This window comes from Mesorhizobium sp. Root552 (genome assembly GCF_001427285.1).
Taxonomy (GTDB): Bacteria; Pseudomonadota; Alphaproteobacteria; order Rhizobiales; family Rhizobiaceae; genus Mesorhizobium.
The window spans coordinates 394077-450309 of record NZ_LMFV01000045.1; the positions used below are offsets into that span (position 1 = coordinate 394077).

The 56233-nt window shown below is 62.0% G+C and carries 55 protein-coding genes (2 of these 55 only partly in view); 34 read left to right on the plus strand and 21 right to left on the minus strand.

Annotation, left to right across the window (positions count from 1 at the left end; all coding sequences use genetic code 11):
- The 3 genes from ASD50_RS16995 to ASD50_RS17005 form a co-directional block, all read left to right on the plus strand.
- Positions 1–142, plus strand: partial view of a thioesterase family protein gene (locus tag ASD50_RS16995; protein ID WP_056243535.1) — the final stretch only. 410 nt of this gene lie to the left of the window's left edge; the window shows 142 of its 552 coding nt (coding positions 411–552); its start codon lies beyond the left edge, outside the window; it ends in the stop codon at positions 140–142.
- Positions 143–250: 108 nt separating this feature from the next.
- Entirely contained in the window at positions 251–895 is a 645-nt protein-coding gene (locus tag ASD50_RS17000) for a helix-turn-helix transcriptional regulator (RefSeq protein ID WP_056243538.1), read from the plus strand.
- Positions 862–1728, plus strand: a complete 867-nt coding sequence (locus tag ASD50_RS17005) for a thermonuclease family protein (RefSeq protein ID WP_244484560.1) — start codon at positions 862–864, stop codon at positions 1726–1728. Before ASD50_RS17000 ends, ASD50_RS17005 begins: the two co-directional genes overlap by 34 nt.
- Here the strand turns inward: ASD50_RS17005 and ASD50_RS17010 are convergent.
- Complete coding sequence (locus ASD50_RS17010; RefSeq protein WP_056243540.1) at positions 1691–3343, minus strand: lysine--tRNA ligase; 1653 nt, start codon at positions 3341–3343, stop codon at positions 1691–1693. The genes ASD50_RS17005 and ASD50_RS17010 overlap by 38 nt on opposite strands.
- Before the next feature lie 216 nt (positions 3344–3559).
- Here ASD50_RS17010 and ASD50_RS17015 point away from each other — a divergent pair, with 216 nt between their 5' ends.
- Positions 3560–5218, plus strand: coding sequence for an FAD-binding dehydrogenase (locus ASD50_RS17015; protein WP_056243542.1), 1659 nt, complete (start codon positions 3560–3562; stop codon positions 5216–5218).
- Between the two features lie 34 nt (positions 5219–5252).
- Here the strand turns inward: ASD50_RS17015 and gstA are convergent, their stop codons facing one another.
- Positions 5253–5858, minus strand: coding sequence for a glutathione transferase GstA (gstA, locus tag ASD50_RS17020; RefSeq protein ID WP_056243544.1), 606 nt, complete (start codon positions 5856–5858; stop codon positions 5253–5255).
- 284 nt (positions 5859–6142) lie between these two features.
- Between gstA and dnaK the strand changes: the two genes are divergently transcribed.
- The 6 genes from dnaK (at position 6143) to ASD50_RS17050 (ending at position 11936) form a co-directional block, all read left to right on the plus strand.
- On the plus strand, positions 6143–8059 hold the full coding sequence (dnaK, locus tag ASD50_RS17025) for a molecular chaperone DnaK (RefSeq protein WP_056243545.1): 1917 nt from the start codon (positions 6143–6145) through the stop codon (positions 8057–8059).
- A 290-nt stretch (positions 8060–8349) separates the two neighbouring features.
- Positions 8350–9480 carry a molecular chaperone DnaJ gene (gene dnaJ / locus ASD50_RS17030; RefSeq protein WP_056243548.1) on the plus strand — a complete coding sequence of 377 codons (1131 nt, stop codon included), beginning with the start codon at positions 8350–8352 and terminating at the stop codon, positions 9478–9480.
- Positions 9481–9605: 125 nt separating this feature from the next.
- On the plus strand, positions 9606–10211 hold the full coding sequence (gene pmtA / locus ASD50_RS17035) for a phospholipid N-methyltransferase PmtA (protein WP_056243550.1): 606 nt from the start codon (positions 9606–9608) through the stop codon (positions 10209–10211).
- Between the two features lie 114 nt (positions 10212–10325).
- Positions 10326–10922 (plus strand): NADPH-dependent FMN reductase, encoded by a 597-nt coding sequence (locus tag ASD50_RS17040; protein WP_056243552.1) that lies wholly within the window; start codon positions 10326–10328, stop codon positions 10920–10922.
- Entirely contained in the window at positions 10919–11620 is a 702-nt protein-coding gene (gene pyrF / locus ASD50_RS17045; RefSeq protein ID WP_056243554.1) for an orotidine-5'-phosphate decarboxylase, read from the plus strand. Before ASD50_RS17040 ends, pyrF begins: the two co-directional genes overlap by 4 nt.
- A gap of 28 nt (positions 11621–11648) precedes the next feature.
- Positions 11649–11936, plus strand: a complete 288-nt coding sequence (locus tag ASD50_RS17050) for a DUF1330 domain-containing protein (protein ID WP_056243556.1) — start codon at positions 11649–11651, stop codon at positions 11934–11936.
- Positions 11937–11986: 50 nt separating this feature from the next.
- Here the strand turns inward: ASD50_RS17050 and ASD50_RS17055 are convergent, their stop codons facing one another.
- From ASD50_RS17055 to ASD50_RS17065, 3 genes are read right to left on the minus strand one after another with little or no spacing between them, the layout of a single operon-like run.
- Positions 11987–13054, minus strand: coding sequence for an ABC transporter ATP-binding protein (locus ASD50_RS17055; protein ID WP_056243557.1), 1068 nt, complete (start codon positions 13052–13054; stop codon positions 11987–11989).
- Positions 13054–14727 carry an ABC transporter permease gene (locus tag ASD50_RS17060; RefSeq protein ID WP_056243560.1) on the minus strand — a complete coding sequence of 558 codons (1674 nt, stop codon included), beginning with the start codon at positions 14725–14727 and terminating at the stop codon, positions 13054–13056. The genes ASD50_RS17055 and ASD50_RS17060 overlap by 1 nt, the downstream gene beginning before the upstream one ends.
- Positions 14728–14739: 12 nt before the next feature.
- Positions 14740–15732, minus strand: coding sequence for an ABC transporter substrate-binding protein (locus ASD50_RS17065; RefSeq protein WP_056243562.1), 993 nt, complete (start codon positions 15730–15732; stop codon positions 14740–14742).
- A gap of 253 nt (positions 15733–15985) precedes the next feature.
- Between ASD50_RS17065 and ASD50_RS23980 the strand changes: the two genes are divergently transcribed.
- Together ASD50_RS23980 and ASD50_RS23985 are read left to right on the plus strand one after the other, a co-directional pair.
- Positions 15986–17206: a hypothetical protein gene (locus ASD50_RS23980; RefSeq protein WP_056243564.1), complete on the plus strand. Its 1221-nt coding sequence runs from the start codon at positions 15986–15988 to the stop codon at positions 17204–17206.
- Positions 17203–18249, plus strand: a complete 1047-nt coding sequence (locus ASD50_RS23985; RefSeq protein ID WP_056243855.1) for a polysaccharide deacetylase family protein — start codon at positions 17203–17205, stop codon at positions 18247–18249. Before ASD50_RS23980 ends, ASD50_RS23985 begins: the two co-directional genes overlap by 4 nt.
- A 34-nt stretch (positions 18250–18283) precedes the next feature.
- On the opposite strand, the gene hslU is transcribed toward ASD50_RS23985, so the two are convergent.
- The 4 genes from hslU to hslV are packed head-to-tail and all read right to left on the minus strand — an operon-like array spanning position 18284 to position 21248.
- A complete protein-coding gene (gene hslU / locus ASD50_RS17080) occupies positions 18284–19594 on the minus strand; it encodes an ATP-dependent protease ATPase subunit HslU (protein WP_056243565.1) in 1311 nt (436 codons plus the stop codon).
- A gap of 4 nt (positions 19595–19598) precedes the next feature.
- Positions 19599–20198, minus strand: a complete 600-nt coding sequence (locus ASD50_RS17085; protein WP_056243567.1) for a DUF2585 domain-containing protein — start codon at positions 20196–20198, stop codon at positions 19599–19601.
- Positions 20195–20707: a GNAT family N-acetyltransferase gene (locus ASD50_RS17090; RefSeq protein WP_056243570.1), complete on the minus strand. Its 513-nt coding sequence runs from the start codon at positions 20705–20707 to the stop codon at positions 20195–20197. Before ASD50_RS17090 ends, ASD50_RS17085 begins: the two co-directional genes overlap by 4 nt.
- Entirely contained in the window at positions 20697–21248 is a 552-nt protein-coding gene (gene hslV, locus ASD50_RS17095) for an ATP-dependent protease subunit HslV (protein ID WP_056243571.1), read from the minus strand. Before hslV ends, ASD50_RS17090 begins: the two co-directional genes overlap by 11 nt.
- Positions 21249–21470: 222 nt before the next feature.
- On the opposite strand from hslV, the gene hisB reads away from it, so the two are divergent.
- The 8 genes from hisB (at position 21471) to coaA (ending at position 27145) form a co-directional block, all read left to right on the plus strand.
- Entirely contained in the window at positions 21471–22070 is a 600-nt protein-coding gene (gene hisB / locus ASD50_RS17100) for an imidazoleglycerol-phosphate dehydratase HisB (RefSeq protein WP_056243860.1), read from the plus strand.
- Between the two features lie 14 nt (positions 22071–22084).
- Complete coding sequence (locus ASD50_RS17105; protein WP_056243574.1) at positions 22085–22564, plus strand: DUF2628 domain-containing protein; 480 nt, start codon at positions 22085–22087, stop codon at positions 22562–22564.
- Between the two features lies 1 nt (position 22565).
- Positions 22566–23216 carry an imidazole glycerol phosphate synthase subunit HisH gene (gene hisH / locus ASD50_RS17110; RefSeq protein ID WP_056243576.1) on the plus strand — a complete coding sequence of 217 codons (651 nt, stop codon included), beginning with the start codon at positions 22566–22568 and terminating at the stop codon, positions 23214–23216.
- Entirely contained in the window at positions 23213–23962 is a 750-nt protein-coding gene (gene hisA / locus ASD50_RS17115; RefSeq protein ID WP_056243863.1) for a 1-(5-phosphoribosyl)-5-[(5-phosphoribosylamino)methylideneamino]imidazole-4-carboxamide isomerase, read from the plus strand. The genes hisH and hisA overlap by 4 nt, the downstream gene beginning before the upstream one ends.
- Entirely contained in the window at positions 23959–24795 is an 837-nt protein-coding gene (locus ASD50_RS17120; protein WP_056243578.1) for an arginase family protein, read from the plus strand. The genes hisA and ASD50_RS17120 overlap by 4 nt, the downstream gene beginning before the upstream one ends.
- Positions 24796–25030: 235 nt before the next feature.
- Positions 25031–25825, plus strand: a complete 795-nt coding sequence (gene hisF / locus ASD50_RS17125) for an imidazole glycerol phosphate synthase subunit HisF (RefSeq protein WP_056243580.1) — start codon at positions 25031–25033, stop codon at positions 25823–25825.
- A gap of 9 nt (positions 25826–25834) precedes the next feature.
- Positions 25835–26161: a phosphoribosyl-ATP diphosphatase gene (locus ASD50_RS17130; protein WP_056243583.1), complete on the plus strand. Its 327-nt coding sequence runs from the start codon at positions 25835–25837 to the stop codon at positions 26159–26161.
- Positions 26162–26185: 24 nt separating this feature from the next.
- The gene (gene coaA, locus ASD50_RS17135) at positions 26186–27145 is read left to right on the plus strand and encodes a type I pantothenate kinase (RefSeq protein WP_056243586.1); all 960 of its coding nucleotides are present in this window, start codon (positions 26186–26188) and stop codon (positions 27143–27145) included.
- On the opposite strand, the gene ASD50_RS17140 is transcribed toward coaA, so the two are convergent.
- From ASD50_RS17140 to ASD50_RS17155, 4 genes are all read right to left on the minus strand, one after another.
- A complete protein-coding gene (locus ASD50_RS17140; RefSeq protein WP_056243589.1) occupies positions 27142–27756 on the minus strand; it encodes an alpha-ketoglutarate-dependent dioxygenase AlkB family protein in 615 nt (204 codons plus the stop codon). The genes coaA and ASD50_RS17140 overlap by 4 nt on opposite strands.
- Before the next feature lie 87 nt (positions 27757–27843).
- Positions 27844–28359, minus strand: coding sequence for a peptidoglycan-binding protein LysM (gene lysM, locus ASD50_RS17145; RefSeq protein ID WP_056243865.1), 516 nt, complete (start codon positions 28357–28359; stop codon positions 27844–27846).
- Between the two features lie 70 nt (positions 28360–28429).
- Positions 28430–28867: an alternative ribosome rescue aminoacyl-tRNA hydrolase ArfB gene (gene arfB, locus ASD50_RS17150; protein WP_056243591.1), complete on the minus strand. Its 438-nt coding sequence runs from the start codon at positions 28865–28867 to the stop codon at positions 28430–28432.
- A gap of 86 nt (positions 28868–28953) precedes the next feature.
- Entirely contained in the window at positions 28954–30564 is a 1611-nt protein-coding gene (locus tag ASD50_RS17155) for a phosphoenolpyruvate carboxykinase (protein ID WP_056243593.1), read from the minus strand.
- Positions 30565–30891: 327 nt separating this feature from the next.
- On the opposite strand from ASD50_RS17155, the gene ASD50_RS17160 reads away from it, so the two are divergent.
- The 13 genes from ASD50_RS17160 (at position 30892) to ASD50_RS17220 (ending at position 48788) form a co-directional block, all read left to right on the plus strand.
- Entirely contained in the window at positions 30892–31593 is a 702-nt protein-coding gene (locus ASD50_RS17160; protein ID WP_156465155.1) for a response regulator transcription factor, read from the plus strand.
- Positions 31594–31628: 35 nt separating this feature from the next.
- Complete coding sequence (locus tag ASD50_RS17165) at positions 31629–33413, plus strand: sensor histidine kinase (RefSeq protein WP_056243597.1); 1785 nt, start codon at positions 31629–31631, stop codon at positions 33411–33413.
- Positions 33410–33892 carry an HPr kinase/phosphorylase gene (locus ASD50_RS17170; protein ID WP_056243599.1) on the plus strand — a complete coding sequence of 161 codons (483 nt, stop codon included), beginning with the start codon at positions 33410–33412 and terminating at the stop codon, positions 33890–33892. The genes ASD50_RS17165 and ASD50_RS17170 overlap by 4 nt, the downstream gene beginning before the upstream one ends.
- 203 nt (positions 33893–34095) lie before the next feature.
- On the plus strand, positions 34096–34497 hold the full coding sequence (locus ASD50_RS17175; RefSeq protein ID WP_056243602.1) for a PTS sugar transporter subunit IIA: 402 nt from the start codon (positions 34096–34098) through the stop codon (positions 34495–34497).
- A gap of 2 nt (positions 34498–34499) precedes the next feature.
- Positions 34500–34793, plus strand: a complete 294-nt coding sequence (locus ASD50_RS17180) for an HPr family phosphocarrier protein (protein ID WP_056243604.1) — start codon at positions 34500–34502, stop codon at positions 34791–34793.
- Positions 34794–34939: 146 nt separating this feature from the next.
- Positions 34940–36340 carry an adenosylhomocysteinase gene (gene ahcY / locus ASD50_RS17185; protein WP_056243606.1) on the plus strand — a complete coding sequence of 467 codons (1401 nt, stop codon included), beginning with the start codon at positions 34940–34942 and terminating at the stop codon, positions 36338–36340.
- Between the two features lie 195 nt (positions 36341–36535).
- On the plus strand, positions 36536–39085 hold the full coding sequence (locus ASD50_RS17190) for a PAS domain-containing sensor histidine kinase (protein WP_056243608.1): 2550 nt from the start codon (positions 36536–36538) through the stop codon (positions 39083–39085).
- 8 nt (positions 39086–39093) lie between these two features.
- Positions 39094–40605 (plus strand): tRNA (adenosine(37)-N6)-threonylcarbamoyltransferase complex ATPase subunit type 1 TsaE, encoded by a 1512-nt coding sequence (gene tsaE, locus ASD50_RS17195; protein WP_056243610.1) that lies wholly within the window; start codon positions 39094–39096, stop codon positions 40603–40605.
- Positions 40602–41330, plus strand: coding sequence for a nucleotidyltransferase family protein (locus ASD50_RS17200; RefSeq protein ID WP_156465142.1), 729 nt, complete (start codon positions 40602–40604; stop codon positions 41328–41330). Before tsaE ends, ASD50_RS17200 begins: the two co-directional genes overlap by 4 nt.
- The gene (gene addB, locus ASD50_RS17205) at positions 41327–44458 is read left to right on the plus strand and encodes a double-strand break repair protein AddB (RefSeq protein WP_056243614.1); all 3132 of its coding nucleotides are present in this window, start codon (positions 41327–41329) and stop codon (positions 44456–44458) included. Before ASD50_RS17200 ends, addB begins: the two co-directional genes overlap by 4 nt.
- Entirely contained in the window at positions 44455–47976 is a 3522-nt protein-coding gene (gene addA, locus ASD50_RS17210) for a double-strand break repair helicase AddA (protein ID WP_056243616.1), read from the plus strand. Before addB ends, addA begins: the two co-directional genes overlap by 4 nt.
- Before the next feature lie 73 nt (positions 47977–48049).
- The gene (gene trxA, locus ASD50_RS17215) at positions 48050–48373 is read left to right on the plus strand and encodes a thioredoxin (protein ID WP_056243619.1); all 324 of its coding nucleotides are present in this window, start codon (positions 48050–48052) and stop codon (positions 48371–48373) included.
- 133 nt (positions 48374–48506) lie between these two features.
- Positions 48507–48788 carry a cupin domain-containing protein gene (locus ASD50_RS17220; RefSeq protein ID WP_056243869.1) on the plus strand — a complete coding sequence of 94 codons (282 nt, stop codon included), beginning with the start codon at positions 48507–48509 and terminating at the stop codon, positions 48786–48788.
- Positions 48789–48791: 3 nt separating this feature from the next.
- On the opposite strand, the gene ASD50_RS17225 is transcribed toward ASD50_RS17220, so the two are convergent.
- From ASD50_RS17225 to ASD50_RS17245, 5 genes are all read right to left on the minus strand, one after another.
- A complete protein-coding gene (locus ASD50_RS17225) occupies positions 48792–50135 on the minus strand; it encodes a bifunctional folylpolyglutamate synthase/dihydrofolate synthase (protein WP_056243621.1) in 1344 nt (447 codons plus the stop codon).
- Positions 50136–50204: 69 nt separating this feature from the next.
- Complete coding sequence (gene accD, locus ASD50_RS17230; protein ID WP_056243624.1) at positions 50205–51128, minus strand: acetyl-CoA carboxylase, carboxyltransferase subunit beta; 924 nt, start codon at positions 51126–51128, stop codon at positions 50205–50207.
- A 44-nt stretch (positions 51129–51172) separates the two neighbouring features.
- Positions 51173–51988 (minus strand): tryptophan synthase subunit alpha, encoded by an 816-nt coding sequence (gene trpA, locus ASD50_RS17235; RefSeq protein ID WP_056243871.1) that lies wholly within the window; start codon positions 51986–51988, stop codon positions 51173–51175.
- A 28-nt stretch (positions 51989–52016) separates the two neighbouring features.
- Positions 52017–53237 carry a tryptophan synthase subunit beta gene (gene trpB / locus ASD50_RS17240; protein WP_056243625.1) on the minus strand — a complete coding sequence of 407 codons (1221 nt, stop codon included), beginning with the start codon at positions 53235–53237 and terminating at the stop codon, positions 52017–52019.
- Positions 53238–53322: 85 nt separating this feature from the next.
- A complete protein-coding gene (locus tag ASD50_RS17245) occupies positions 53323–53985 on the minus strand; it encodes a phosphoribosylanthranilate isomerase (RefSeq protein ID WP_056243627.1) in 663 nt (220 codons plus the stop codon).
- 381 nt (positions 53986–54366) lie between these two features.
- Between ASD50_RS17245 and ASD50_RS17250 the strand changes: the two genes are divergently transcribed.
- Entirely contained in the window at positions 54367–54585 is a 219-nt protein-coding gene (locus ASD50_RS17250) for a hypothetical protein (RefSeq protein ID WP_056243630.1), read from the plus strand.
- A gap of 12 nt (positions 54586–54597) precedes the next feature.
- Here the strand turns inward: ASD50_RS17250 and ASD50_RS17255 are convergent, their stop codons facing one another.
- From ASD50_RS17255 to ASD50_RS17265, 3 genes are all read right to left on the minus strand, one after another.
- On the minus strand, positions 54598–55353 hold the full coding sequence (locus ASD50_RS17255; RefSeq protein WP_056243633.1) for a M48 family metallopeptidase: 756 nt from the start codon (positions 55351–55353) through the stop codon (positions 54598–54600).
- Positions 55354–55534: 181 nt separating this feature from the next.
- Positions 55535–56014: a DUF2852 domain-containing protein gene (locus ASD50_RS17260; protein ID WP_056243874.1), complete on the minus strand. Its 480-nt coding sequence runs from the start codon at positions 56012–56014 to the stop codon at positions 55535–55537.
- A 115-nt stretch (positions 56015–56129) separates the two neighbouring features.
- Positions 56130–56233 carry the 3' portion of a benzoate/H(+) symporter BenE family transporter gene (locus tag ASD50_RS17265; RefSeq protein WP_156465143.1) on the minus strand. 1039 nt of this gene lie beyond the right edge of the window, so 104 of the gene's 1143 nt are visible here — the last part of the coding sequence; its start codon lies beyond the right edge, outside the window; the stop codon is at positions 56130–56132.

The window sequence follows — 56233 nt, forward strand, 5'->3', positions numbered from 1 at the left end:
ACGCCGTTTTGTGCTAATCGACGAGGTTGTCGCGGCGCTTGGATATCCGGCGACGCCGCGCCCCTTGAGCGACATCGAGCAGGCATTCCTGAGGTCGCACCAGACGCTGCGCGCTGAAACGAAATCCACCCCCGCCGAATAGGGATCACGGCGCGCGCCGGGGCCGCCCGGTCCGGCCAAGGTGGACAATCGGCGACACCGGGATTACAACGAAGCCAAAGGTATTTTTTCCTCTCCAGGGAGAGCCCCCATGCTCTCGCATGACCGTGTTTGGGCTGCCATAGACGCGCTCGCAGAGCGCTATTCGCTCTCGGCATCGGGTCTTGCCCGGCGCGCGGGACTGGACTCGACCGCCTTCAACAAATCGAAGCGCCTGTCCTCGGATGGGCGTCCCCGCTGGCCTTCGACGGAATCGCTTGCCAAGATCATGGAAGCGACCGGGGCGTCGCTGGACGAGTTCATGAAATTGCTTGGCACGCGCCCCGACGCGGATGCGCTGCCGGCGCAGCGCCCCACCGTGCCGCTGGTGGGCTTTGCCCAGGCAGGCGCGGGCGGCTTCTTCGACGATTCGGGTTTTCCGGTCGGCCACGGCTGGGATCTTGTCGAATTGCCGGCGCAATCGACCGCGGCTTCCTATGCGCTGAAGGTGCAGGGCGATTCCATGCTGCCGCTTTACCGCAATGGCGATGTCCTGATCGTGGAGCCCGGCGCGCGCGTGCAAAAGGGCGACCGCGTCGTCGTCAAGACAACAGCCGGCGAGGTGATGGCCAAGGTGTTGAGCCGCCAGACCGAGAAATCGATCCTTCTCGTTTCGTTGAACCCGGAACATCCGAATCGCGACATTCCTGCTCACGAAATCGAATGGGTGGCGCGGATCGTCTGGGCGAGCCAGTAGCGCCCGGTATGCGGCCGCTGCACGCAGCATTTGCAGCCTTGAGCGTCTTGACCACGGGCGCTCTGATAGTTGCCGGCGGGCGGGCGGTGCTTCCGTCGTCGGTTGAACAACAGCCTTCCGCTCTGGAGGGCGTTTCGGCGGGGGCTTCTTCGGCAGTCGCAACCGCGCCATCGAGCAGACCTGGTCCGCCGCCCGCAAATTCCAGGTCGATCGAACCGCTTGTGGTGGCTCCACCGCAGCTTGACGGTGTGGAACTGGAGCGCGTCGCGCCGCGCCAGCCGTTGAGCGACCTGGCGTTGGCCGAACCGCCAAAGCCGAAACTCTCCGGCGACTGGAAGGGCACGACCCTGTTTCGGCCCTTCGCTTCGTCGGCGGGCGTGGTTGCCGCGCAGCGCTATTCGGTCACCATTGCCGGCATCGATGTCGTGAAGAGCGACGAAACCTGCCTCGACAATGGCAAGGATTGGACGTGCGGAGCGCACGCGCTTGGCGCTTTCCGGGCCTTCCTGCGCGGACTGGCCGTCGTCTGCGCCATTCCCCCTGACAAAGATCGAGGCGAATTCACGGTCCGTTGCCGGTCGGGCAAGAAGGACGTCGGCGAATGGCTGGTCGAAAACGGCTGGGCGCGACCTGAAAAGGGCAGCCCTTACGAGGAGGCCGGCGAAAAGGCGCGCAGCCTGCGCAAGGGTATCTATGGTGCGGCACCTGAAAGCACCGACGTCCCACCGCTGACCGGAAGCACCGGCACGGCGCCGGCGACGCCGGACAGCATCATCGACCTGTCCGGCGAGGAACTTATGCCGCCAGTTGCCCAGCCAGAGCCTGCGCAATGAGCGCGCGCGTTTCGCCGATGCCGTAGAGCGCGGCGAACGAGCCGAAGCGCGGGCCGCGTTCCTGGCCGATCAGCACCTGGTAGATCATCTGGAAGAACGCGACCGAAACGCCGGGGCCGCCTTCGGGGCTTTGCTTGGTGTGATCCTGATAGCGCTCGATCTTGCGCGCGACATTGAGCGTGGCGGTCTGGATCGCTTCGCCGTCGGCATCCGCGGGCAGCGCAGCCAGTGCGTCCGACAGCCTGGCGAGCGCGTCGCGCTCGACGTCGTCGGGAGCGCGGTAGACCTTCGACGGCTTTACGAAATCCTCGAAATAGCGGATCGCGTAACCGGTCAGGCGATCGAGTTCCGGGTTCTTTTCCGGCGACGCCCCGGGCGCATAGCGCGAGATGAAGCCCCACAGGACATCCTTGTTCTGGGCGTTGGAGGCGCTGACCAGATTGAGCAGCAGCGAGAACGGCACCGCCAAGTCGATGGCAGGCGGGTTGCCGCTGTGCATGTGCCAGACCGGATTGCCGAGCCGGTTCTTCCAGTCCTGCCGCGGGTAGGCCGACAGGAAGGTATAGTACTCCTCAACGGCGCGCGGGATGACGTCGAAATAGAGTTTCTTCGCCACTCGCGGCTTCTGGTACATGTAGAGGCCGAGGCTTTCGGTCGGCGCGTAGGTCAGCCATTCGTCGATGGTCAGGCCGTTGCCCTTCGACTTCGATATCTTCTGGCCGTTTTCGTCGAGGAACAGTTCGTAGACGAAGTGTTCCGGCGCGCGGCCGCCGAGAATCTCGCAGATGCGGTCATAGATCGGCGCGTTGGTCTGGTGGTCCTTGCCGAACATCTCGAAATCGACGCCGAGCGCTGCCCAGCGCATGCCGAAATCGGGCTTCCACTGCATCTTCACCTTGCCGCCTGTCACGGGAAGCGTGGTTTCGGTGCCGTCCTCGTCGTCAAATGTGATGGTTCCCGCCTTGGCGTCGACATGCTTCATCGGCACGTAGAGCACGCGGCCGGACTTTGGCGAGATCGGCAGGAACGGGCTGTAGGTTGCCTGCCGCTCCTGGCCGAGCGTCGGCAGCATGACCTTCATGATGTCGTCGTAGCGGGCCGCGGCGCGCAGCAGCACGTCATCGAAGCGGCCGGACTTGTAATAGTCGGTGGCGCTGGCGAACTCGTAGTCGAAGCCGAACGTGTCGAGGAAGCGGCGCAGCATCGCGTTGTTGTGGTGGCCGAAGCTCTCGTAGTCGCCGCCGAACGGATTGGGCACCGAGGTCAGCGGCATGTGCAGATAGGGTTCCAGGAACGCCTTGTCGGGCACGTTGTCCGGTATCTTGCGCATCCCGTCCATATCGTCGGAGAAGCACAGGAGCCGCGTCTTCACCTTGTCTTGCGTGAGGATGCGGAAGGCGTGGCGCACCATGGTCGTGCGCGCAACTTCACCGAAGGTGCCGATATGCGGCAAGCCTGACGGGCCGTAGCCGGTCTCGAACAGGACGGTGTCCGGAAGCCCGCTTTTTGCGTAGCGGGCGATGATTTTCTTGGCTTCCTCGAACGGCCAGGCTTTGCTCTCCGCCGCGGCGGAGAGGAGTTCCGGGTTGAGATCGAGGATGCCTGTTCCGGCCATGTCTATGGTCCTGCTAGAGCCGCCGTCCATGCTGCCGGCGCGCCTGCTCTATGCGGGCAGCGCTGCAACGTCAAATCTTTCAGGCTATTTTGGCTCCGACTCCCGATTGAAGTGCCGGGATGGATGCAAAATCGACCGAAGCCATTCACTGCGATTGCAGCAACCGGCAGGCTCGGCTTGAATGGCGGCGTGGTTTGAAAGCTGTCGAGGAAGCCAATGGGTTACGACGCCGATGTCATCATTGTCGGAGCCGGACTTGCGGGCCTGGTCGCTGCGGCGGAACTGGTCGAGGCCGGCAAGAAGGTCGTCATCGTCGATCAGGAACCGGAGCAGTCCCTCGGCGGCCAGGCGTTCTGGTCGTTCGGCGGACTCTTCCTTGTCGATTCACCGGAACAGCGGCGCATGGGCATCCGCGATTCCTATGAATTGGCACACGATGACTGGATGGGTACGGCTGGCTTCGACCGCGCAGACGACCATTGGCCGCGCCGGTGGGCGGAGGCCTATCTGGGGTTCGCCGCCGGCGAAAAGCGCTCATGGCTCAAGCAGCGCGGCCTGAAATTCTTTCCGGTCGTCGGCTGGGCGGAGCGTGGCGGCGGCAATGCGACCGGCCACGGCAATTCCGTGCCGCGTTTTCACATTACATGGGGAACGGGACCGGGTGTCATCGAGCCTTTCATTCAGCGTGTGCGCGAGGCCGAAAAGGCCGGTCTCATTGGCTTCCGCTTTCGCCACCGGGTCAGCGAACTGGTCAAGGCCGGAGGTGTTGTCACAGGCGTGCGCGGCGAAATTCTGGAGGAAAGCTCGGTCGAGCGCGGCCGCAAGAGTTCGCGCGGCAAAGTCGGCGAGTTCGAACTGAAGGCGCAGTTGGTGATCGTCGCCTCGGGCGGCATCGGCGCCAATCACCAACTGGTGCGCCGCAACTGGCCGGCAAGGCTGGGCGATGCGCCGAAAAACATGATCAGCGGCGTTCCCGATCATGTTGACGGTCGCATGCTCGGCATCACCGAGGCGGCGGGCGGCAGGATCATCAATCCCGATCGTATGTGGCACTATGTCGAAGGCATCCGAAACTGGGCGCCGGTCTGGACCGACCATGCCATCCGCATCCTGCCCGGCCCGTCCTCGCTGTGGCTCGACGCAAGGGGCAAGCGCCTGCCGGCGCCGCTCTATCCCGGCTTCGACACGCTGGCGACGCTGACGCACATCATGAAGACCGGGTTCGACTATTCCTGGTTTATCCTGACCGAGAAGATCATCCGCAAGGAGTTCGCCCTGTCCGGCTCCGAACAGAACCCGGACCTGACTGGCAAGAGCTGGAGAAAGGTGTTGCAGCGCGCGACAAGCGGCATCCCCGGCCCGGTCAGGGCGTTCATGGACAAGGGCGAGGATTTCATTGTCGAGCGCGACCTGGGCTTGCTGGTAGAGCGCATGAACAGGCTGGCGGGCGGCGAGCCGCTGCTGACCAGGGAGCAGATCGAGCGCGAGATCCGCGCACGCGATCGCCAGCTCGAAAATCCTTATGGCAAGGACATGCAGGTCACGGCGCTACGCGGCGCGCGCGCCTATATCGGCGACCGGCTGATCCGCACGGCTCGCCCCCACAAGATGCTCGACCCGGAAAACGGGCCGCTGATCGCAGTCCGGCTCAACATCCTGACGCGCAAGACCCTGGGTGGCCTCGAGACCGATCTCGACAGCCGTGTTCTCGATGCCGGCGGCCAGCCCGTTCCCGGCCTTTACGCCGCAGGCGAGGTCGCAGGCTTCGGCGGCGGCGGCATGCACGGCTATGCCGCGCTGGAGGGCACCTTCCTCGGCGGCTGCATCTTTTCGGGACGCAGCGCCGGTCGGGCGGCAGCCTTCAGCGTTCGATGAAGGCGCCGCCCATCCGGAAGTCTATCGGGTTCGCCTACGCAAGACCTTCTTCGCGCAGGCTCTTCTGGACTGCTGGCCGTGCGGCGACCGTGCCGAGGAAGCGCTGCACATTGGCAAAACCGGAAAGGTCGAGGCCGACATGCTTTGCCCAGCCGAGCACGGTCCAGAGGTAGGCGTCGGCCACGCTGAACACGTCGCCCATCAGGTAGGAACGATCGGCAAGGCGCGTATCGAGGAACTTGACGCGCTTGGTCAGCTGTTCCTTGTTGATTGTCCTGGTTTCTTCAGGCGTGTTCGGCCGGAACAGCGGGGAGAAGCCCTTGTGGAGTTCGGTCGCGACGAAATTCAGCCATTGCTGCACCCGGTAGCGGTTCATTTCGCCCGATGCCGGTATCAGGCCACTGTCGGGCTTGCGGTCAGCCAGGTACTGCATGACGACTGTGGCCTCGGTCAGCGTTTCGCCGTCATCGAGGACGAGCGCCGGCACGTAGCCATTGGGATTGGTGGCCAGATAGTCCTGCTTGGCCTCGGTCGTCTTGCTGGCGCCATCGACCTTGACCAGCTCCAGATCGATGCCTGCCTCGTTGGCAACGATGTGGGGAGCCAGCGAGCAGGCGCCGGGCATGTAGAAAAGCTTCATTTCGGGAATGCTCCATCAGATTGACCGGCATCCTTTCACACAGGCAACCCTGAAGCTCAAATCTCATTCGGGTGAACACAGCGTCGCCTTAAACGCACCGCCTGTTTGTTCTTGGGCAGGGAGGTGGAGAACGCTTGCACGCCGCGCGGCCTGTTCTTATATACGCCGCACAACCGTGCCGGCCGCGCAATGCGCGGGTGTGTACGGAATTTCTGTGAACAGGGGCTTTCGCCGGAACGCCTGACAGGGTCCTTGAAAGCCTGCTTAGTGGAGAGACTGAACCAATGGCAAAAGTAATCGGCATCGACCTCGGAACGACCAATTCCTGCGTCGCCGTCATGGACGGCAAGGACGCCAAGGTTATCGAGAATGCGGAAGGCGCACGCACCACGCCATCGATTGTCGCTTTCAGTGGCGATGGCGAGCGCCTCGTCGGCCAGCCGGCCAAGCGGCAGGCGGTCACCAATCCTGAAAACACCGTTTTCGCGGTCAAGCGCCTGATCGGCCGCCGCTATGACGATCCCATCACCGCCAAGGACAAGGATCTTGTCCCCTACAACATCGTCAAGGGCGACAATGGCGACGCCTGGGTCGAGGCAGGCGGCAAGAAGCAGTCGCCGTCGCAGATTTCCGCGATGATCCTGCAAAAGATGAAGGAAACGGCGGAAGCCTATCTCGGCGAGACGGTCGAAAAGGCAGTCATCACCGTTCCGGCCTATTTCAACGACGCCCAGCGCCAGGCCACCAAGGACGCCGGCAGGATCGCCGGCCTTGAAGTGCTGCGCATCATCAACGAACCGACCGCTGCCGCGCTGGCCTACGGCCTCGACAAGAAGGACGGCAAGACCATCGCCGTTTATGACCTTGGCGGCGGCACCTTCGATATCTCCGTGCTGGAGATCGGCGACGGCGTGTTCGAGGTGAAGTCCACCAACGGCGACACCTTCCTCGGCGGCGAAGACTTCGACATGCGCCTGGTCGAATACCTGGCGGCCGAGTTCAAGAAGGAACAGGGCATCGACCTGAAGAACGACAAGCTCGCCCTTCAGCGCCTCAAGGAAGCCGCGGAAAAGGCCAAGATCGAGCTGTCGTCGACGACGCAGACCGAGATCAACCTGCCCTTCATCACCGCCGACGCGACCGGCCCCAAGCACCTGACCTTGAAGCTGACCCGCGCCAAGTTCGAGAGCCTGGTCGATGATCTGGTCCAGCGCACCATCGCGCCTTGCAAGGCTGCGCTCAAGGATGCCGGCCTGAAAGCCGGCGAGATCGACGAGGTGGTTCTGGTCGGCGGCATGACCCGCATGCCGAAGATCCAGGAAATCGTGAAGCAGTTCTTCGGCAAGGAGCCGCACAAGGGCGTCAACCCGGATGAAGTCGTGGCGCTTGGCGCGGCCATCCAGGCCGGCGTGCTGCAGGGCGACGTCAAGGACGTGCTGTTGCTCGACGTGACGCCTTTGTCGCTCGGCATCGAGACTTTGGGCGGCGTGTTCACCCGTCTCATCGAGCGCAACACCACGATCCCGACCAAGAAGAGCCAGACCTTCTCGACCGCCGAGGATTCGCAGTCGGCCGTCACCATCCGCGTCTTCCAGGGCGAGCGCGAAATGGCGGCGGACAACAAGCTGCTCGGCCAGTTCGACCTGGTTGGCATTCCGCCGGCCCCGCGCGGCGTGCCGCAGATCGAGGTCACTTTCGACATCGACGCCAACGGCATCGTCAACGTGTCGGCCAAGGACAAGGGCACCGGCAAGGAGCACCAGATACGCATCCAGGCGTCCGGTGGTCTTAGCGACTCCGACATTGAAAAGATGGTGAAGGACGCCGAGGCAAACGCCGAGGCCGACAAGAAGCGCAAGGCGCTTGTCGAGGCCCGCAACCAGGCCGAAGCGCTGGCGCATTCTTCCGAGAAGTCGTTGAAGGAATATGGCGACAAGGTTTCGGAAGCCGAGCGTACTGCGATTTCCGACGCGATTGCCGGACTTAAGACCGCGGCGGAAGGCGACGACGTTGCCGAGATCGAGGCCAAGACCCAGGCGCTGGCCGAAGCTTCCATGAAGCTGGGCCAGGCCATGTACGAGGCCTCGCAGAAGGAAGCTGCCGAAGCGGACGCCAAGGCGGATGCCGCCAAGGACAGCGACGTGGTCGATGCCGATTTCGAGGAAATCGACGAAGACGACGACAAGAAGAAGTCGGCTTAAGTTCCTTTTGCGCATGGAATGGCGAAAGCCCGGTTTAAAAACCGGGCTTTTCTGCAAAATGAATGAAAAATCGCTGCGAAACTGGCGGCGGCTCTGGCATCCCGGCATCCGGGCGCTTAAATCGAAACGCTAGAGCAATTCCGCGAAACGATCCGTTTCTTGCCGGGATTGCCTGAACACAAGGATTGGGCGGTTCATCGACCCCAAAATGGGATCGGGACGGGTCCAGGCAGGAACGCAATGCGCCGAGACATTGAACATCCGGTCGAACATCCTGGTCACGGGACAAGATGAAAGCCGATTTCTACGAGACGCTCGGCGTCAGCAAGGGCGCTGACGACAAGGAACTGAAGAGCGCATTCCGCAAGCTCGCCATGCAGTTCCATCCGGACCGCAATCCCGGCGATCACGCCTGCGAGCACAAGTTCAAGGAAATCAATGAAGCCTACGAGACGTTGAAGGACCCGCAGAAACGCGCGGCCTACGACCGGTTCGGCCACGCCGCTTTCGAGAATGGCGGCATGAATGGCGGCGGCGCGGGATTTGCAGCGGGTGGTTTCGCCGACATCTTCGAGGATATATTCGGCGACATGATGGGCGGCGGCCGTCGCCGCTCCTCCGGCGGCCGCGAGCGCGGCGCCGACTTGCGCTACAACATGGAAATTTCGCTGGAGGAGGCGTTTGCCGGCAAGACCGCGCAAATCCACGTGCCGGCTTCGGTATCCTGCACCGATTGCTCCGGTTCCGGCGCAAAGCCCGGCACGCAGCCGGTCACCTGCACGATGTGCAACGGCCACGGCAAGGTTCGGGCGAGCCAGGGTTTCTTTTCAATCGAGCGCACCTGCCCGCAATGCCAGGGCCGAGGCCAGACGATCAAGGACCCATGCCCGAAATGCGCCGGCCAGGGTCGGGTCACCGAGGAGCGCTCGCTGTCGGTCAACATTCCGGCCGGCATCGAGGACGGCACCCGTATCCGGCTGGCGGGCGAGGGCGAGGCAGGGCTGCGGGGCGGGCCGACGGGCGATCTCTATATCTTCCTCAGTGTGAAGCCGCACGAGTTCTTCCAGCGCGACGGCGCCGACCTTTACTGCAAGGTGCCGATCTCGATGACGACTGCCGCCCTTGGCGGTTCTTTCGAGGTGGCGACGCTGGACGGTACGCAGACGCGGGTAAAAGTGCCGGAAGGCACCCAGAACGGCCGTCAATTCCGTCTGAAGGGCAAGGGCATGCCGGTGCTGCGCCAGCCGCAGATCGGCGACCTCTACATCCAGACCGCCGTCGAGACGCCGCAGAACCTGACGCGCCGCCAGCGCGAACTGCTCGAGGAATTCGAGCAATTGTCGTCAAAGGACAATTCGCCCCAGTCGAGCGGGTTCTTTGCCCGCATGAAGGATTTCTTCGAGTCGTTCGGCGAAAATTGAGGCAAGGCCGGCCTCGTCGGAAAAACGATGCTTACGTCGCGTCATCAACAACTTGGACCAGAGTATGCCTTGCATGAGGCCACGCAAGTGCTAAGTAGCGCGTGGGGAGCCTCAGGAGAATTGGCATGACAAGAGGGTCCGGACTGCGCAAGACGCTGGCGGCAAAATTCGACGATGAACTGAAGTTCTTCAAGGGCTGGATTCACAAGCCCAAGGCCGTAGGCGCGATTGTGCCGACCAGTTCCATCACCGCCCGCCGCATGGCCTCGGTGATTGACATCAAGTCGGGCTTGCCGGTGCTTGAGCTCGGGCCGGGAACCGGCGTCATCACCAAGGCGATCCTGGCGCACGGCGTGAAGCCGGAAAACCTCTATGCCATCGAATATTCGCACGAATTCGTGCACCATCTGCGCAGCCATTTTCCGCGCGTCAACGTGATTGAGGGCGACGCCTTCAACCTCGACAAGACGCTGGGCGACAAGCGCGATTTGAAGTTCGATTCGGTTGTCTCTGGCGTGCCGCTGCTGAACTTCCCGGTCAGGCAACGCATTGCCTATCTGAACGGCCTGCTCGACCGATTGCCGCACGGCCGCCCCGTGGTGCAGCTGACCTATGGCCCGATGTCGCCGATCCCGGCTGGCCGTGGCGACTACACGGTGGAGCATTTCGATTTCATCCTCCGCAACATCCCGCCGACCCGGCTGTGGATCTACCGGCGCGCCACGCATTAAGGTCCCTGTGGGCCGGAGACCGGTCCAACAAGCCGTGGCTGCAAATCGGCGGCGAGGCGCGGCTACCGCCCATGCCGTATTGATTCCGGCTGCGAACTGCCTGTAGGTGGGTCCATGCCGATTGTTCCAAGCATCCTGATCTTCGCCGGTTCGGTGCGCAGTGGCGCCCATAGCGGAAAGACCGCGGATGCGGCTCAAAAGGCGCTCGCCTTGCAAGGTGTGGAGGTGACCCGCATCTCGCTCGGCGACTATCCGTTGCCGATTTTCGATCAGGATATGGAAAAGCACGACGGCATTCCGGAGAACGCCATGAAGCTGGCGCGGCTGATCGACAGGCATGACGGCCTGCTTGTCGCTACGCCTGAGTACAATGGGTCGCTGCCGCCGTTGTTGAAAAACGCGATCGACTGGGTGAGCCGGGTCCGGCATGACGGCAACCATGTTCTGAAGCCATTTTCCGGCAAGATTGCCGCACTCTGTTCCTCGTCGGAGGGCCAGTTCGCCGGCGTTCGCGCCATCAACCACTTGCGCGCCGTGCTGGTCCGCTGCCAGGTCGACGTCGTCGTGCCCGAATGCTCCGTTCCGCGCGGCGCAGAGGCATTCGACGACAAGGGCGATTTCCGCGACGAGCGCTTGCGCCGAGCGATGGAAAATGTTGCAAGCGCGCTGGCCGAACGGGCCGCGCTGCTGTCGAAGAGGAACGAGCCATGATCCCAGCCCACGATATGCGAGACCGCCTGATCGTTGGCCTCGACGTGCCGACGCTGGGCGAGGCCGAAAAAGTGGTGCGCGATCTCGACGGCGTCGTCTCGTTTTACAAGATCGGCTACCAGCTTGCCTTCGCCGGCGGTCTCGACTTCGCGCGCGAACTCGCAAGCGGCGGAACCAGGGTGTTCCTCGACATGAAGCTGCTCGACATCGACAACACGGTGGCCAAGGGCGTCGAAAACATCGTTCGCATGGGCATGACCATGCTCACCTTGCACGCCTATCCCAAGACCATGCGGGCAGCGGTGGAAGCCGCACGCGGCAGCGACCTCACCTTGTTGGCGGTGACCGTGCTGACCTCGATGGACGAGAACGATGTCGTCGAAGCCGGCTACGAATACGATCCGCACACGCTGGTTTTGAGGCGCGCCGAACAGGCCTTGCATGCCGGCATGGGCGGTATCGTCTGCTCCGCGCATGAGGCCGCGGCGGTGCGCAAGATCGTCGGCCCGGACCTTGCCCTGGTGACGCCGGGCATTCGCCCCCCCGGCGCCGACCACGGCGACCAGAAGCGCGTCGTGACGCCGCGCGATGCCATCCGCAACGGGTCCAGCCACCTCGTCGTGGCGCGCCCGATCGTCGGCGCGGTTGACAGGCGGGCCGCGGCGCAAGCTATTCTGGACGACATGCGCTCAGCCTGAGCGCATCGGACTTTTTGGAGGAATTGGAATGCCCAAGGGATACTGGATCGCTCGCGTCGATATTCGCGATCCTGAACGCTACAAGGATTATGTTGCCGCCGCCAAGCCGGCGTTTGAACGGTTCGGAGCCAAGTTCCTGGCGCGTGGCGGCGAGCACGAGAAGGCTGAGGGTCCCGGCCGGGCACGCAACGTCATTATCGAGTTCGATTCGCTGGCGACGGCGCATGATTGCTATCATTCGCCGGAATACCAGCGCGCCGCCGCCATCCGCCAGCAGGTCGCAGACGGCGAGATCGTCCTGGTCGAGGGCAGTTGAGCCTCTGACGCGCTGCCGTCGCGTCCCCGTTCCGCCTGTCCGCCGGTTTTCTATGCGCGGTCGAGAACGTGGATCGACGGCCGGCTGGGAGACAGGTGGACGGCTTGGCCTACCTCGAACAGGCCGGTTTCGCCGGGGTTCGGGCTGTCCACCAGCCAATAACCGATACCCGGTATCTTGATCAGGTATTCGGCGATATTGCCGAGGAACATGACGCGGCTGACTGTGCCGATGAAGTCGCCTTTTGCGGCGTCCAGCCTGACAGCTTCCGGGCGTACGACCAGCGTAACCCTCGACTTTTTCTCAAGTCCCGGCGTGCCCGGAAGGGTCAGGGTCTTGCCGGCTACTTCCACGGAATTTTTGTCCACAACAGTCGCTGACACAAAATTGGCCTTGCCGATGAAGTCGGCAACAAAGCGGCTGGCCGGGCGGGCGTAGACCGTATGCGGTGACCCAACCTGTTCGACGACACCCCCATTCATCACGACGATATCGTCGGAAATGCTCATGGCCTCGACCTGGTCATGGGTGACGTAGATGCTGGTTATGCCGAGCCGCTGCTGCAGTTCGCGGATTTCGATGCGCATCTGGTCACGCAGCTTGGCATCGAGATTGGAGAGCGGCTCGTCGAACAACAGGACGCGCGGCTCCATGACGATGCAACGCGCCAGCGCGACGCGCTGTTGCTGGCCGCCGGACAACTGGTTTGGCGAACGGCGGGCCAGGCTCAACAGGCCGGTCTGCTCAAGCACCCGCTTCACGCGCTCTTCGATGTCCGCCTTGGAGAATTTGCGAAGGCGCAGACCGAAGGCGACGTTTTCGAAAACGTCGAGATGCGGGAAGATGGCATAGGACTGGAACACCATCGCCGCGTCGCGCGTGTTCGGCGGCTCGTCGTTGATGCGCTTGTCGCCGAACCAGATGTCGCCGGATGTCGGCTCCTCGAAGCCGGCGATCATGCGCAAAAGCGTGGTCTTGCCGCAGCCCGACGGGCCAAGCAAGGTAACCAGCTTTCCCTCGGCAATTTCAAGGTTGACGTCCTTGACCGCCGCGACCGATGTGCCGTCGGGGCCCGGAAACAGCTTGTTGAGCCCGGCTATCCTGATTCCTTGAGCCATTAGTATCTCACCATCGATGTGTGGCGAGACCAGCGCCCCACGAATGCACTTATGACGCCGATCGCGACCAGCACGATCAGGATCACGACAACACTATAGGCGGCGGCAACGCCGAGGCGGCCGGAGCCGACCTGATTGAGGATCTGTACGGTCATCAGGTTCCAGTTGGCCGACACGAGGAATATGGCTGCGCTGATGGCCGTCATCGCGCGCACGAAAGCGTAGACAAGGCCGGAGAAAAAGGCTGGCGCGATCAGTGGCAGCGTGACCTTGCGGAACGTCGTCAGGCCATCGGCGCCGAGGTTCTGCGCCGCCTCTTCAATCGACGGGTCGATCTGGCGAAGCACGGCGATGCCGGACTGAATTCCGACCGGCATGTAGCGGAACACGAAGCATAGGACCAGGATCGCCAGGGTGCCGGTCAAGACGATCGGCTGGGAGTTGAAGGCCAGTATGTAGCCGATGCCGACAACCGTCCCCGGAACGGCGAAACTCAGGATCGATCCGAATTCCAGCGCGGTCCGGCCCGGAAATACTCGCCGTACGACCAGGAACGCCACCAGCATGCCGAAGATGCCGCTGATCGGGGTCGAGACGATCGCCACGATCAAGGTGTCCTTCACGGTGTCGAAACCGATATCGAAGACATAGATGAAATGGTCGGCCGTCGGTGTGTAGTTGAAGCCCCAGACCTTGGTGAACGCGCCGACGAAGATGACGGCGTAGAAGGCTGCGACGAAGAGGGCGAATGCCAGCACGAAGGCATAGAGCATCCACTTCGCCGGCTCACTGACGATCTTGGACGTCGAGGCGGTCGGTTTGCCGGTGACGGTGATGTACTGGCGCTTGGCAAGATAGTAGCGCTGGATGGCAAAAGCGGTCAGGGACGGGATCAGCAAGATGATCGCAAGCGTGGCGCCCCGCGCCAGATTGAACGATCCGGTAATCTCCAGATAGGCCTGTGGCGCCAGCATTGGAAACGCCGCGCCGGCGAGAACGAGCGGATTGCCGAAATCCGCCATCGATTCGATGAACACGACAAGGAATGCCCCGGCAATGCCCGGTAGCGACAAGGGAAAGCTGACCTTCCAGAAGGTCTGCCAGCGTGTCGCGCCAATGTTGAGCGCCGCATCTTCCAGTGTCGGGCTGATCGAGGCCAGAACGCCCCTCAGCGACAGGTAGGCGATTGGCGCAAAGGTGAACACCTGGGACAGCACCACGCCATGAAAACCGTAGATCGAAAAATCTTCCAGACCCAGCAACTGACGTGTGACCAGCCCATTGAATCCGAACAGGAACAGGATCGACACCGCGCTGACGAATGGCGGTGAGACGATCGGCAACAATGTCACGTAGTGGAGCAGCGACTTGCCCGGAACATTTAGCCGCGCAAGTACGAAGGCTGCCACGAAACCGATGATGACGCTGATCACGCCCACAAATGCTGCAACGCCAAGGCTGTTGATCAACGCATTGCGGTAGAGCCTGCGCTCAGCCAGCGACACATATTCCGACAGAGTCCATTGGCCGTCGACCTGCACGCTGGCCAAGAAAACCTTGGCCAGCGGATAGACGACAAACAGCACAATGGAAGCGGCGATTATTGCCAATAGCGCGAGAAGAATCGGATCCCGCGCCAGCAGCTTCAATTCCTGGCGTGCCTTGAAAAACAAGTGAACTCGTCCCTACTGGCCGAGAACTTCCTTGGCCCAGCGCTCGACCAGCCTCTTCTTGTTCTCAGCCGCGAAGCTTGCATCGGCAGCCACAAGCTTGATGGAATCCAGTGCCGGAACGCCGGTGCCGCCGCTGACATCGGAACGGATTGGCAGGAAGTAGGTCTTGGAAGCGCTCAGGGCGCCCTGCCCATCGGTGGAGGTCATCCAGTCGACCAGCTTTTTCGCCTCATCCGCATGCTGCGCGCCCTTGAGGATCGACATGGCGGCGACCTCGTAGCCTACGCCCTCACTCGGGAAGACCACCTTGACGGGGAAACCTTCATCCGCAAGCTTGAGAAAGCCCGGAGTGAACTGGATGGCCAGCGGCGTCTCGCCCACGCCAAGCGCGCCGCTCGGTGCGGTTCCGCTCTGCGTGTAGGTCTGCACGTTGGGGTTGAGCGCTTTCATATATTCGAAGGCGCCATCCTCGCCGCGCTCCTTGATCAGCGTCAGCATCATCGCATAGGCGGTGCCCGAAGACTGTGGCGACGGCATCTGGATCAAGCCCTTGTAGGCCGGATTCTTCAGATCTTCCCACGAGGTTGGAACGGGCGCCTTGCGGCTTTCCAGGATGTCGGTGCGAACGCCGAATGCAATCGGGTTGGTGTAGATTGCGTGCCAGAAACCATCCTTGTCCTTGAACTCATCGGTGAGCTTGTCGGCATTGGCTGAGACATAAGGCTCGGTCAGGCCGCGTTCCTTGGCAAGGATGTGGTTTTCGCTCGGCGCGCCGAACCAGACATCAGCCTGCGGGCTGGCCTTCTCGGCTTCAATACGGGAGAGCGCCGGGCCGGACGACAGGAACACCATCTGCACTTCGACGCCGCTTGCCTTGGAGAAAGCGTCGAGGAGTTTCTTGGCATTCTCCTCATCGACGCTGGAATACACCACCAACGCGTGGGCGGAAGTGACCGCCATGAACGACGCGAACGCCGCCGCCAGGATACGAACAGGAAATTTCATGCACTGCCTCCCAAGGAATTTCAATCGAGTAGAAATTAATGAGTTGGCAAATTATCGACCGCATTCCGCGTGGTCAATGCAATGACAAAATAGTGATACTTCCGTCGGTCGCGCGAATGCTCCGCAGCAGCGTTTGGCGAGGCGTTGCAACTGGGATTTGTTAACGGACATCGGCTAGGTTTCCACGCCATGATTTTGATCGGCCCAGCCATGGCGCAACCTTTCGACACGTGCCGAGTTTCGGAACCGATCGATGCTTGCTGAGCCCTTGCCCAATCCCGGTTTGGATGCCGCAGTGCCGGGCGTCGTCATTCTCGGCGGCGCGCATGGCACGCTTGCCTTGGCGCGCGGCCTGGCGGTGATGGGTGTTCCGGTTACGCTTGTCAGCAACGATACGCCGCTGCCCGGTTGGTCGCGTCATGTGAGCCGCAAATTCAGCTGGCCCGGCCCGGACGCGCCGGACGCAAGCTCGCACCTGCTGGATCTTGCGGCAAAGCATGGCCTTGCGGGCGCACTGCTCATCGCCGGTGGCGATGCCGAGGTGCAGATGGTCTCGCGTTCGCTGGATGCCCTGTCGGCTGTCTATCGCGTCTTCCTGCCAGCCTGGGAGCAACTGCAATGGGTTTGCGAGAAGCCGCTTCTTTATTGCCGCGCGGCTGAACTCGGCCTCGCCGTTCCGCTGACCTATGCCTTCGCTTCGGTGGAGGAGGCGGAGCGGGGCGAGATGCATTTTCCTGTCGTGCTGAAGCCCAACATGGGTGGCGGCGACAGTACGCTGGCGCGCGCCAAGGTGGTTCGCGCCGACGACAGGGCGACCTTTCTTGCAGCCTTCGAAGTTGCCGCCCGCGAGATCGGTGCGGAAAACGTGGTCGTCCAGCAACTCATCCCCGGCGGCGGCAAGGCGCAGTTCTCCTATGCCGCATTGTGGAACAACGGCGAACCGGTCGCCGAGTTCACGGCACGGCGCTTGCGGCAGTATCCGGTCGAATTCGGCTACACCAGCACGTTCGTGCAAGTGGTCGAGCAACCGGAGGCGATTGCGGCCTCGCGGCGCCTGCTTTCATCCGTCAGCCACCACGGGCTGGTCGAAATCGAGTTCAAGCACGATGTTCGCGACGGTGCCTTGAAGCTGCTCGACGTCAATCCACGACCATGGTCATGGTTCGGTCTTGCTGGTGCGGCAGGGCTCGATCTCGGCGCCATGCTGTGGGCGACGGCGAATGGCGTCGATACCGGAGTGGGCACGGCGCAGATCGGCACGGCGTGGATGTATCTGGCGCGCGACCTTGTCTCGGCGGTGCAACTCATGGCGCGGGGCGAGCTTTCACCTCGTGACTATGTCGGCTCCTTCCGCGCGGTCAAGGCGTGGGCGACATTTGTGCCGAATGATCCGCTGCCGAGTGTCCTCGACCTGCCGTTGACGGCATGGCGGGTGCTGACCCGCCGCGTGCTGAAGGAGCGGACCGGCGCATGACCTTGAAAGCTGCCGCGAAAAGGATTCTGCGCAACGCCGCCATCAGGGGCGGACTGGAGGCAGTGGCGCTGAGCAACGCCGGCGCGCTTTGGCCTTCGGCAGCAGGGCGCGGCGTGATCTTCACGCTGCACCATGTAAGGCCAGCGCAAGCAGACGCTTATCAGCCGAACGCGCTTTTGTCGGTGACGCCGCAGTTCCTCGATCAGGCGATCGAAGTCTCGCTGCAGGCAGGCCTCGTGCCCGTGGCGCTGGAGGACTTGCCGGCCTTGCTGGCTGACCCGAAGGACAGCCGCCGTTTCGTGTGCTTTACGCTGGACGACGGCTACCGCAACAACGCCGAACACGCCGCACCTGTCTTTCGCAAGCACGGGGTGCCGTACACGATTTTCATCTGCAAGGGCTTTGTCGATCGCACCCATTCGCTGTGGTGGGAGACCGCCGAACAACTGACCCGCGACAAGGATGCATTGGTGTTCGATTTCGGCAACGGGCCGGAAGCACTCGCGATACGTGACGTGGCCGGGAAGCAGGCAGCAATTGAGCGCCTATCCGGCTTTGTTCAGACAGTCGAAGAAGACAAGGCGGTGGCGCGGCTGGATGCGGCTGCACGCGAGAACGGCATCGAGCCGCTGTCTATCGTCGAGCGGCTGGTGATGGATCAGCATGAACTGCGCGACCTCGCCCGCGATCCGCTCGCCCGCTTTGGCGCGCATACGCTCACCCACGTCAACCTCAAGCGCATCGAAGCCGAACGGCTGCGGCGGGAAATTTTCGGATCGATCGACGCGGTTGAAAGCTATGTCGGTAGCAAGCCCACCAGCCTTGCCTACCCATATGGTTACGCGACTGCGGTCGGTGAGCGGGAGTTTGCGGCGACAGCCGAAGCAGGGTTGAAGATTGCGGTGACGACGCAGCCGGGCGTTCTGAATGTTTCGAACCTGGAGCGCCCGACCGCGTTCAACCGTGTGTCATTGAACGGCCTTTATCAGCGGAAGCGCTATGTGCGCGCGCTGATTTCAGGCATTCCGTTCAAGCTGATGTAGGCAGCGCGGGAAAGCCGCGCTGCCATAAGGTTCGTCAGAGGATGAAGCGCGACAGGTCCGTGTTCCTCGACAGGTCGCCGACGTGTTTTTCCACATAGGCGGCGTCGATGGTGACGGCGGTGCCGTTGCGGTCCGGCGCGTCGTAGGAGATGTCGTCGAGCACGCGCTCCATCACCGTCTGCAGCCGGCGCGCGCCGATGTTCTCGACCGACGCGTTGAGATCGACGGCGATGCCGGCCAGCGAATCGATGGCGTCGTCGGTGAACTCGAGCGTCACGCCTTCGGTCGCCATCAGCGCCACATATTGCTTGATGAGGCTGGCTTCCGTCTCGGTGAGGATGCGCACGAAGTCTTCCTTTTCCAGCGCACGCAACTCGACGCGGATCGGCAGGCGGCCCTGTAATTCAGGCAGAAGGTCGGACGGCTTCGAGACGTGGAAGGCGCCAGACGCGATGAACAGGATATGGTCCGTCTTGACCGGTCCGTATTTGGTCGCGACCGTGGTGCCTTCGACCAGCGGCAGAAGATCGCGCTGCACGCCTTCGCGCGAAGGTCCGCCCGATATGTCGGAGCGCGCGGCGATCTTGTCGATCTCGTCGAGGAAGACGATGCCGTCATTGGCGGTTGCTTCCAGCGCGCGGCGCACCACCTCGTCCTGGTCGAGCAGCTTGTCGGACTCGTCGTTGATGAGAACCTCGTAGGAAGCCTTCACCGTGGTCTTGCGCGTCTTGGTGCGTTTGCCGCCCATCGCCTTCGACAGCATGTCGTTGATGTTCATGACGCCGATATTGGCGCCCGGCATGCCGGGGATTTCGAAGCCGGGCATGCCGCCGGTTCCGGTATCGGCCACTTCGACCTCGATCTCCTTGTCGTCGAGTTCGCCGTCGCGCAGCTTCTTGCGGAAACTGTCGCGCGTGGCGGGAGACGCGGTCTTGCCGACGAGCGCTTCCAGCACGCGTTCCTCTGCATTGAGATGGGCGCGCGCCTTGACGTCCTCGCGCATCTTTTCGCGTTGCAGACCGATGGCGACCTCGACCAGGTCGCGCACGATCTGCTCGACGTCGCGGCCGACATAACCGACCTCGGTGAACTTGGTCGCCTCGACCTTGACGAAGGGCGCACCGGCAAGCTTGGCCAGCCGGCGCGAGATCTCCGTCTTGCCGACGCCGGTCGGGCCGATCATCAGGATGTTCTTGGGCATGACCTCTTCGCGCATCTGGCCTTCCAGTTGCTGGCGGCGCCAGCGATTGCGCAAGGCGATCGCCACGGCGCGCTTGGCGTCCTTCTGGCCGATGATGAAACGGTCGAGTTCGGAAACGATTTCGCGGGGGGAAAAACTACTCATGGTCCTACAATCCACCTTGCCACTGCTTGATGAACTCGAACGGATGCAGCAGCATGATCACGTTGAGTGTCAGATTGTCCCGGATGATTGTGCCGGTGCCGATTTCGAAGGCGAGGGCCAGCGCCACGACGATCCATATAGGTAGCCTCCTGGCCATCGCAAAGCCCACGATCATGGCGACGGAATCCGCGACCGAATTGATGATGGAATCGCCGTAATAGTCGAGCGAGATGGTCTGCGCGCGATAGCGGTCGATGATCATCGGGCTGTTTTCCAGGAGCTCCCAGCCGCCCTCGATCAAGAGGGCAAAGCCGAGCCGCAGCCAGATCGATGCGCGCGGAAACAGGAAATGCGCCAGCGCATAGAACAGGAAGCCGTGGATGATGTGAGAGGGTGTGTACCAGTCGGAGATATGTTGGGAATTCTCCGAGCTTACAACCACGCCGTGCCACAGCTTGACGTAGCCGCATTCGCAAATCGGGATGCGGCCCATGAGGTAGAGGGCGATCGCCTGAGCCGCCAGAAGGCCCACCACGAGTACCGTACCAGATTGCCACGGGACCGACTGCCACCACGCCGGCTTTCCTGTTTCTGTCTTGCTCATTCGTCCTCCCCGGCATCAAGCGCCATTAACAGCGCCTCGCCATATTCCGAATTGCGCCGGCCGATTGGTTGAAATCCTGCCTTTTCATAGGCGCGGATGGCACGGCCATTTTTCGGATGCGGGTCGATTATGACGCGCGGTGCGCCTTCTTCGAACAACTCCGCTGCGAACTGCCTGACGATTGCCGAACCATGGCCGATGCCGACCAGGTCCGGCACGCCGATGGAAAGGTCGATGCCAAGCGTGCCGAACGGCTGGTCAGCGTAAGGGTGTCCCTCTTCCAGATGCGGATCGTAGGCCTGCAGGTAGGCGATGGGCCTTCCGTCCAATTCCACGATGAGCGGTTCGACCGAGACGCTGTCGATGTGCTCGCGAATGGCGGCGATTTCCGTTTGCGGATCGTCCCACCATTCGGCCACGTGCGGTTCGGCAAGCCACCGTGCGATCATCGGCAGGTCAGCCTTGGTGACCGGCCGGAAATCATAGATGGCGGCCTGTTCAGGCGGCATCGATGACTTCGACGACGAAATTGTTGTTCGTGTAGACGCAGATGTCGGAGGCGATCTGCATTGCCTTGCGGGCGATCTCCTCGGCATCCTTTTCGGTGTCGATCAGGGCGCGGGCGGCAGCCAGCGCGTAGTTGCCGCCGGAACCGATGGCCATGACGCCGTCCTCGGGTTCCAGCACGTCACCGTTGCCGGTCAGAGCCAGCGAAACCGACTTGTCGGCAACCAGCATCATCGCTTCCAGGCGGCGCAAATAGCGGTCGGTGCGCCAGTCCTTGGCGAGTTCGACGCAGGCGCGGGTCAACTGGTCGGGATATTGTTCGAGCTTGGCTTCGAGCCGCTCCAGAAGGGTGAAGGCGTCGGCAGTGGCGCCTGCAAAGCCGGCGATGACGTTACCGCCCTTGCCGATGCGGCGAACCTTTTTCGCGTTGCCCTTCATGATGGTTTGGCCAAGACTTACCTGGCCGTCGCCGGCAATCACCACCTTGCCGCCCTTGCGCACGGTCACGATGGTGGTGGCGTGCATGGAAAGTTCATTGGACATATGTTGCTCCGATGTCGCGCGATCCCTTCCTAGGCGATTGGCGCGTTACGAGGAATATTTTCGCATATGTATGCTGCAAATGCCCGATTGCAAACTGGTGCCCGTCATGTGCCGCAGGACGTTTTGTAAACTGGCAATCGCCGGACCATGCTGCTAGAAGGCTTTCGCTTTCAAGCGCTGAAGTTCATCGACTTCCGACAGTGCAGCGACAAGGATCAGGTGATGTCACTCCGTTCCGCCGAAGTGAGCCGCAAGACCAGGGAAACCGAGATCACGGTTTCCGTGCATGTCGACGGCAGCGGCAAGTCCGCCATTTCTACAGGCGTTGGCTTCTTCGACCACATGCTCGACCAGTTGTCGCGCCATTCGCTGATCGACATGACGGTTAAGGCTGAGGGCGACCTGCATATCGACGACCATCACACGGTGGAGGACACCGGCATCGTGCTCGGGCAGGCGCTTTCCAGGGCGCTCGGCGAGCGGCGAGGCATCATGCGCTATGCCTCGATCGACCTTGCCATGGACGAGACACTGACGCGCGCCGCAATCGACGTGTCCGGCCGCCCGTTCCTTGTCTGGAACGTCGCCTTTTCGTCGCCGAAGATCGGCACCTTCGATACCGAACTGGTGCGCGAATTCTTCCAGGCGCTGTCGCAGCACGCGGGCATCACGCTGCACGTGACCAACCACTACGGCGCCAACAACCATCACATTGCCGAAACCTGCTTCAAGGCGGTGGCGCGGGCGCTGCGCGCCGCCACCGAAGCCGATCCGCGCCAACCCGACGCGGTGCCCTCCACCAAGGGATCGCTGAAGGGATAGGATTGGTCCTGACCATGGCAAGCTATGTCGTCATGCTGCCGCCGGGCGGCAGTCCCGAGCAACGGCTGGAACAGGCCGTCTTCCTGCGCGACGGCTTTTCCTGGCTGGGCCTCATCGTGCCGCCGCTCTGGCTGTTGTGGCATCGCCTCTGGCTTGAGGTGATCCTCGCCTTCCTGGCGATGGCAGCCTTCTCAGGCGTGGGAGAGGCCGTAAGCCTGCCTGTAGTGGGCGGCCTGCTTGGCCTTCTCGTCTCGCTCTATGTGGGGCTGGAAGGGCAGGCAATGCGCGTTGCCGCGCTACGCCGGCGCGGCTGGCAGGACTGGGGCGTGGTCGAAGCCGATCGGGCCGACACCGCCGACCTCAGATACAGCCTTGCCGCCACAGAAGAGACTGTAGCAACTGCGCCTGCCGTCACCATCGTGCCTGCCAGCAGCGCCGTACCGCGTGTCACGCAGGATACGCTTGGCCTCGTTTCCTATCCCCAAAGGCCCTGACATGCGCGTTGCCATCATCGATTACGGTTCGGGCAATCTGCGCTCGGCGACCAAGGCTTTTCAGCGCGCCGCGCAAGAGGCCGGGATAGACGCCGACATCGACCTCACCGCCGACCCGGAACGCGTTCGCGGCGCCGATCGCATCGTGCTGCCGGGGGTTGGCGCCTATGCCGATTGTGCCGCCGGCCTGCGCGCCGTCGACGGCATGTGGCAGGCGGTCGAAGAGGCGGCGATCACCAAGGGCAGGCCGTTCCTCGGCATTTGCGTCGGCATGCAGTTGATGTCCGAGCGCGGGCTTGAAAAGACCGTAACCACTGGCTTCGGCTGGATCGCGGGCGACGTCAAGGAAATCACACCTGCCGATCCGGGACTAAAGGTGCCCCAGATCGGCTGGAATACCATCGAGCTGCGCCGCGAGCATCCATTGTTTGCCGGCATCAAGACGGGTTCCGATGGCCTGCACGCCTATTTCGTCCACTCCTATCATCTCGATGCCACGCGGCCGGATCAGGCGCTGGCGGTGGCCGATTACGGTGGACCGGTCACTGCGGCGGTAGCGCGCGACAATCTTGCCGGAACGCAGTTCCATCCCGAAAAAAGCCAGGCGCTTGGCCTTGCTCTCATCGCAAATTTCCTGAGGTGGAAGCCGTGATCCTTTTCCCTGCCATCGACCTCAAGGACGGCAAATGCGTGCGCCTGAAGCTCGGCGACATGGCAACCGCCACGGTCTACAACGAAGACCCGGCAGCCCAGGCCAAGGCGTTCGAGGACCAGGGTTTCGATTGGCTGCACGTCGTCGATCTGAACGGTGCCTTCAAGGGAGAGAGCGTTAACGCCGCTTCGGTGGGCGCGATCCTCAAGGCAACGAAAAACCCGGTGCAACTTGGCGGCGGCATCCGCAGCCTGCCGCAGATCGAGGACTGGCTGGATCGCGGCCTTGCCCGCGTCATCCTTGGTACGGTCGCGGTGCGCGACCCCGATCTCGTCAAGCAGGCATGCAAGGCATTCCCCGGCAGGATCGCCGTCGGCATCGACGCCAAGGGCGGCAAGGTGGCGGTCGAGGGATGGGCGGAAGCATCGAGCCTCGGCGTGATCGAACTGGCGAAGAAGTTTGAAGGCGCAGGCGTTGCGGCCATCATCTATACCGACATCGACCGCGACGGTGTTTTGACCGGCATAAACTGGAATTCCACCATCGATCTGGCCGAGGCTGTGTCTATCCCGGTGATTGCATCCGGCGGCCTGGCCTCTGTTGCCGACATCGTGCGCATGACCATGCCGGATGCGCAAAAACTCGAAGGGGCGATTTCCGGCAGGGCACTTTACGATGGACGCATCGACCCGGGCGAAGCGCTCACTATATTGCGGGAAGCACGCAACCGGAGCGGAACGCAATGAAACTCTCCGTCATCCTCGCACCCTATGACAGCGGCCACTACCAGTCTGGCTTCGGCCAGGGGCCGGAGGCATTGGTGGCCGGAGGGCTGGTCGATGCCCTGACCCTGGCGGGGCACGATGTGACGGTCGAGGATATCGGGCAGGTAGGCGACGCGCAGGAACGCGAGATCGCCACCGGCTTTGCCGTGTGCAGGGCGGTCGGAAACAAGGTCGGCAACGCCATCGACCATGACCGGTTTCCGATCGTGCTGGCGGGAAACTGCCTGACGGCCGCAGGCGCCGTTGCCGGCGAGGTTGCCGATTCCATCATCTGGTTCGACCAGCATGGCGACATCAATACGCCCGATACCTCGTCTTTCGGTTTTCTCGACGGGATGGCACTGTCCACCGTGCTCGGTCTCTGCTGGCGGCCGATGGCCAAGACGATCCGCGGGTTTCGCCCTGTCGATCCCTCGCGCTGTCTTCTGGTCGATGCCCGTGACCTCGATCCGGACGAGCGCAAATTGCTGGACACCTTGCCGGTGATGCGTGCCGATTGCGTCAATGCCGCCGAGAAGGCCGGGAAACTGAACGCGGGCGGGGCCAAGCGGACTCATCTGCATCTCGACCTCGATGTGCACAACCCTGACTTCCTGCAAGTCAATCGCTATGCGGCGCCCGGCGGCCCCAGCCCGGAACAGTTGCGCGAGGCTGTTTGCAGCATCGGCCGGTCGGTTCCCGTAACCGGCGTGACGGTTTCAGCCTACGATCCGGCCTTCGATCCGAAAGGAGAGGTGCCTCCGGTCACCGGCTACCTCCTGGTCGATCTGGTGGCGGCGCTGGAGCGCATCTGATGCTGAAGGCTCGCGTTATCCCCTGCCTCGACGTCAAGGGTTATCCCCTGCCTCGACGTCAAGGACGGCCCGCGCCGCCCGCAGCCGCGTAGCGGCGAGGACGCGCAGACAAGAATGGAGGCCGTCCTTTGACCYTCAAGGCTCGYGTTATCCCCTGCCTCGACGTCAAGGACKGCCCGCGCCGCCCGCAGCCGCGTAGCGGCGAGGACGCGCAGACAAGAATGGAGGCCGTCCTTTGACCCTCAAGGCTCGYGTTATCCCCTGCCTCGACGTCAAGGACGGCCGCGTCGTCAAGGGCGTCAACTTCGTCGACCTGGTCGATGCAGGCGATCCGGTCGAGGCGGCCAAGGCCTATGATGCCGCCGGGGCCGACGAACTGTGTTTTCTCGACATTACGGCATCGTCGGAGAACCGGGAGACGATCTTCGACGTGGTCGCTCGTACTGCCGAGCAGTGTTTCATGCCGCTCACCGTCGGTGGCGGCGTGCGTCAGGTTGCCGACATCCGCAAGCTTTTGCTGGCAGGTGCCGACAAGGTGTCGATCAATACCGCAGCGGTGAAGAACCCGAGCTTCGTGGCCGAGGCAGCCGACAAGTTCGGCAACCAGTGCATTGTCGTCGCCATCGATGCCAAGAAGGTGAGCGGGACGGGAGAGGCGGACCGCTGGGAAATCTTCACTCATGGCGGCCGCGAGAAAACCGGCATCGACGCGGTCGAGTTCGCCGAAAAGGTCGTTGACCTTGGTGCCGGCGAAATCCTGCTTACCTCTATGGACCGCGACGGCACCAAGATCGGCTACGACATAGCGCTGACGCGCGCCGTTGCCGATGCCGTGCGCGCCCCGGTGATCGCTTCCGGCGGTGTCGGCAACCTCGACCACATGGTGGCAGGTATCCGCGACGGACACGCCACGGCGGTGCTCGCTGCCTCGATCTTCCATTTCGGCACATATTCGGTGCGGGAAGCGAAGGAACATATGGCCGCTGCCGGCTTGCCGATGCGACTCGACTCCGAAGCCAAACAATCCTAGACGGCGCAAATGGCCAGTTTTTCGCTATCAGACCTGGAAATGACAATCCGTGAGCGGGCCAGCTCCGGGGACCCGGAGTCCTGGACGGCAAAGCTGTTTGCCAAGGGCATGGACAAGGCCGCGCAAAAGCTTGGCGAAGAAGCGGTTGAAACGGTGATTGCCGCGGTCAGGGGCGATACCAAAGCCGTGATTTCGGAAAGCGCCGATCTCCTCTATCATTGGCTCGTGGTGTTGGCGATCGCAGGCATTTCCCTTGATGACGTGCTGGCGGAGCTGGAGAGGCGCACCGGCCGCTCGGGCATTGCCGAGAAGGCTTCACGACCGCAGTCGGGCTGACTGCGACGAAGGGCAGGAGACGCGATGGACCAGCTTGCGCCGACCGCGAAATACTCGCCCTATCTGTTTTTCTCGGCCCAGGAATGGGCAAAGTTTCGTGCCGATACGCCGCTGACGCTGAGCAGCGAGGAAATCGACCGCCTCCGTTCCCTGAATGACCCTGTCGATCTCGACGAGGTGCGGCGCATCTACCTGTCGCTTTCGCGGCTTCTTTCGGCGCATGTCGAGGCCAGCCAGTTGCTGTTTGCCCAGCGGCGCGCTTTCTTCAATGTGCAGACGGCAACCAAGACGCCGTTCATCATCGGCATTGCCGGCTCGGTCGCTGTGGGAAAGTCCACAACGGCGCGCGTGTTGAAGGAATTGCTGGCGCGGTGGCCATCGAGCCCCAAGGTCGATCTTATCACCACTGATGGTTTCCTGCTGCCGAATGAAATCCTGCGCCGCGAGAACCTGATGGAGCGCAAGGGTTTTCCGGAAAGCTATGACGTCGGCGCGCTGCTGCGGTTCCTGTCGGCGATCAAGTCCGGCCAGAAAGATGTGCAGGCACCAGTCTATTCGCACTTGACTTATGACGTCATTCCCGACCAGTTCATTACCATCGATCGGCCGGATATCCTGATCTTCGAAGGCATCAATGTGCTTCAGCCCGGCAAGCTGCCGAGCGACGGCAAGATCGTGCCGTTCCTGTCGGACTTCTTCGATTTCTCCATCTACATCGATGCGGACGAGGAACGTATTCACGACTGGTACATCGCCCGCTTCATGCGCCTGCGCGAGACGGCCTTCCGCAATCCGGAGTCGTTTTTCCACCGCTATTCCAAACTGTCGGAAAGTGCGGCGCGCGCCATAGGCGAAGGCTTGTGGACCAACATCAACCTGAAGAACCTGCGCGAAAACATCCTGCCGACGCGCGCCCGTGCCGACCTCATCCTGCGCAAGGGCGCCGACCATCTGGTCGAGGAGGTAGCGCTGAGAAAGCTCTAGGGCATCGTCACGCGGCGTAGGGTTAGGTTGATGCGGCCGCTGTTCCTGAGCAGGGTCGAAGTATCGGGGTAGATGCGGTCGACGCCGTGATAGGCCAGCCGCCCATCGCCGCCCAGGACAAGGACATCGCCGCTTTGCAGGCGCAACGATACGGTCTTTGCGTTCCTTTGCGGCGGTCCGACGCGAAACAGGCAGTCGTCGCCCAGTGAGACAGACACAACAGGCGCGGAAAGATCGGTTTCGTCGCGATCCTGATGCAGGCCCATTCGGGCACTGGCCGAATAGAAATTGACGAGGCAGGCTTCCGGGGGATGCGGATAGTCGGCGACCTCTTGCCATATGGCCATCAGCGCTGCCGGGATCGGCGGCCATGGCGCGCCGGTAACTGGATGGGTTGGCTGGTAGCGGTAGCCGCGTTCCTTGTCCGTCACCCAGCCGAGCGTCCCGCAATTGGTCATGCGCACGCTCATTTCCTTGCCGGTCTTCGGCATCGCCGGCACGTAGAGCGGAGCGGCCTCGACCACCGTCCTGATGTCGGCGACAAGTGCTGCCTGCGCCTGGGGCGAAAGGAAGCCGGGAAGGTGACGCACGCCATCAGGCAAGCTGGCCATCGCGTTTCTCCTTGTTTGCCCAGTTTGCCCCGTCCAAAAGGAAACGGCGACCCGAAAGCCGCCGTTCCAGAAGACTACGCTGATGTCTCAGGCCTGCGCGATATCGGGAATGCGCAGCACCTGACCGGGATAGATCTTGTCGGGGTGCTTGAGCATCGGCTTGTTGGCTTCGAAGATCACCGTGTATTTGGAGGCCTTGCCCTTGCCGTACTGGCTCTCGGCGATCTTCGAGAGGTTGTCGCCTTTCTTGACCGTGTAGAACACCGGTTCCTTGGCCGGTGTCGAAGCCTTGACCAGTTCGGTCATGTCGACATTGCCGTCGAGCTTGAGGCCGGAATCGGGTGCGACGACCTTCAGTCCGTCGGCCTGCACCTTCGACACGCCGAGCGTGTTGCCGACGGCGATCACCGCCTTTTCGAAGATCGACTGGTCCTTGACCACGCCCTTGAGCACTGCGGTATCGCCGCGCACTTCAATGTCGACCTTGTCGGTGCCGAGCTTGTGTGAATCGAGCTCCTTTTTGAGCGCGTCGGCGTTGGGTGTTTCATCGTCGCCAAAGCCGAGCTTTGCGCCGACGTTCTTCACGAAGTCGAAAATTCCCATAGTGGCCTCCATTGCTGCACCGCTCCGTTTTGGCAGGTGCAACCGCAAATGGGAAGATGCCAATTTGGTGTCAGTCGTTCTCTACTTTGCCGCGCAATTTCTTGACCGTGGAGCGACCGGCCTTCGACTTCAGCCGCCTTTCGACCGAACCCTTGGTCGGTTTTGTCTTTCTGCGCGGCGGCGGCGGCGGTTCGGCGGCCTTGGCGACCAACTCGACAAGCCGCGCGCGGGCATCGGCGCGGTTCTGTTCCTGGGTGCGGAAGCGTCCCGCCTCGATGACGATGACGCCGTCCTTGGTGGCGCGCTGGCCGGCCAGCTTGATGGTGCGCGCCCTGACGCGCTCGGACAGGCCTGGCGCATTGGCGGCATCGAAGCGCAATTGCACGGCTGTGGCGACCTTGTTGACGTTCTGCCCGCCCGGGCCGGAGGAACGGATGAACGTCTCACTCAGGTCGTCGGCATAGATGGTCGCTTCATGGGCGATGGCGATATCGTCGTCGGCACTCATGATGCAGTCATGCGGCCTTGGCGAAAAAAAGAAAAGGCCCGATCGAAACCGGGCCTTTCCGCATATCGGCAATGGAGCAGTCGTGTTTACTCGGCCGCTTGTTGCAGGTGTGGCGCAGCGCTCAGGACCATCGCATCGACATGGCTTTCGAACTTGCCGAAATTGTCGATGAACATGCCGACCAGCTTGGCGGCCTGGCGGTCATAGGCCTGCTTGTCGGTCCAGGTGGCGCGCGGGTCGAGGATCGATCCGTCAATGCCGGGCAAGGCGACAGGCACTTCGAAGCCGAAAGTGGCGTCGGTGCGGAATTCTGCCTGCTTGAGCGAGCCGTCCAGCGCCGCCGTAAGCAGCGCCCGCGTCGCCTTGATCGGCATGCGCTTGCCGGTGCCATAGGCGCCGCCGGTCCAGCCGGTGTTGACCAGCCAGCAATCGACATTGTGGTGCGCGATCAGTTCGCGCAGCAGATTGCCGTACTCGGAGGGATGGCGCGGCATGAACGGCGCGCCGAAGCAGGTGGAGAAGGTTGCTTCCGGTTCGGTCACGCCCTTTTCCGTGCCGGCCACCTTGGCGGTGTAGCCGGACAGGAAGTGATACATTGCCTGCGCCGGGCTCAGGCGGGCAATCGGAGGCATCACGCCGAAGGCGTCGGCGGTGAGCATGATGATGTTTTTCGGGTGGCCGGCTCGCCCCGTCGCGCTGGCGTTGGGAATGAAGTTCAGTGGATAGGCGCAGCGCGTGTTTTCGGTCAGCCGCCCGTCATCGAAATCGGGAACACGCTGCTCGTCTAGGATGACGTTTTCCAGCACCGTACCGAAACGCTGCGTGGTGGCGAAGATCTCGGGCTCGGCTTCGGCCGAAAGCCGGATCGTCTTGGCATAGCAGCCGCCCTCGAAATTGAAGACGCCTTGCGGTCCCCAGCCATGCTCGTCGTCGCCGATCAGCGTGCGCGACGGGTCGGCCGACAGCGTCGTCTTGCCGGTGCCGGAAAGGCCGAAGAACACGGCGGCATCGCCGTCCGGCCCTTCGTTGGCCGAGCAGTGCATCGGCATGACGCCTTGTTGCGGCAGGAGATAATTGAGCGCTGAAAACACCGACTTCTTGATCTCTCCGGCATAGGAGGTGCCGCCGATCAGCACGATCATGCGGGTGAGGTCGAGCGCGATCACCGTTTCGGTACGCGTTCCGTGGCGTGCCGGGTCGGCGCGGAAGGAGGGCAGGTCGATGACCGTCATCTTCGCGACGAAATCGGCAAGGGTTTCCGTTTCCGGCCGGATCAAAAGGTTGCGGATGAACAGCGAGTGCCAGGCAAGTTCGGTGATGACCCGCGTCGCCAAGCAGAAGTCCCTGTCGGCGCCGCCAACGAGGTCCTGGACATAAAGGTCCTTGTCGCCCGCATGGGCGAGAAAATCGGCCAGCAGCGTATCGAACTGGGCCGGCGACATCGCCTTGTTGGCGTCCCACCAGACATGCGGTTCGGTGTTCTGGTCACGCACGACGAACTTGTCCTTGGCGGAGCGTCCCGTGTGCTGTCCGGTCTCGGCGACGAGCGCGCCATGCGCGCTGAGACGAGCTTCGCCCCGACGGATCGCCTCTTCGTAGAGCGACGCCGCACCGAAATTGTAGCGGACCGTACCGAGGGTCTTGAGTCCCACCGCATCGATGCCGAATGCAGGGTTGCGTTTGCCGAGTTCCGACATGAAGGTCCTTTCAATATGCGACGGATGTCACATGCGTGGAGCCGCCTGTGCCGAGGCTTGCTCTGGTCAGAACCAGAAAAACCAAACGATATCAAATCATTAATCGATTTAAAAAATTTGAAAGTTGTTTAAATCGTTTAGATATGCAAAAAGCCGAAGAGTTATCCAAAGGATCGGGTTGGGCTCGGCGTCCTACCCATGATTTGCGTATGGCGTAGCGCCGGAGTTGCAGTTGCAGCGGCGCGCCACATTTTGTACCTAATTTGTCCTGCAAAAGCGCCCTTCTTCACGACGAAGGGACATTCGCCCATGAGGGAGCCGCTCGAAATGGCAACAATCGCGCTTGTCGACGACGACCGCAACATCCTGACCTCCGTCTCGATCGCCCTTGAATCGGAGGGGTATCGGGTCGAGACCTACACGGACGGTGCGTCGGCGCTGGAAGGCCTTGCCGCAAGGCCGCCCAGCCTTGCCATCCTCGACATCAAGATGCCGCGCATGGACGGCATGGAACTGCTTCGCCGCATGCGCCAGAAGTCCGACCTACCGGTGATCTTCCTGACGTCCAAGGACGATGAGATCGATGAATTGTTCGGCCTCAAGATGGGCGCCGACGATTTCATCAGGAAACCGTTCTCGCAGCGCCTTCTGGTCGAGCGGGTCAAGGCCGTGCTGAGGCGTGCCGGCGCGCGCGAAACGGCGGCGAAGACCCCTACCCAGCAAAGCCGGTCGCTGGAGCGTGGCCAACTTGTCATGGATCAGGAACGCCACACCTGCACCTGGAAAGGCGAGCCTGTAACGCTGACCGTCACCGAATTCCTGATCCTGCATTCACTGGCCCAGCGCCCCGGCGTGGTGAAAAGCCGTGATGCCTTGATGGATTCGGCCTATGATGAACAGGTCTATGTTGATGATCGCACCATCGATAGCCACATCAAGCGGCTGCGCAAGAAGTTCAAGGTCGTCGATGACGACTTCGAGATGATCGAAACTTTGTATGGCGTCGGCTACCGGTTCAAAGAGGCCTAGGGGCCGGCCCTGAGTGCAGCGGGGGCTGCTGACTGATGGCCGTGGAAGCAGAGCTGAACAAGCCGGTGAGCGCCGCAAGACGCCCCTCGCGTCGGGCGCCTTCCGCCTTGTCGAAGCTGACGGTGCCTATGCGCCGGTTTCTTGGCCATCACATTTTTTCCAGCCTGACCCGCCGCATCCTCTTCCTCAACCTCGCCGGCCTTGCTGTTCTGGTCGTCGGCATCCTCTATCTCAACACCTTCCGCGACGGCCTTATCGACGCGCGTGTCGAGAGCCTGATGACGCAAGGCGAGATCATTGCCGGAGCCATTGCCGCTTCGGCTACGGTGGAAACGGATTCGATCAGCATCGATCCTGAAAAGCTGCTTGAATTGCAGGCCGGCGAAAGTATCGCGCCCGGCTCCGATCCTCTCGACAATCTCGATTTCCCCATCAATCCCGAGCGCGTGGCGCCGGTTCTGCGACGGTTGATATCGCCGACCCGCACGCGCGCGCGCATCTACGACCGAGACGCCAATCTGCTGCTCGATTCGCGGCATCTCTATTCCCGCGGCCAGATCCTGCGCTACGATCTGCCCTCTGTGGAAGAGGAGGAGCCCGACCTTCTCGAGCGCGTGCAGAAGTTTGTCTTCGATATCTTCCGCAACAAGGCCCTGCCGGTCTATCACGAGCAGCCCGGAGGCAATGGCGCTGCGTTCCCCGAAGTCGTGAAGGCGCTGACGGGCAGCCCGTCCACCCTTGTGCGCGTATCCGAAAAAGGCGAGCAGATCGTTTCGGTTGCGGTTCCGATCCAGCGCTTCCGCGCAGTCCTTGGCGTCCTGATGCTGTCAACGGAAGGCGGCGATATCGACAAGATTGTCGCCGCCGAGCGCAAGGCGATCCTGCGCGTTTTTGGCATCGCAGCACTCGTCACCGCGCTTTTGTCGCTGCTTCTGGCCTCGACCATCGCCAATCCCTTGCGCAGGCTGTCAGCTGCCGCGGTCAGGGTGCGGCGCGGCGTCAAGAACCGCGAGGAAATCCCGGATTTTTCCGACAGGCAGGACGAAATCGGCAACCTCTCAATCGCGGTGCGCGACATGACCAACGCGCTTTATGCCCGCATCGAAGCCATCGAAAGTTTCGCGGCCGATGTCAGCCACGAGTTGAAAAACCCACTCACTTCGCTGCGCAGCGCGGTAGAGACGCTGCCTCTTGCCAAGAACGAGACATCTCGTGGCCGCTTGATGGAAGTGATCCAGCACGACGTGCGACGTCTCGACCGCCTGATCACCGATATTTCCGACGCCTCGCGCCTTGATGCCGAATTGGCGCGCGAAGATGCCTCTAAGGTTGATCTGAAGAAATTCGTCACTGACCTGGTCGCCATCTCGCGCGAAGCTTCCCGCCACAAGAAGCCGGTCGAGATCGACCTGAAGATCGCCAAGCTTCCGCAAGGGGTGAAGGGCTTTCATGTCATTGGCCACGACCTCAGGCTTGGGCAGGTGATAACCAACCTGATCGAAAACGCCCGCTCCTTTGTGCCGGACGAGCACGGAAATATCACCATTTCTCTGGAGCGCGCGGGTAAGTTCAACATCATCACTGTAGATGACAATGGCCCCGGCATCAGGGTCGAAACCATCGAGCGCATCTTCGAGCGCTTTTATACCGACCGGCCCGCCGGCGAAGCCTTCGGGCAAAACTCCGGTCTCGGCCTTTCGATCAGCCGCCAGATCGTGGAAGCGCACGGCGGCACGCTCACCGCCGAAAATATTCCCGGCACAAAGCCCGGCGACATCAAGGGCGCACGCTTCGTCATTGCTTTGCCGGCCGACGAGTGAAACCAGCGCCATTCAATCCTGTTCAAGCCGCACAAGGCGGGCAGCCGCGAAACCTACACGCGACGGCAGTGCTCATCGGCGATCGCGGTATCCTGATTATGGGGCCGTCAGGGGCAGGCAAGACGACCTTGGCCCTTGCCTTGCTCGACCATTTCACCGGCCTGGGTGGTTTCGCGCGGCTTGTATCGGACGACCAGATATTCGTATCCGTCGCCGGCGGAAGGCTGGTTTGCAACGCGCCCGCATCCATCGAAGGCCTTGCCGAGGTTCCCGGCATCGGGCCGCAGGCTATCGACTTTGAGCGCTCGGCGGTGATTGACCTATGCCTGGAGTTGATCGAAGGCGAAACGGAACGCTTTCAGGAACAGGCCAGCCTGACCATTGAAAGCGTCTCGATTCCGAAAATCAGCGTCCCGTCCCGCAACGTCCGTGCAGCGCTGCAAATCGTACTAAGTATGGCGAACCGCAACGGCGCGTGAAGTGCTGTCGGTGAAACGAATTTGGGCAGGACCGTAGCCGGAATTGCCCGATTTCATGCTGCAATGCGTCAAAATGGCCCGCTGTGACGCACTTTTGGGCTTGTCAACGTGCCCGGGGTCGACAAGATAGCGCTCCCGCCGCCCGCTAGGCTGGCGAGCATAAAGAGCGCTTGTGAAGAGGCCATGACGGGAGCCACCAGATTATGATCGGACTCGTGCTTGTTACGCACGGTCAATTGGCGACCGAGTTCCGCCTTGCAGTGGAGCATGTTGTTGGGCCGCAGGAACACTTCGAGACCGTCGCAATCGGGGCCGAGGACGATATGGAGCAGCGCCGCCGCGATATCGTCGATGCCGTGGCGCGTGTCGATACCGGTTCCGGTGTCATCCTGCTGACCGACATGTTCGGCGGGACGCCGTCCAACCTCGCGATTTCGGTCATGGAAGCGGGTCGCACCGAGGTGATCGCCGGCATGAACCTGCCGATGCTGATCAAGCTTTCGAGCGTACGCAAATCCGACAACATGACCTTGGCGCTCGAAGAGGCGCAGGCCGCGGGACGCAAGTATATCAACGTTGCCAGTCAGCTGTTGGCCAGCAAATGACAATGGACGCCGAAGCCAGCCTCGTACAGGTTCTCCGCGAAATGCAGATCATCAACCAGCGCGGTCTGCACGCGCGCGCCTCGGCCAAGTTTGTCCAGGTCGCCAGCGGCTTCGACGCCGTGATCGATGTCGAGAAGGACGGCGTCAAGGTTGGTGGAACCTCGATCATGGGATTGATGATGCTGGCCGCCAGCCCGGGCTGCTCGATCCGGGTTATAGCGCAGGGTCCTGAAGCCGCCGCGGCGCTCGATGCACTGGAGCAGCTTGTCGCCAGCCGCTTCGGCGAAGAGATCTGATCTCTCGCCGGAATATGCACGAATAAAGATTTCTTTATATCCCGTTGTCGTTTTGACTGCGATCTGGTAGTCAAGCGGCAAATTCGCGCGTGCCGGCAATACTGCCGCACAGACGCCTGCCAACAACAATTCGCTGGAGCACTGCCATGACAGGTAGCAAGGATTACGTGATCGCCGACATTTCGCTGGCCGACTGGGGCCGCAAGGAAATCGAGATCGCAGAAACGGAAATGCCAGGGCTGATGGCCTGCCGCGAAGAGTTCGGCGACAAGAAGCCGTTGAAGGGCGCGCGTATCACCGGCTCGCTCCATATGACGATCCAGACGGCGGTGCTGATCGAGACGCTGAAGGCGCTTGGAGCCGAGATCCGCTGGGCCTCGTGCAACATCTTCTCGACGCAGGATCATGCGGCAGCGGCCATTGCCGAAGCCGGTGTCCCCGTCTTCGCCATCAAGGGCGAGACCCTGGAAGACTACTGGACCTACACCGACCGGATCTTCCAGTGGGCCGATGGCGGGCTTTCCAACATGATCCTCGACGATGGCGGCGACGCCACGATGTACATTCTCATCGGCGCCCGCGCCGAAGCCGGCGAGGACGTGCTTTCCAATCCCGGCAGCGAGGAAGAAGAAATCCTGTTTGCCCAGATCAAGAAGCGTATGGCGGCCACGCCGGGCTTCTTCACCAAGCAGCGTGAAGCGATCCGCGGCGTCACCGAGGAAACCACCACGGGTGTCAACCGTCTCTATCAGTTGCAGAAGAAGGGCCTGCTGCCGTTCCCGGCCATCAACGTCAACGACTCCGTCACCAAGTCGAAGTTCGACAACAAGTATGGCTGCAAGGAATCGCTCGTTGACGGCATTCGCCGCGGCACCGACGTGATGATGGCAGGCAAGGTAGCCGTCGTTTGCGGCTACGGCGACGTCGGCAAGGGCTCGGCCGCTTCGCTCAAGGGAGCCGGTGCGCGCGTCAAGGTGACCGAGGTCGATCCGATCTGCGCCCTTCAGGCCGCGATGGACGGCTTCGAGGTGGTAACGCTCGAGGACGCTGCGCCAAGTGCAGACATCGTCATCACCACCACCGGCAACAAGGATGTCATCACGCTCGACCACATGCGCGCGATGAAGGACATGGTCATCGTCGGCAACATCGGCCATTTCGACAACGAGATCCAGGTTTCGGCCCTGCGCAACCTGAAATGGACCAACGTCAAGCCGCAGGTCGACATGATCGCGTTTCCGGACGGCAAGCGCCTGATCCTGCTGTCGGAAGGCCGCCTGCTGAACCTCGGCAACGCCACCGGCCACCCGAGCTTCGTCATGTCCGCCTCGTTCACCAACCAGGTCCTTGCCCAGATCGAGCTGTTCACCAAGCCCGGCACTTACAAGAATCAAGTCTACGTGCTGCCCAAGCATCTCGACGAGAAGGTAGCCAAGCTGCACCTCGACAAGCTCGGCGCCAAGCTGACCGAGCTTTCCAATGAGCAGGCCGCCTATATCGGCGTGACGCCGAAGGGTCCGTTCAAGGCAGAACACTACCGCTATTAACCATAGCAAAAATAACCACAACATGTAGCGCCGGGCGATTGACATTTCGCCCGGCATTATTTTTGCGCGCGGCGCGGCTTCACGGCGATTCGGCGAGACGGTATTGTGGGGTGATTCGCGATGCTTTGAAGCCGGGCACGGGGCGGGGCTCGCTGCAAGGCGGTCTTGCATTCAGGCGGCGGAGAGGACCAAGACATGCCGGGGGAAGACCCGCGAAACGCGGGAAAGGCCGTTTCCGGCGGCCGCAACGATTCGAGCAACAGGCGCTTTTCATTGCGCGGCAAGCGGGTTTGGCGTCAATTCGCGGCCCGGCTTGTAGGCTCGACTGCGATTTTGCCGGTTACAACACTTGTCGCCCTGGCACAGGAAGCACCAAAAAAAGCCATCGCCTCGATCGGGACCGTTGAAGTCATTCAGCTCGCCGTATCCGTCGGCGTGATGGGCGCCGCCCTGATTTCGGCCATCGTGCTTATTCGCGAGCGCCAGCGCACGGCGGCGGAAAACGCGCAGCTCAGGACCCGGATCGCCGACGTCAATGCCTCGCTACAGCGCTCGGAAGCGCTGCTCAACCTGCGCGACCAGCGCATCGTCGTCTGGACATCGGAAAACAAGAAGCCCGAGATCATCGGCTCACTGCCGCTCGACACCGGCGCGCCGGACGATCGGGCCGCTTTCCTCGCATTCGGACGCTGGCTGATGCCGCGCTCGGCGGCCGCGCTCGAGCACGGCCTGGCGGCCCTGCGTGAAAAGGGCACGGGCTTTGAACTGGTGGCGGAAACCCAGACGGGCGCTCCAATCGAAATCCATGGCCGCAAAAGTGCCGCCCACGCGCTGGTGCGCTTCCTGTCGCTGTCTGAAACGCAGCGCAGCCAGGCAAGGTTGAAGCTGGAGAACCAGAGGCTCGCGGCGGAGCACGAAACGTTGCTCGGTCTGTGCAATGCGCTCAACATGCCGTTGTGGCTACGCTCGGCCGACGGCCGGCTGAAATGGGTCAACCGGGCCTACGCCGAGGCCGTCGAAGTGGCCGATCCCGATGAGGCCGTCCGGAAGGAAAAGGAATTCCTCGGCAGCCAGTCGCTCGACGCCATTTCCGACCAGCACAAGGCGCATGCCGTCTTTGAACAGACCCTTTCGACAGTTATCGAGGGCGACCGGCGCAAGTTTACCGTAACCGATTTTTCCGGCTCCGAGGGCTCTGCCGGCCTTGCCTGCGATGTCAGCGCAATTGAAACGGTGCGCGAAGAATATGAACGCACCGTGCGCAGCCACGCCGACACGCTCGACCAGTTGAACACGGCGGTTGCCATCTTCGACACCGACCAGAAACTGCGCTTCTTCAACCAGGCGTTCCAGAAGCTCTGGAGCCTCGATACTGCGTTCCTGCACAGCGGACCCGACCACGCCATGCTGCTCGACCGCTTGCGCAGCGAAGGCAAGCTTGCCGAACAGCCGGAGTGGCGGCGGTGGAAGGATACGCTGCTCTCGGCATACCGTTCCCTGGAGCCGCAGGAACATTGGTGGCATCTGCCGGATGGCAAGACCATTCGCGTCGTTGCAAATCCGCAGCCGAAGGGCGGCGTCACCTGGGTATTCGAGAACCTCACCGAAAAGATCGATCTTGAAAGCCGCTACCAGACGGCAGTCCGCGTGCAGGGCGAAACGCTCGACAACCTGGCCGAGGGCGTGGCGGTGTTCGGACCGGATGGCAGGCTGCGGCTGTCCAATCCGGCTTTCGCAACGCTGTGGGGTCTGGACCCCGATACCATCCTGCCGAACAGCCACGTGTCGGTGGTCCGCGACTTGTGCGACCGGCGCGCCAAGGACAGCCCGTGGAACGGCTTTGTTGCCGCCATAACCGGTTTTGACGACGAACGCCGCGACCGTCACGGCCAGACGGAACTCAATTCGGGAAGTGTGCTGCGCTATGCGGTGATCCATCTTCCCAACGGCCAGGTGATGACGACGTTCGTCGATGTCACCGACAGCGTGAACGTCGAACGCGCGTTGAAGGACAAGAATGAAGCTCTCTTGAGGTCCGACCAGCTCAAGAACGAGTTCGTCCAGCACGTCTCCTACGAATTGCGTTCGCCGCTCACCAACATCATCGGCTTCACCGAACTGCTTTCGCTTCCTGCCACGGGGCCGCTTTCGACCCGGCAACGCGAATATGTCGAGCACATTGGCTCGTCGTCTTCCGTGCTTCTGACGATCGTCAACGACATCCTCGATCTGGCCACCGTCGATGCCGGCATCATGCAGCTCGAAATCTCCGAGGTGCAGGTCGATCGCGCCATTTCATCTGCTGCCGAACTGGTTGCCGAGCGCCTTCAGGAACATGCGATCAAGCTTGAGATCAATGCCGCCACCGCGCCCGCGAGCTTCCATGGCGATGAGGTGCGCGTCCGCCAGATCCTCTACAACCTGCTGATCAACGCGGCCAACTACGCTCCGGAATCCAGCACCGTCACCTTGACTTGCCGCCAGACGGCGGGCGGCATCGAGTTCTCCGTCCATGATGACGGTCCGGGCATGCCGCCGGATGTGCTCGATCTGGTGTTTCACCGCTTCGAATCGCGCGTCAATGGCGGGCGCCGCCGTGGCGCAGGCCTTGGCCTCTCGATCGTGAAAAGCTTCGTCGAGTTGCATGGCGGCAGCGTTCGTATCGAAACGGGCAAGGGGAAGGGCACCACGGTGGTTTGCGTCTTTCCAGACCAGCCGTCGGGTGTCCGCGAAGCGGCCGAGTAGTCCGCTGCATGCCGGGTTCTCCGATCGACATATTCCTCGCCGATACGGCCGCAACGCAGCGGCTCGGCGAAGACCTCGCAATGGCGCTGCGCCCGGGCGATGTACTGGCGCTCGAAGGGGACCTCGGCGCCGGCAAATCGACGCTTGCCCGGGCCCTGATCCGGGCACTGGCCGATGACGCGGAACTGGACGTTCCAAGCCCCACCTTCACGCTCGTGCAAAGCTACGAGGCGCGGTTTCCAGTCCATCATTTCGATCTCTACCGGCTCGCCTCGGAGACGGAGCTCGACGAACTGGGATTCGAGGACGCGCTTGGCGAAGGTGCCGCACTGGTCGAATGGCCCGAGCGTGCGGGCAATCGCCTGCCGCCGAATGCCGTAAGGATCGAACTCGATCACCTGAACCACGGTCGGAATGCCAGCCTGTCTGGACAGGGTGCGGCATTTGAACGGATCGGCCGATCTTTGGCCATGCGCGAATTCCTTGATCGCTCGGGCTGGGGTAGTGCCGAGAGAAGGCACTTCGTCGGCGATGCATCCGCTCGTTCGTATGAAATCGTCAGGCAGGACGGATCGGGTCCGCGCGTGCTGATGAACTCGCCTCGTCTGGTCATGGGGCCGCCGGTACGGGACGGCAAGCCCTACGCCGAGATTGCCCATACCGCACAATCTGTGACCGCCTTTGTCGCCATCGATCGCGCCTTGCACATGGCCGGGATAACCGTTCCCGACATTTTCGCGCAGGACCTCGAACAGGGGTTCCTTTTGCTGGAGCATCTTGGAACCGGAAGCTTTCTCGACGGGCAGGGCAGGCCGATAGCGGATCGCTATGTGGCAGCGGGCGAGCTTCTGGCGATGATGCATGGCCGGTTGTGGCCGCAACGGCTGGAGGCCGCGCCGGGGATTGTCCACGACATACCTCCATTCGACCGTGATGCCATGCTGATTGAGGCGGACTTGCTGGTGGACTGGTATGTCCCTGCCGTTACCGGCGCGCAGGCGAGCGATGCGCTGCAAGCGGGTTACCATGAACGGTGGAATACCGCTCTCGACCGGCTGGCCGGGCGCGAATACAGCCTGATGCTGCGCGACTTTCATTCCCCCAACATCATCTGGCGTGGTGACCGCACTGGCCATGATCGGCTGGGCATCGTCGATTTCCAGGACGCGCTGATTGGCCCTTCGGCTTACGACGTGGCCTCGCTGGCGATGGATGCGCGCGTCACCGTATCGCCTGAAATCGAACAGGCGACGCTCTCGGCCTACATTGCCGCACGCCATGCCGCTGGCCCGTTTGACGAAGAGGCGTTTCGGGAATCCTATGCGTTGATGGCTGCGCAGCGAAACTCCAAGATTCTCGGCATTTTCGTGCGGCTGGATCGCAGGGACGGCAAACCTGCCTATCTAAAACACCTGCCCCGTATCCGCGATTACCTGCGCCGGGCGCTGGCTCATCCCGCTTTGGCGGACATGCGCGCCTTTTATGAATCGCACGGATTGCTTGAGGAGCGCGACCTGTGACTTCGGCTCCGAAAACAGCGATGGTTCTTGCGGCAGGTCTTGGCAAGCGCATGCGGCCGATCACCGACACGATGCCGAAGCCTTTGGTGAAAGTCGCAGGAAAAACGCTGCTCGATTGGGGCCTCGACAGCCTCGCGCTTGCCGGCGTCGGCAAGGCGGTGGTCAATGTCCACTATCTGCCGCAGCAGATCATGGACCACGTGGCCAGCCGAAAGACGCCGGCAATCGTCATTTCGGACGAAAGCGACATGCTGCTCGACTCCGCCGGCGGCATCGTAAGGGCGTTGCCGAAACTTGGGCCGGACCCCTTCTATATCATCAATGCAGATACGTTCTGGATCGACAGCGGCGCTTCCAATCTGACCCGCCTCGCCCTTGCCTGGGATGAGGCGAAGATGGATATTCTGCTCATGCTTGCAGGCCTTCCCTCATCGACGGGCCATAGTGGTGGCACCGATTTCCTCGTCCGGTCCGATGGCCGTCTCGAGCGTTCGAAAGGCGATCCTTCGGGCGTGATCTACGCGGGAGCAGCTATCGTCCATCCGCGCATTTTCAAGGATGCGCCTGACGGCCCTCATTCGCTCAACCTCTATTTCGACCTTGCGATCAGGTCGGGTCGCCTCCATGGCATGACGATGCGAGGCCACTGGATCACGGTCGGAACGCCCGATGCCATTGCGCTCGCCGAAGCGGCGGTCGGGCGTGCGCTTGCAGGGGTGTCATGAGCGGCGCTGGCCGCGTTTTCTCTATTCCCCCCGGTGCGCCGTTTCTGCCGACACTGGCCGAGGCGCTGCTTTCGGGGACGCTTGTGCCGGGCTTCCGCTTCGACGGCGATCCTCTCGCATTGGCCGACGCTACCATCTACGTGCCGACGAGGCGCGCGGCGCGTGCATTGCGTGGTGTCCTGGCTGAGATGATTGGCGGGGGCTCTGCGATCTTGCCGACCATCCTGCCACTCGGCGAGGTCGACGAGGAAGACGGGGTTTTTGAAGTTCATGCGCCGGGAGGTAGCGGCGCCATCGGCCTGCCGCCGCCGATCGCCTCAACTGAGCGGCTGCTCTTGCTTGGCACGCTGGTGCGGGCATGGAAACGACGCCTGCCGGCAGAAGTGGCGCAGCGTTTCAACGAAGAAATCTTCGTGCCCGCTTCCGCCGCCGATGCGATCTGGCTGGCGCGCGATCTGGCGCGGCTGATGGATGAGGTCGAAACCGAAGGCTCCGACTGGGCAAAGCTTGCCGGCCTGGTGACCGGCAACCTCGCCGGCTGGTGGCAGGTTACACTGGACTTCCTCGGCATTGCGACGGAGCACTGGCCGCTCGTTCTGGCCGAGAAGGATCGGTCCAATCCCGCCGCTCATCGCAGCACGCTGATCCGGATGGAGGCTGCGAGGCTGAAGCGCAATCCGCCAAAAGGCCCCGTTGTCGCCGCCGGATCGACCGGCTCCATTCCCGCTACTGCCGAACTGCTTAAGGTGATTGCCGGGTTGCCGAGCGGTGCGTTGGTCTTGCCGGGTCTCGACCAGGCGCTGGATGAGCCGTCTTTCTCGGCGATTTCGACACAGGGTGCGCGGCCGGCGCTGCTTGGCCATCCGCAATACGGCCTGATAAAGCTGCTCGGCAAGATCGGCGTTTTGCGCGCGGACGTGGCTGACATCGGAACGCCCGGCAACTCCCTTTCCGTGCGGGCGAGACTGGTTAGCGAGGCTTTGCGCCCTGCGGAAACCACCGAATTGTGGACCGAGACCCGCAATCGGTTCAGCGAGCGGGAGATAACCGCCGCGCTTGATGCGATTACCGTTGTCGAGGCCGCCAACGAGCGGGATGAGGCCGTAGCGATTGCCATCGCCTTGCGCCGGGCAATCGAAAATCCTGGCCAGCGCGCCGCCCTGGTGACCGGCGACCGGGCGCTTGCCCGCCGGGTTTCAGCCGAGTTGCTGCGTTTCGGCATCGTGGCCGACGATTCCGGCGGGACGCCGCTGACAAACACGCCAGCGGCTGTGCTGTTGCGCCTGATGGTGCGTTGCGTGTTCCAGCCCGGAGACCCGGTGGCGCTGTTGGCGCTCATCAAGCATCCGCTTTTGGCGCTCGGTTTCGAACGGAGCGTTGTGCGCCGCGCCGCCGAATTGATCGAATTGGTTGCCTTGCGCGGAGGAACCGGGCGACCCGATATCGCCACGTTGAGGGCTCACTTCGAGCAAAGGCTTGCCGGAGCGGGCGATGGCAGGCGCGAGCCGTTCTGGCTCAAACGCTTCCCCGCAATCCGCATCGAACAGGCACAGGCTGTCATCGAAAAACTGGTGGCCGGCCTGTCGCCTTTGCTTGCATTGCGTGCCGAAACCGAACTTGGCGTCGCCGCGTTAACCGAGGTCAGCGTCGCCGCATTGGAAGCGCTTGGACGCGATGGCGATGGAAGCCTCGCCCGCCTTTATGACGGCGACGGGGGCGAAAAGCTGGCCAAGGTCTTGCGCGATTTCATTTCAGCTTCTGCGCCCTTCAGTTTTGCCGCGGATGAGTGGCCGGACGTGCTGGATGCGCTGCTGGCGCCTGAGACGGTGAAGCCAGGCCGCGGCACCGACAGGGCCATCGCCATATGGGGGGCGCTGGAGGCACGGTTGCAGCATGTCGATACGCTGGTGATTGGCGGGCTTAACGAAGGCATTTGGCCGCGCAAGCCAGAGAGCGACCGCTTCATGTCGCGGCTTATGAAAACCGGCATTGACCTTGAGCCGCCGGAAAGGCGCGTTGGCCTTGCCGCGCACGATTTCCAGATGGCGATGGGCGCCGGCAAGGTTGTGCTTGCCCGTGCTGGGCGTTCCGGCGATGCGCCTGCCGTCCCGTCGCGTTGGCTTCAGCGTCTCCTGACTTTTGTCGGCGAGGAGCATGCAGGCACCATGCGCAGGCGTGGCGAGGAACTGCTTTCCTGGACGCGCGCGCTCGATACGGGCGAGCGCCTTGATTTTGCCCCGCGGCCGAAGCCTGCGCCTCCGGTCGAATTCCGGCCAACGCATTTCTCGGTCACCGAGATCGAGACGTTGCGCCGCGATCCATACGCCATATACGCACGACGCATACTTGGGTTTCACCCGCTTGACCCGGTGATCCGCGATCCGGGTGCAGCCGAGCGCGGCACGCTCTTCCATGCCATCCTGCACCGCTTCTCCACGACGGCCACCGATCCGCGCGCGCCGGACGCGCTAGACCTGATTCTCGATGCCGGTCGCGCCTGTTTTGCCGAAGCCGCGCTGCCGGAGGATGTCGAGGCGGTGTGGTGGCCCCGATTTGAAAAACTTGCGGCTAACATCGTGACGTGGGAGCGCGGGCGCGCCGCCGCGGTCAATGAGCGTTTTGCCGAAGCGCGTGCCGAGCGGACACTGGTGGGTGGCACCGATGTTACCTTGTCCGGTTACGCCGACCGCATCGATCTTCTCGCCGGCGGCATGGCCGACATCCTCGACTACAAGACCGGTTCCTCTCCTTCGAAGGCGCAGGCGCACACGCTTCTGTCGCCGCAGCTTGCGCTTGAAGCGGCGCTGCTCAAACGCGGTGCGTTCCGCGAACTCGGCGAGCGCGAACCTTCGCAATTGGCCTTCGTACGACTGAAAGCGAACGGGGAAGTGGTCGAGGAATCGATCCTCGAGCACAACCGCAAGCCGCGTTCCGCGTCAGACCTTGCCGAAGATGCCTGGGCGCGGCTGGAAAAGCTTCTCGTCCACTATGCCGATCCTGCCGTCGGCTATCTGTCGCGGGCGCTCCCGTTCCGGGAAGGCGAAGCCGACGACGACTACGACCATCTGGCGCGCGTCCTCGAATGGTCCGCCGGCGGAGATGGCGCGGGAGAGGGAGGGGAGGAATGAAGAAAACCTACCCCATTCCCACCGATACCGCCGTCAATCAGGCACGCGCTTCCGATCCGTTGAACTCTGCATGGGTGTCGGCCAACGCCGGCTCGGGCAAGACGCATGTTCTGGCGCAGCGCGTCATCCGGCTGCTTTTGCGCGGCACAGATCCGTCGAAGATCCTGTGCCTCACTTATACGCGCGCGGCGGCTGCCAATATGTCCAACCGCGTGTTCGCAACGCTGTCGCAATGGACGACGCTGCCCGATGGCGAACTCGGCAAAAGGATAAGAGACCTGGACGGCCGGACGCCCGATCTCGACACAATGCGGCGGGCGAGGCGGCTTTTCGCCGAAGCGTTGGAGACACCGGGCGGCTTGAAGATCCAGACCATCCACGCGTTCTGCGAGTCTGTACTCCATCAGTTTCCTCTGGAAGCCAACATCGCCGCGCATTTCGAAATGCTCGATCCGCAAATGGAACGGGCACTCTTTGCCACCGCCAAACGCGAGATGATCACGGGTGTCGGCGGCGGTGAACGCATCGAATTGACGGAAGCGTTCGCCACCGTTCTGGAGCACGGCGGGGAAACCGGGCTCGATGCCCTGCTTGCCGAAATCGTCGGCAAGCGCGATGGCTTGCGTAAGTTTATCGCCGACATCGGTGGAACCAGCACCGGCTTTCAGCCGCTGTTCGACGAGTTCGGCTTTGCGCCCGATGAAACCGAGGCGGCGATAGCGGCGGCTGTATGGCCGCTGCCGGGATTCGAGCCAGCCTTCCTTGCCACCCTCGATGGAATAGCTACGCAAATTGGCGCCAACCGCGCACGCGTCTCCTTGATTGACGAAGCACTAGCCGGCTTTGCGGAAACCGATCCGATGCGCCGATTGACGATCGTGCAAAGCGCATTCCTGAGCGGCAAGGGTGAAGCCTACAAGCCCGACTGGCTATTCGGAAAGGCGCTGTTGTCCCGGATGCCGGATCTGCCGGAACGCTACCTCGCAGCGGTTGCGGCGATCAGCAAGGCATGTGACCGGCTGGCGCTGTTCCGTATGCTGAAGGCCACTCGGGCCGCCCTGACGATCGCCGATTGGCTAATTGCCCGCTATGAACAGTTGAAGCGCGGCCGGGGCTTGCTCGACTTCAACGATCTCATCACCCGCACCATCAACCTGCTTAAGCGGCCTGATGCCGGAGCCTGGGTGCAGTTCAAGCTCGACCAGGGCATCGACCATATCCTGCTCGACGAAGCGCAGGACACCAGTCCCGAGCAATGGGACGTGGTCAAGAAACTGACCGAGGAATTTTTTGCCGGCGAAAGCGCACGAGGAAACATCCTGCGCACGATCTTCGCTGTGGGGGACGAAAAGCAGTCGATCTATTCCTTCCAGGGAGCGGCGCCGGATTCCTTTGCCGATAGCAAGCAAGAGTTTGCCGGCAAGGTTCGTGCCTCCGGGCGCGAGTTCGCGGATCTAAAGCTGACATGGTCGTTTCGTTCGTCGGAAGATGTGCTGAAGGCAGTCGATCGTGTGTTTGACGATCCGGGTGTACGGCGCGGCATCAGCCACGACACTGACCCGCTCGACCACAAGGCTATCCGCAATGATGCGCCGGGCTACGTGGAAGTATGGCCGACTGTTGGCGCCGATGCCGTCGATGAGCCCGACGACTGGACGCTGCCTGTCAATCACGCCAGCGCGCCGGCGGTAAAGGTTGCCGAGCACGTTGCCCAGACGATCAAGAATTGGATTGACGGCGGCGAGACCATCGAGGGCAAGGGCCGTTTGCTGACGGCAGGCGATGTGCTGGTGTTGGTGCGCAAGCGCGACCGCTTCGTCCATGCTCTGTCGAAGAGCCTGAAGGAAAAGAACGTGCCGGTGGCGGGCGCCGACCGGCTGAGCCTCCCCGGTCACATCGCCGTCAAGGACCTGACGGCGCTTGGGCGCTTTCTTATGCAGCCCGAGGACGATCTGTCGTTGGCGGCAGTGCTGCGCTCTCCGATATTCGACGTTTCCGAGGAGCGACTGTTCGACCTCGCCGCGAAACGGGACAAGAGCCTTTCGCTGATCAGGTCGCTACACAAGCATGCCGAGGCAGACGCCGCCTTGCAGGCAGTCGTCGAACGCCTCGATGGCTGGGCCAGCGAGGCCGCTTTCAAGCCGGTATTCGAATTCTATGCCGGGCTTCTCGCCCGCGACGGTGTTCGCAAGAAGATGATTGCGCGGCTGGGGCCGGAGGCTGGCGATATCCTCGATGAATTCCTCAATTTCTGTCTGGCCGAGGAGCGTGCCGGCCTACCCGGTCTGGACTCGTTTATCGTCACCCTGGAAAATGCCGGTCCCGAAATCAAACGGGAAATGGACCAGACCCGCAACGAGGTTCGCATCATGACCGTGCATGCCGCCAAGGGATTGGAGGCGCCGGTGGTGTTCCTGGTAGACGGTGGAGCACGCTCGTTCAGCGACCAGCATTTGCCGCGCCTGATGTCGTTCGAGGGCTCTGGCGAGCATTGGGATGGCAAGGGCTATCTGTGGCGTGCGGGCAGCGAGGTCGCCAACGGCATATCCATGTCCGCGGCTGATCGCGCCCGTGAGCTTGCCGACGATGAATACCGCCGTTTGCTTTATGTCGGCATGACGCGGGCCGAAGACCGGCTCATCGTCTGTGGCTATCACGGCAAACGCCCTCCCGGCGACGGCACCTGGCACTCCATCGTCAGCCGGGCGCTCGAAGGCGCACCGGAAAGCGAGCAGCGTCAGCAGTCAATTGATGGCAACGCCGTTCATCGTTTTCGGGTCACCAGCCTGCCGCCGGTGCCATTGGTTCAGGCCGGGCCGGGCAACCCGCAAACCGCGTTTGCACCATTGCCACGGACACTGTTCCAACCCTTGCCGGTCTCCGAGGAATTGCCGAGGCCGCTGTCACCGTCCGGCGCGTCGGCGCTCATTGAGGAAGCGACGCAGACGACTGTCGATGCGTCTTCTCCCGTGCTGGATGCAGAGGCGGCGCCGAGCTTTTCGGTATTGCGTGGATTGGCATTGCACAAATTGCTGCAAATGTTGCCCAGCATCCCGCAAGACCAGCGCCTGACTGCCGCGGAGCGTTACTTTGATCGTGTCGGCGCAGACTGGCCGCCAGGTGAACGTGACAACGCGGTGTCGTCGGCCCTGACGATCCTCGCCGACCAGCACTTCGAGCCGTTGTTTGGCGAGGCTTCACGGGCGGAAGTCGCAATTACCGGGAGCGTTGAGATCGCGGGCAGGAAGCGTGTCGTGTCGGGCAAGATCGATCGGCTGGTGGTAACGCCGGAAAAGGTGCTGATCATCGACTACAAGACCAATCGGCCGGCACCGACCTCATTTGAGAAAATCCCGCCGGCTTATGTGCTGCAGCTTGCGCTATACCGGGCGCTGCTCAAGCCGCTATACCCTGAGCGGCAGATCTCGGCGGCGTTGCTGTTTACCGAAGCGCCTCGCCTGATAGAACTGCCAATGGCGGCAATGGAAGATGCCCTTGCTCGACTCACGTCATCGTGACACAAGACCTGCTTGAATAAGCCAAGCTCCACCACCACATTTGGTGCAACGAATTAACCGAGAGGAATTTCGAATGGCCACCGTCAAGGTCGACAAGAACAATTTCCAGACCGATGTGCTCAACGCCAAGGAGCCGGTGGTAGTGGATTTCTGGGCTGAATGGTGCGGTCCGTGCAAGATGATCGGCCCGTCGCTCGAAGAGATTTCCGCCGAACTCGGCGGCAAGGTCAAGATCGCCAAGCTCAACATCGATGAAAACCCGGAACTTGCAGCCCAGTTCGGTGTGCGCTCGATCCCGACGCTGATGATTTTCAAGGGCGGCGAAGTGGCCGATATGAAGGTTGGCGCTGCTCCGAAGACCGCCCTGTCGCACTGGATCAGCGGCTCGGTCGCCTGATCTGTTTCGGCAACGATGAAGTTTGCAAGCCCGGCCCTCGTGCCGGGCTTTTTGCTGGCGCGGAACATTGTCGTTGCTGGCACTCCCGCAGGCGCTCCTTGTCGCCGTTTCATGCGTGAAACAGGAGGATGCGATGACCGGAACAGCGAAATCGACCGTCTTTGTCGATAACGACCGCGTGGTCGTCACCGAATGGCGCTTTGCCCCCGGTGCCAATACCGGATGGCACCGCCACGGCCACGACTACGTCGTCGTGCCTCTCATGGACGGCAAGCTAAAGCTGGTCACCAAGGACGGCGAAAGCTTCGGGGAGATGAAAAAAGGCGTCCCGTACTTCCGCAAGGAAGGTGTCGAGCACGACGTGATCAACGCCAACGAGAGCGAATACGCCTTCATTGAAATCGAACTGAAATAGCTTCTATCCCGGACCTCTGGTCGGCGGCGTGCCGTTTTCCGCCAGAACGGATCCGGCCAGATAAAGCGAGCCGCCGATCAGGATCCGCGGTGGCATTTCATTCTCGTTCCATGTCTCGCGCAGCAACTGCAAGGCGCTTGCGACCGAACTGACAGGTTCGGCGGATAGTCCGGCTTCGGTGGCGCGGATTGCCAGTTCATCGTTCGGAACGCTGGACTCGCTGAAATTTACCGGAACGGTATAGACGTGCTTCACCAGACCCTTGAAGGCATGGAAATAACCGCTCTGATCCTTCGTGTTGATCATGCCGGCGATCAGGAACAGAGGCCGTGGGTTCTTTTCTTCCTGCTCCGCCAGCGCTTCGGCGATGACGACGCCTGCACCGGGATTATGGCCTCCGTCCAGCCAGATTTCCGAACCTTCAGGGGCGAGTTCCGTCAACAGGCCCTGGGTCAGCTTCTGCATGCGCCCCGGCCAGGTAACGGTGGCCATGGCGCGGTCGATGGCCCGCTCGCTGAGAGCAAAGCCCGCTGCCTTGACGCCGGCGATTGCAGCCGCTGCATTGGCGAACTGGTGGCGGCCCGGCAGGCGTGGCGATGTCAGGTCCATCAAGCCGTCGTCGTCCTGGTAGACCATGCGGCCGTTTTCTTCGAAAGCAAGGAAATCCTGCCCGTAGACCGACAGCGGACAGTCGAGCCGGTCAGCCGTATCGACGAGAACTTCAAGCGCTGCGTCATATTCCTGTGCACCGATCACGGTGGGGCAACCGCGCTTAATGATGCCGGCCTTCTCGGCTGCGATTAGCTCGACGCGGTCGCCTAGATAGGCTTCGTGATCGAGCGAAACCGGCATGATTATCGAAACGGCAGGCTTGCGGATCACGTTGGTGGCATCGAAACGCCCGCCGAGACCAACCTCCATGATGGCAACGTCGGCAGGATGCTCAGAAAACAGCACAAATCCGACCGCGGTCAGGATTTCGAATACCGTGATCTTCTGGCCGTCATTTGCCTTGGCGACGCGGGAGATGGCATCTGCGAACTTTTCATCATCCACAAGCTTGCCGCCGCCATCGGCTGCCAGTCGGTAACGCTCATTCCAGTTGACCAGATGCGGTGACGTATGGGTATGAACCAGATATCCCTGCGCTTCCAGAAGTGCGCGGGAGAATGCCGCGCACGAACCCTTGCCGTTGGTGCCGGCAATGTGGATGACCGGCGGCATGCGGTCCTGCGGGTTGTCGAGCTTTTCCAGGAGCCGCGATATCCGATCGAGCGAAAGGTCAAAACCTTTCGGATGCAGCGTCATCAGGTGTTCGATTTCGCGCTCGGCGCTCAACGTTGTCATGGCAAATCCTTAAATCGGCAAGGGCGTTAGCAAATCACCCTGACCAGTCGTGTCATAACCACCTTGAGGTCAAGCACGGGGCCGCGTTTCACCCGAGGTTACGGCAGGCGGCAGGATTTCCGGTTGAAGTGCGTTGGTCTTCTCCGGCACCTTGAGCAGGAGCTTGAGCAGATTGGCAACGGTTTTCTTCATCTCAAGACGGGATACGACCATGTCGACCATGCCGTGTTCCATCAGGTACTCAGCGCGCTGGAACCCGTCGGGCAACTTTTCGCGAATGGTCTGCTCGATGACGCGGGGGCCGGCAAAGCCGATCAGCGCACCGGGTTCGGCGATGTGGACATCTCCCAGCATCGCATAGGAAGCGGTAACGCCACCGGTGGTGGGATTGGTCAGGACCACGATATACGGCAGGCCAGCTTCCTTAAGCCGATCCACCCCGACGGTGGAGCGCGGAAGCTGCATCAGCGACAGGATACCTTCCTGCATGCGTGCGCCGCCCGAGGCAGCAAACAAGATCAGGGGACGCTTGCGCTGGCGGGCAGTCTCGAAAGCGTGAATGAGCGCCTCGCCGGCCGCCATGCCAAGCGAACCGCCCATGAAGGCGAAGTCCTGTACGGTGACGACCACGGGCAGGCCGTCGATAGCACCCTGGGCGCTGAGGATCGCATCTTCCAGGCTGGTCTTCGACTTGGCGTCCTTGAGGCGGTCGACGTAACGTTTCTCGTCCCGGAATTTCAGCGGGTCCTGCACGACCTTCGGGTTTTCCAGAACCTCGTACTTGCCGCCGTCGAAGAAGAATTTGAGCCGCTCGCGGGCCGAAATCTTCATGTGATAGCCTGACGCCGGAATGACGAACTGGTTCTCTTCCAGGTCTTTGTGGAAGACCATCTCGCCGGTTTCCGGATCCTTGATCCAGAGATTGTCCGGCATTTCGCGCCGGCCCAGCATGGAATTGATCTTCGGGCGGACGAAATTGGTGATCCAGTTCATCGTAAGGCTCCTGTCCGCGACTGCACGTCTCTCACCTAGGCCAACTATTCGGCAGCGGCAAGGCGGGCCGAGCGCACACCGTTCGAAAGCTCGGTCACAAGAGCGGTGACGGCGTCGACTGGATTGGCGGTTCGTTCGCCTTTAGGACCAAGCGCGTTTGCAACAGCGTTGACGATGGCAGTGCCGACGACCACACCGTCCGCCGACTGACCGATTGTGCGGGCCTGTTCCGCAGTCTTGACGCCGAAGCCGACGCAGACCGGCAGATCGGTGTGGCTTTTGATGCGCTTGACCGCTTCGGTGGCCTTGCCGGTATCGGCAAGCGCCGAGCCGGTGATGCCGGTCATCGACACGTAGTAGACGAAGCCGGAGGTGTTTTCGAGGACTTTGGGGAGGCGCTTGTCGTCGGTGGTAGGCGTCGCCAGGCGGATGAAGTTGATGCCTGCTTCCAGCGCCGGGATGCACAGTTCGGCATCCATTTCGGGCGGCAGGTCGACCACGATGAGCCCGTCGATGCCGGATTCCTTCGCATCCTTGAGGAAACGCTCGACGCCGTAGATGTAGATGGGGTTGTAGTAGCCCATCAGGACGATCGGGGTGTGGTCGTCGCCTGCGCGGAAATCGGCGGCCATCTTGAGCGTCTTGGCGAGCGTCTGGCCAGCCTTCAAAGCACGCAAACCGGCTGCCTGGATGGCCGGACCGTCGGCCATCGGGTCGGAAAACGGCATTCCGAGCTCGATGACGTCCGCTCCCGAGCTGGCCAGCCCTTTCATGATCGAGAGCGAGGTGTGGTAGTCGGGATCGCCGCCCATGAAGTAGGTGACGAGCGCGGGACGGCCCTCGGCCTTCAGCTTCGCCATGCGGCGGTCGATGCGGGTATCCGTCACGTCAGATCTCCATGCCCATCATCGAGGCTACCGTATGCACGTCCTTGTCGCCACGGCCCGACAGGTTGACGATGACGATCTGGTCCTTGGCCATGGAAGGCACGATCTTCATTGCATGCGCGATGGCATGCGCCGATTCCAGCGCCGGGATGATGCCTTCAACCCGCGTGGTGAGCTGGAACGCTTCCAGCGCCTCGTCGTCGAGGATCGGCACGTATTCGACGCGGCCGGTGTCGCGCAGCCAGGAATGCTCGGGGCCGACGCCGGGATAGTCGAGGCCGGCGGAGATCGAGTGGCCGTCGAGAATCTGGCCGTCGTCGTTCTGCAGGAGATAGGTGCGGTTGCCGTGCAGCACGCCCGGCTTGCCGGCATTCATCGATGCGCAGTGCTCGATGCCGTCGAGACCGTGGCCGCCTGCCTCGATGCCGATGATGCGGACGTCTGCGTCGTCGAGGAAGGGATGGAACAGGCCAATGGCGTTGGAGCCGCCGCCCACCGCCGCGATGATGGCGTCAGGCAGCCGGCCTTCCTGTTCGAGGATCTGGGCGCGCGCCTCGATGCCGATGACCGACTGGAAGTCGCGGACCAGTTCCGGATAGGGATGCGGGCCGGCGGCGGTGCCGATCAGGTAGTAGGTGTCCTCGACATTGGTGACCCAATCGCGAAGGGCTTCGTTCATGGCGTCCTTCAGCGTGCCGTGGCCGGCCGTGACCGGCCTCACTTCAGCGCCGAGCAGCTTCATGCGGAACACGTTCGGGCTTTGGCGGGCAACGTCGGTGGCGCCCATATAGACCACGCAAGGATAGCCGAAGCGGGCGGCAACCGTTGCCGAGGCGACGCCGTGCTGGCCCGCGCCGGTTTCGGCGATGATGCGCTTCTTACCCATGCGCTTGGCGAGCAGGATCTGGCCGAGGCAGTTGTTGATCTTGTGCGAGCCGGTGTGGTTGAGGTCCTCGCGCTTGAAGTAGACCTTGGCCCCGCCGAGATGCCGGGTCAGGCCTTCCGCAAAATAAAGCTTGGAAGGACGCCCGGCATAGAAGGTGGACAGCGCCTGCAACTCGGCCTTGAAAGCGGGGTCGTCCTTGACCTCGTTCCAGTGGCGCTCCAGTTCAAGGATCAGGGGCATCAGCGTTTCGGCAACGAAACGCCCGCCAAAAATGCCGAACATGCCCTGTTCGTCAGGGCCGGTGCGGAAGGAATTGGGCATTGCCGGCTTGTTCATGGCCGATCTCCTAGAGTTCCGTTCGCAGCATGTCCAGCACAGGGAGCGGGTGTTGTAGTGCCACGAGATGCGTCTGACTTGCCGATCAGGCCGCGCGGTCGCTGCGCGCCGCCCGGACGGCCTTGAAGAATTGTTCGATCAGCGCCGTATCCTTGACGCCCGGCGCGCTTTCCACGCCTGACGATATGTCGAGGCCGGGTGGGTTCGCAAGCCGCATGGCTTCGCCGATATTGGCGGCGTTGAGACCGCCCGAAAGCATGTAATCGACGTCTGCGTCAAGCCGGGCAAGAATGGTCCAGTCGAAGGAGACGCCGTTGCCGCCCGGCAATTCCGAGCCCTTCGGCGGCTTGGCATCGAACAGCAAGCGGTCGGCGACGCCGCGATAGGGCGCAATTGATGCAAGGTCCGCCTGTTCACGAACGGAAATGGCCTTCATGACGGGCAGGCCGTAGCGCGCCTTCAGCTCAGTGAGCCGTTGCGGCGTTTCGCTGCCGTGAAGCTGCAACATATCTGGCTTCATTTCGGCGACGATCGTGTCCAGAAACGCATTGTCGGCATCGACGGTGACAGCAACCGTCTTTGCCTTTCCGCCAGCCGCCTTGCGCAGGCGGCCGGCTTCCGAAGGGGCGATATTGCGTGGGCTTTTCGGGAAAAAAATGAAACCGACATGGCTTGCGCCGCCTGCAAGGGCCGCCGCCAGCGCTGCATCGGTCTTCAAACCGCATATCTTGATATCGAGCACCTTCATGCCAGCGAATTGCCATGAAAAGGCGGCGAAGTCGAGGAAAAGCGCTTATTGTCACCGGCAGCAAGCGCACTAGGTCGTGGACTCATAAATGTGATCGAAATGGCGCCTGGAACGGCAAGAAGATGCGAGGAGAAGCGCGAAGGGCGATGTGGACCATCGGCCGAGCGGTTCGACGTAGCAGCTTGCAGCCGTTCCGGCGTCCCCAAATGTGTGTGATGGGGATGTGGTCCATCTGCCCGGCTACTTTGTCGAAAGAGCTTGAAAATGAATGACATTTCCTACGCTCTTTCTTCGCGTATCCGAACAGATGGCCTCACACCATTTCGACCAGATTTATGAGTTTACGACCTAGATTCACCGGCAGAGGCGGGAGCGACAACCATGAAAACCGAGACTATCGCTGAATTGAAGGAAAAGCTCGCGCAGGCCCACAACGTCATCGAACATCTGATGGACAAGGCCGCGTTCAATGGCGCTGAAGCGCACCGTGCGCTGCTCTATTTTTCCAGAGATGGTTTCGATGGCGATTTTCTACCCTGGCCACGTCACACCGATGACAGGCTGCGGCCAGACGAACTCAACGCCGCCAACGATGACTGAACCTGTCCAGTATCAGAACTGTATCGCCTGAAGCGCGCTGCCGTTCTTCTTGAGCCAGGCCCTGCAGCGCTCCGTGTCCGGGCAAAGCTCCTCGCACAGCTTCCAGAACTTCGGCCCGTGGTTCATCTCCTTCAGATGCGCCACCTCGTGCGCGACGAGGTAGTTGATCACCGGGCGTGGCGCCATCATGATGCGCCAGGAAAACGACAGGTTGCCGTCGGACGTGCAGGAACCCCAGCGGCTCGACGTGTCCTTGAACCGCACGGCCTTGGCTTTGCGGCCCACTTTCGCGGTGTGCCTTTCGACCAGCGCCCCGATCTCGCGCCTGGCTTCACGCTTCAGGTAGTCAGTCAGCCGGCGCGGCAGATGCACCCGCTCGCCATGGATGACGAGCGTGGGGCCGTTCTCGTCGCTGCCAACCGAAACGGTGCCGCGCTTGCCGGGTTCGTGCACGATCATGTGCGGTACGCCATAAAGCGGCAGCTTGATGCCGGGGCGCACCTGCGGCCGGTCGGGCACCTTGGCCAGCCGCTGCTCCAGCCAGCCCTGATGACGATGGAGAAATTTCTCGACCTCGCCGCGGCGCAAGCCGGGCGGCACGGTGATGCGCAAGCCCTGCCCGCCGGCGTCGATCCTCAGCGTCAGGCGGCGGGCGCGGTTGTTCTCGACGATGCGCAAGGGCAGCGTGCGTCCGGCGACGACATGCTCCCGCTCCTCGACAGGAGACGGCGCAGGTTTGGTCAGGTTGCGGAAGAAGCCGAAAGACATGGCGGGACGATACGTGATTCGAGGTTTAGAGCGGTTCATATTTTAACAGAACCGTTGAATCGCTCGAACGCCTTGTTCCTACGCAATTCCAGATGGAAAACCGGTTCCCGCTTTTCCTGGAATTGCTCTGGAAAAGAACAAAAAGAAACGRCGCCGCTCATGCCTAACGCCACTCGACCTCTCAGTCGTCAAGCAGGTTGTCGTTGGGCTTGCCGCCGCGACGCTTCGGAGGGGTTTCCGTCGTGGTCGTCGGGGCAGTGGATTTGTTCCGGTTCGCCATGAAGCGATCGAACTCTTCCTGGTCCTTGGCGCGGCGCAGCTCGCGGGCATATTCATCGAACTCCGCCAGCATCTCGTCGAGCTTGCGGCGCTCTTCATCAAGGCGCGCAAGCTCCTTCTCGCGCCAGTCGTCGAAAGCGACGTTGCCGGTGCGGGCCGAGCCGTGGCCCCAGCGATGCGCCTTGTTTGCACCACGGCGGCAACCGGCAAAGATGCCATCCGTCGCGCGGTTCATATCGCTCTTGAAGCCGTCAAGCCGGTCGCCCCAGATGATGTAGGCAAGCATGGCGAGGCCGAGCGGCCAGAACACCATGAAGCCGATCACCATCAAAGCGATGGTCGCCGGCGTCCATGCCGGACGGATCAGTGCAGTCGTGTTCATTTTCTCCCGTTCCTTCAGTTGGAGGCAGCCGATCCGACTGCTCAAATCGAAATGGGAAGACAAAAACGGCGATTCAAGACAGCAATCGCCGAAACCGAACAAGATACTGGAATGACTAGGCTTTTTTGAATCGGTCGAGGAAAAGCACGATCAATCCGCCCGCGAGGCCCCAGAAGGCGGAACCGATACCGAACAAGGTCAGGCCGGATGCCGTGACAG

What these genes read in the sequence shown, in the direction of transcription:
- ASD50_RS17000 (WP_056243538.1), top strand. Translation starts at nt 251, where the DNA reads ATGCTCTCGCATGACCGTGTTTGGGCTGCCATAGACGCGCTCGCAGAG.
- ASD50_RS17005 (WP_244484560.1), top strand. Translation starts at nt 862, where the DNA reads ATGGGTGGCGCGGATCGTCTGGGCGAGCCAGTAGCGCCCGGTATGCGG.
- ASD50_RS17010 (WP_056243540.1), bottom strand. Translation starts at nt 3,343, where the DNA reads ATGGCCGGAACAGGCATCCTCGATCTCAACCCGGAACTCCTCTCCGCC.
- ASD50_RS17015 (WP_056243542.1), top strand. Translation starts at nt 3,560, where the DNA reads ATGGGTTACGACGCCGATGTCATCATTGTCGGAGCCGGACTTGCGGGC.
- gstA (WP_056243544.1), bottom strand. Translation starts at nt 5,858, where the DNA reads ATGAAGCTTTTCTACATGCCCGGCGCCTGCTCGCTGGCTCCCCACATC.
- dnaK (WP_056243545.1), top strand. Translation starts at nt 6,143, where the DNA reads ATGGCAAAAGTAATCGGCATCGACCTCGGAACGACCAATTCCTGCGTC.
- dnaJ (WP_056243548.1), top strand. Translation starts at nt 8,350, where the DNA reads ATGAAAGCCGATTTCTACGAGACGCTCGGCGTCAGCAAGGGCGCTGAC.
- pmtA (WP_056243550.1), top strand. Translation starts at nt 9,606, where the DNA reads ATGACAAGAGGGTCCGGACTGCGCAAGACGCTGGCGGCAAAATTCGAC.
- ASD50_RS17040 (WP_056243552.1), top strand. Translation starts at nt 10,326, where the DNA reads ATGCCGATTGTTCCAAGCATCCTGATCTTCGCCGGTTCGGTGCGCAGT.
- pyrF (WP_056243554.1), top strand. Translation starts at nt 10,919, where the DNA reads ATGATCCCAGCCCACGATATGCGAGACCGCCTGATCGTTGGCCTCGAC.
- ASD50_RS17050 (WP_056243556.1), top strand. Translation starts at nt 11,649, where the DNA reads ATGCCCAAGGGATACTGGATCGCTCGCGTCGATATTCGCGATCCTGAA.
- ASD50_RS17055 (WP_056243557.1), bottom strand. Translation starts at nt 13,054, where the DNA reads ATGGCTCAAGGAATCAGGATAGCCGGGCTCAACAAGCTGTTTCCGGGC.
- ASD50_RS17065 (WP_056243562.1), bottom strand. Translation starts at nt 15,732, where the DNA reads ATGAAATTTCCTGTTCGTATCCTGGCGGCGGCGTTCGCGTCGTTCATG.
- ASD50_RS23980 (WP_056243564.1), top strand. Translation starts at nt 15,986, where the DNA reads ATGCTTGCTGAGCCCTTGCCCAATCCCGGTTTGGATGCCGCAGTGCCG.
- ASD50_RS23985 (WP_056243855.1), top strand. Translation starts at nt 17,203, where the DNA reads ATGACCTTGAAAGCTGCCGCGAAAAGGATTCTGCGCAACGCCGCCATC.
- hslU (WP_056243565.1), bottom strand. Translation starts at nt 19,594, where the DNA reads ATGAGTAGTTTTTCCCCCCGCGAAATCGTTTCCGAACTCGACCGTTTC.
- ASD50_RS17085 (WP_056243567.1), bottom strand. Translation starts at nt 20,198, where the DNA reads ATGAGCAAGACAGAAACAGGAAAGCCGGCGTGGTGGCAGTCGGTCCCG.
- ASD50_RS17090 (WP_056243570.1), bottom strand. Translation starts at nt 20,707, where the DNA reads ATGCCGCCTGAACAGGCCGCCATCTATGATTTCCGGCCGGTCACCAAG.
- hslV (WP_056243571.1), bottom strand. Translation starts at nt 21,248, where the DNA reads ATGTCCAATGAACTTTCCATGCACGCCACCACCATCGTGACCGTGCGC.
- hisB (WP_056243860.1), top strand. Translation starts at nt 21,471, where the DNA reads ATGTCACTCCGTTCCGCCGAAGTGAGCCGCAAGACCAGGGAAACCGAG.
- ASD50_RS17105 (WP_056243574.1), top strand. Translation starts at nt 22,085, where the DNA reads ATGGCAAGCTATGTCGTCATGCTGCCGCCGGGCGGCAGTCCCGAGCAA.
- hisH (WP_056243576.1), top strand. Translation starts at nt 22,566, where the DNA reads ATGCGCGTTGCCATCATCGATTACGGTTCGGGCAATCTGCGCTCGGCG.
- ASD50_RS17120 (WP_056243578.1), top strand. Translation starts at nt 23,959, where the DNA reads ATGAAACTCTCCGTCATCCTCGCACCCTATGACAGCGGCCACTACCAG.
- ASD50_RS17130 (WP_056243583.1), top strand. Translation starts at nt 25,835, where the DNA reads ATGGCCAGTTTTTCGCTATCAGACCTGGAAATGACAATCCGTGAGCGG.
- coaA (WP_056243586.1), top strand. Translation starts at nt 26,186, where the DNA reads ATGGACCAGCTTGCGCCGACCGCGAAATACTCGCCCTATCTGTTTTTC.
- ASD50_RS17140 (WP_056243589.1), bottom strand. Translation starts at nt 27,756, where the DNA reads ATGGCCAGCTTGCCTGATGGCGTGCGTCACCTTCCCGGCTTCCTTTCG.
- lysM (WP_056243865.1), bottom strand. Translation starts at nt 28,359, where the DNA reads ATGGGAATTTTCGACTTCGTGAAGAACGTCGGCGCAAAGCTCGGCTTT.
- arfB (WP_056243591.1), bottom strand. Translation starts at nt 28,867, where the DNA reads ATGAGTGCCGACGACGATATCGCCATCGCCCATGAAGCGACCATCTAT.
- ASD50_RS17155 (WP_056243593.1), bottom strand. Translation starts at nt 30,564, where the DNA reads ATGTCGGAACTCGGCAAACGCAACCCTGCATTCGGCATCGATGCGGTG.
- ASD50_RS17160 (WP_156465155.1), top strand. Translation starts at nt 30,892, where the DNA reads ATGGCAACAATCGCGCTTGTCGACGACGACCGCAACATCCTGACCTCC.
- ASD50_RS17165 (WP_056243597.1), top strand. Translation starts at nt 31,629, where the DNA reads ATGGCCGTGGAAGCAGAGCTGAACAAGCCGGTGAGCGCCGCAAGACGC.
- ASD50_RS17175 (WP_056243602.1), top strand. Translation starts at nt 34,096, where the DNA reads ATGATCGGACTCGTGCTTGTTACGCACGGTCAATTGGCGACCGAGTTC.
- ASD50_RS17180 (WP_056243604.1), top strand. Translation starts at nt 34,500, where the DNA reads ATGGACGCCGAAGCCAGCCTCGTACAGGTTCTCCGCGAAATGCAGATC.
- ahcY (WP_056243606.1), top strand. Translation starts at nt 34,940, where the DNA reads ATGACAGGTAGCAAGGATTACGTGATCGCCGACATTTCGCTGGCCGAC.
- ASD50_RS17190 (WP_056243608.1), top strand. Translation starts at nt 36,536, where the DNA reads ATGCCGGGGGAAGACCCGCGAAACGCGGGAAAGGCCGTTTCCGGCGGC.
- tsaE (WP_056243610.1), top strand. Translation starts at nt 39,094, where the DNA reads ATGCCGGGTTCTCCGATCGACATATTCCTCGCCGATACGGCCGCAACG.
- addB (WP_056243614.1), top strand. Translation starts at nt 41,327, where the DNA reads ATGAGCGGCGCTGGCCGCGTTTTCTCTATTCCCCCCGGTGCGCCGTTT.
- addA (WP_056243616.1), top strand. Translation starts at nt 44,455, where the DNA reads ATGAAGAAAACCTACCCCATTCCCACCGATACCGCCGTCAATCAGGCA.
- trxA (WP_056243619.1), top strand. Translation starts at nt 48,050, where the DNA reads ATGGCCACCGTCAAGGTCGACAAGAACAATTTCCAGACCGATGTGCTC.
- ASD50_RS17220 (WP_056243869.1), top strand. Translation starts at nt 48,507, where the DNA reads ATGACCGGAACAGCGAAATCGACCGTCTTTGTCGATAACGACCGCGTG.
- ASD50_RS17225 (WP_056243621.1), bottom strand. Translation starts at nt 50,135, where the DNA reads ATGACAACGTTGAGCGCCGAGCGCGAAATCGAACACCTGATGACGCTG.
- accD (WP_056243624.1), bottom strand. Translation starts at nt 51,128, where the DNA reads ATGAACTGGATCACCAATTTCGTCCGCCCGAAGATCAATTCCATGCTG.
- trpA (WP_056243871.1), bottom strand. Translation starts at nt 51,988, where the DNA reads ATGGCGAAGCTGAAGGCCGAGGGCCGTCCCGCGCTCGTCACCTACTTC.
- trpB (WP_056243625.1), bottom strand. Translation starts at nt 53,237, where the DNA reads ATGAACAAGCCGGCAATGCCCAATTCCTTCCGCACCGGCCCTGACGAA.
- ASD50_RS17245 (WP_056243627.1), bottom strand. Translation starts at nt 53,985, where the DNA reads ATGAAGGTGCTCGATATCAAGATATGCGGTTTGAAGACCGATGCAGCG.
- ASD50_RS17250 (WP_056243630.1), top strand. Translation starts at nt 54,367, where the DNA reads ATGAAAACCGAGACTATCGCTGAATTGAAGGAAAAGCTCGCGCAGGCC.
- ASD50_RS17255 (WP_056243633.1), bottom strand. Translation starts at nt 55,353, where the DNA reads ATGTCTTTCGGCTTCTTCCGCAACCTGACCAAACCTGCGCCGTCTCCT.
- ASD50_RS17260 (WP_056243874.1), bottom strand. Translation starts at nt 56,014, where the DNA reads ATGAACACGACTGCACTGATCCGTCCGGCATGGACGCCGGCGACCATC.